Annotated in this window: 52 protein-coding genes (1 of these 52 only partly in view); 33 read left to right on the forward strand and 19 right to left on the reverse strand. The window is 42.8% G+C overall.

The features are described from left to right. The first annotated feature begins 26 nt into the window (after nt 1-26). On the forward strand, nt 27-266 hold the full coding sequence (locus tag JMY00_RS03825; protein WP_057761462.1) for a DUF2789 domain-containing protein: 240 nt from the start codon (nt 27-29) through the stop codon (nt 264-266). Nucleotides 267-343: 77 nt separating this feature from the next. On the opposite strand, the gene ribF is transcribed toward JMY00_RS03825, so the two are convergent. Continuing rightward, nucleotides 344-1,411, reverse strand: coding sequence for a riboflavin biosynthesis protein RibF (gene ribF, locus JMY00_RS03830; protein WP_201579186.1), 1,068 nt, complete (start codon nt 1,409-1,411; stop codon nt 344-346). A gap of 215 nt (nt 1,412-1,626) precedes the next feature. On the opposite strand from ribF, the gene JMY00_RS03835 reads away from it, so the two are divergent. Continuing rightward, nucleotides 1,627-2,247 carry a GNAT family N-acetyltransferase gene (locus tag JMY00_RS03835; protein ID WP_165597276.1) on the forward strand — a complete coding sequence of 207 codons (621 nt, stop codon included), beginning with the start codon at nt 1,627-1,629 and terminating at the stop codon, nt 2,245-2,247. 11 nt (nt 2,248-2,258) lie between these two features. On the opposite strand, the gene JMY00_RS03840 is transcribed toward JMY00_RS03835, so the two are convergent. From JMY00_RS03840 to ampD, 3 genes are all read right to left on the reverse strand, one after another. Continuing rightward, nucleotides 2,259-2,882 (reverse strand): hypothetical protein, encoded by a 624-nt coding sequence (locus JMY00_RS03840; RefSeq protein WP_165597277.1) that lies wholly within the window; start codon nt 2,880-2,882, stop codon nt 2,259-2,261. Nucleotides 2,883-3,011: 129 nt separating this feature from the next. Continuing rightward, nucleotides 3,012-4,562, reverse strand: coding sequence for a murein biosynthesis integral membrane protein MurJ (murJ, locus tag JMY00_RS03845; RefSeq protein ID WP_201579187.1), 1,551 nt, complete (start codon nt 4,560-4,562; stop codon nt 3,012-3,014). Between the two features lie 112 nt (nt 4,563-4,674). After that, nucleotides 4,675-5,304 carry a 1,6-anhydro-N-acetylmuramyl-L-alanine amidase AmpD gene (gene ampD, locus JMY00_RS03850; RefSeq protein WP_201579188.1) on the reverse strand — a complete coding sequence of 210 codons (630 nt, stop codon included), beginning with the start codon at nt 5,302-5,304 and terminating at the stop codon, nt 4,675-4,677. A gap of 255 nt (nt 5,305-5,559) precedes the next feature. On the opposite strand from ampD, the gene JMY00_RS03855 reads away from it, so the two are divergent. The 12 genes from JMY00_RS03855 (at nt 5,560) to lpxC (ending at nt 20,895) form a co-directional block, all read left to right on the forward strand. After that, on the forward strand, nt 5,560-7,707 hold the full coding sequence (locus JMY00_RS03855; RefSeq protein WP_201579189.1) for a DUF4105 domain-containing protein: 2,148 nt from the start codon (nt 5,560-5,562) through the stop codon (nt 7,705-7,707). 173 nt (nt 7,708-7,880) lie between these two features. Continuing rightward, a complete protein-coding gene (locus JMY00_RS03860; protein ID WP_201579190.1) occupies nt 7,881-8,720 on the forward strand; it encodes an SDR family oxidoreductase in 840 nt (279 codons plus the stop codon). Between the two features lie 80 nt (nt 8,721-8,800). After that, the gene (locus JMY00_RS03865) at nt 8,801-9,838 is read left to right on the forward strand and encodes a hypothetical protein (protein WP_201579191.1); all 1,038 of its coding nucleotides are present in this window, start codon (nt 8,801-8,803) and stop codon (nt 9,836-9,838) included. Nucleotides 9,839-9,900: 62 nt separating this feature from the next. Continuing rightward, nucleotides 9,901-10,617 (forward strand): orotate phosphoribosyltransferase, encoded by a 717-nt coding sequence (gene pyrE, locus JMY00_RS03870; protein ID WP_201579192.1) that lies wholly within the window; start codon nt 9,901-9,903, stop codon nt 10,615-10,617. 65 nt (nt 10,618-10,682) lie between these two features. After that, nucleotides 10,683-11,654: a glutathione synthase gene (gene gshB, locus JMY00_RS03875; RefSeq protein WP_201579193.1), complete on the forward strand. Its 972-nt coding sequence runs from the start codon at nt 10,683-10,685 to the stop codon at nt 11,652-11,654. Nucleotides 11,655-11,950: 296 nt separating this feature from the next. After that, nucleotides 11,951-13,036 (forward strand): undecaprenyldiphospho-muramoylpentapeptide beta-N-acetylglucosaminyltransferase, encoded by a 1,086-nt coding sequence (murG, locus tag JMY00_RS03880; protein ID WP_201579194.1) that lies wholly within the window; start codon nt 11,951-11,953, stop codon nt 13,034-13,036. A gap of 66 nt (nt 13,037-13,102) precedes the next feature. Then, nucleotides 13,103-14,542, forward strand: coding sequence for a UDP-N-acetylmuramate--L-alanine ligase (gene murC / locus JMY00_RS03885; protein WP_101205772.1), 1,440 nt, complete (start codon nt 13,103-13,105; stop codon nt 14,540-14,542). 23 nt (nt 14,543-14,565) lie between these two features. Next, a complete protein-coding gene (locus JMY00_RS03890) occupies nt 14,566-15,558 on the forward strand; it encodes a D-alanine--D-alanine ligase (protein ID WP_201579195.1) in 993 nt (330 codons plus the stop codon). 377 nt (nt 15,559-15,935) lie between these two features. Beyond that, nucleotides 15,936-16,724 carry a cell division protein FtsQ/DivIB gene (locus JMY00_RS03895; protein ID WP_201579196.1) on the forward strand — a complete coding sequence of 263 codons (789 nt, stop codon included), beginning with the start codon at nt 15,936-15,938 and terminating at the stop codon, nt 16,722-16,724. Between the two features lie 164 nt (nt 16,725-16,888). Continuing rightward, the gene (gene ftsA, locus JMY00_RS03900) at nt 16,889-18,181 is read left to right on the forward strand and encodes a cell division protein FtsA (RefSeq protein ID WP_201579197.1); all 1,293 of its coding nucleotides are present in this window, start codon (nt 16,889-16,891) and stop codon (nt 18,179-18,181) included. A 266-nt stretch (nt 18,182-18,447) separates the two neighbouring features. Beyond that, a complete protein-coding gene (ftsZ, locus tag JMY00_RS03905) occupies nt 18,448-19,653 on the forward strand; it encodes a cell division protein FtsZ (RefSeq protein ID WP_057761433.1) in 1,206 nt (401 codons plus the stop codon). A gap of 324 nt (nt 19,654-19,977) precedes the next feature. Further along, complete coding sequence (lpxC, locus tag JMY00_RS03910) at nt 19,978-20,895, forward strand: UDP-3-O-acyl-N-acetylglucosamine deacetylase (protein WP_201579198.1); 918 nt, start codon at nt 19,978-19,980, stop codon at nt 20,893-20,895. A gap of 298 nt (nt 20,896-21,193) precedes the next feature. Here lpxC and JMY00_RS03915 read toward each other — a convergent pair whose 3' ends face one another. Beyond that, nucleotides 21,194-21,709 carry a hypothetical protein gene (locus JMY00_RS03915; protein ID WP_165597662.1) on the reverse strand — a complete coding sequence of 172 codons (516 nt, stop codon included), beginning with the start codon at nt 21,707-21,709 and terminating at the stop codon, nt 21,194-21,196. A gap of 249 nt (nt 21,710-21,958) precedes the next feature. On the opposite strand from JMY00_RS03915, the gene JMY00_RS03920 reads away from it, so the two are divergent. Then, nucleotides 21,959-22,687: a CHAP domain-containing protein gene (locus JMY00_RS03920; protein WP_201579199.1), complete on the forward strand. Its 729-nt coding sequence runs from the start codon at nt 21,959-21,961 to the stop codon at nt 22,685-22,687. A 155-nt stretch (nt 22,688-22,842) separates the two neighbouring features. Here the strand turns inward: JMY00_RS03920 and JMY00_RS03925 are convergent, their stop codons facing one another. After that, nucleotides 22,843-23,616, reverse strand: coding sequence for a hypothetical protein (locus tag JMY00_RS03925; RefSeq protein WP_201579200.1), 774 nt, complete (start codon nt 23,614-23,616; stop codon nt 22,843-22,845). A 219-nt stretch (nt 23,617-23,835) separates the two neighbouring features. Continuing rightward, on the reverse strand, nt 23,836-24,147 hold the full coding sequence (locus JMY00_RS03930; protein WP_058024582.1) for a YhbY family RNA-binding protein: 312 nt from the start codon (nt 24,145-24,147) through the stop codon (nt 23,836-23,838). Between the two features lie 334 nt (nt 24,148-24,481). Between JMY00_RS03930 and JMY00_RS03935 the strand changes: the two genes are divergently transcribed. From JMY00_RS03935 to JMY00_RS03960, 6 genes are all read left to right on the forward strand, one after another. Beyond that, a complete protein-coding gene (locus tag JMY00_RS03935) occupies nt 24,482-25,114 on the forward strand; it encodes an SAM-dependent methyltransferase (RefSeq protein ID WP_057761424.1) in 633 nt (210 codons plus the stop codon). A 401-nt stretch (nt 25,115-25,515) separates the two neighbouring features. After that, complete coding sequence (gene ftsH, locus JMY00_RS03940; RefSeq protein ID WP_057761422.1) at nt 25,516-27,411, forward strand: ATP-dependent zinc metalloprotease FtsH; 1,896 nt, start codon at nt 25,516-25,518, stop codon at nt 27,409-27,411. A 164-nt stretch (nt 27,412-27,575) separates the two neighbouring features. Continuing rightward, entirely contained in the window at nt 27,576-28,469 is an 894-nt protein-coding gene (gene folP / locus JMY00_RS03945; protein WP_201579201.1) for a dihydropteroate synthase, read from the forward strand. A 126-nt stretch (nt 28,470-28,595) separates the two neighbouring features. Then, complete coding sequence (locus tag JMY00_RS03950; protein ID WP_057761419.1) at nt 28,596-28,877, forward strand: succinate dehydrogenase assembly factor 2; 282 nt, start codon at nt 28,596-28,598, stop codon at nt 28,875-28,877. A 52-nt stretch (nt 28,878-28,929) separates the two neighbouring features. Beyond that, the gene (locus tag JMY00_RS03955; RefSeq protein WP_201579202.1) at nt 28,930-29,388 is read left to right on the forward strand and encodes a hypothetical protein; all 459 of its coding nucleotides are present in this window, start codon (nt 28,930-28,932) and stop codon (nt 29,386-29,388) included. Nucleotides 29,389-29,629: 241 nt separating this feature from the next. Beyond that, nucleotides 29,630-30,343, forward strand: coding sequence for a YidB family protein (locus JMY00_RS03960; protein WP_102092773.1), 714 nt, complete (start codon nt 29,630-29,632; stop codon nt 30,341-30,343). Nucleotides 30,344-30,522: 179 nt separating this feature from the next. Here the strand turns inward: JMY00_RS03960 and JMY00_RS03965 are convergent, their stop codons facing one another. The 3 genes from JMY00_RS03965 to trmB form a co-directional block, all read right to left on the reverse strand. Continuing rightward, nucleotides 30,523-31,614 (reverse strand): regulatory protein RecX, encoded by a 1,092-nt coding sequence (locus JMY00_RS03965; RefSeq protein ID WP_201579203.1) that lies wholly within the window; start codon nt 31,612-31,614, stop codon nt 30,523-30,525. Between the two features lie 40 nt (nt 31,615-31,654). After that, on the reverse strand, nt 31,655-32,707 hold the full coding sequence (gene recA / locus JMY00_RS03970; protein ID WP_101205782.1) for a recombinase RecA: 1,053 nt from the start codon (nt 32,705-32,707) through the stop codon (nt 31,655-31,657). 1,058 nt (nt 32,708-33,765) lie between these two features. Further along, nucleotides 33,766-34,605: a tRNA (guanosine(46)-N7)-methyltransferase TrmB gene (trmB, locus tag JMY00_RS03975; RefSeq protein WP_201579204.1), complete on the reverse strand. Its 840-nt coding sequence runs from the start codon at nt 34,603-34,605 to the stop codon at nt 33,766-33,768. A 201-nt stretch (nt 34,606-34,806) separates the two neighbouring features. Here trmB and JMY00_RS03980 point away from each other — a divergent pair, with 201 nt between their 5' ends. Continuing rightward, nucleotides 34,807-35,736 carry a DUF2628 domain-containing protein gene (locus JMY00_RS03980; protein WP_201579205.1) on the forward strand — a complete coding sequence of 310 codons (930 nt, stop codon included), beginning with the start codon at nt 34,807-34,809 and terminating at the stop codon, nt 35,734-35,736. A gap of 58 nt (nt 35,737-35,794) precedes the next feature. Here the strand turns inward: JMY00_RS03980 and JMY00_RS03985 are convergent, their stop codons facing one another. The 8 genes from JMY00_RS03985 to gmk all read right to left on the reverse strand — a co-directional run bounded on the left by JMY00_RS03985 (nt 35,795) and on the right by gmk (nt 46,744). Further along, nucleotides 35,795-37,681 (reverse strand): monovalent cation:proton antiporter-2 (CPA2) family protein, encoded by a 1,887-nt coding sequence (locus tag JMY00_RS03985; RefSeq protein ID WP_114700593.1) that lies wholly within the window; start codon nt 37,679-37,681, stop codon nt 35,795-35,797. A 91-nt stretch (nt 37,682-37,772) separates the two neighbouring features. Next, complete coding sequence (locus JMY00_RS03990) at nt 37,773-38,477, reverse strand: hypothetical protein (protein WP_201579206.1); 705 nt, start codon at nt 38,475-38,477, stop codon at nt 37,773-37,775. Nucleotides 38,478-38,784: 307 nt separating this feature from the next. Further along, a complete protein-coding gene (locus JMY00_RS03995) occupies nt 38,785-39,966 on the reverse strand; it encodes a cation diffusion facilitator family transporter (protein ID WP_201579207.1) in 1,182 nt (393 codons plus the stop codon). 231 nt (nt 39,967-40,197) lie between these two features. After that, nucleotides 40,198-42,486 carry a primosomal protein N' gene (locus JMY00_RS04000; RefSeq protein WP_201579208.1) on the reverse strand — a complete coding sequence of 763 codons (2,289 nt, stop codon included), beginning with the start codon at nt 42,484-42,486 and terminating at the stop codon, nt 40,198-40,200. Nucleotides 42,487-42,660: 174 nt separating this feature from the next. Further along, nucleotides 42,661-43,041: a RidA family protein gene (locus tag JMY00_RS04005; protein WP_057761400.1), complete on the reverse strand. Its 381-nt coding sequence runs from the start codon at nt 43,039-43,041 to the stop codon at nt 42,661-42,663. 113 nt (nt 43,042-43,154) lie between these two features. Beyond that, nucleotides 43,155-45,353, reverse strand: coding sequence for an HD domain-containing protein (locus tag JMY00_RS04010; protein ID WP_201579209.1), 2,199 nt, complete (start codon nt 45,351-45,353; stop codon nt 43,155-43,157). A 339-nt stretch (nt 45,354-45,692) separates the two neighbouring features. Then, nucleotides 45,693-45,953 carry a DNA-directed RNA polymerase subunit omega gene (rpoZ, locus tag JMY00_RS04015; protein ID WP_057761396.1) on the reverse strand — a complete coding sequence of 87 codons (261 nt, stop codon included), beginning with the start codon at nt 45,951-45,953 and terminating at the stop codon, nt 45,693-45,695. A gap of 164 nt (nt 45,954-46,117) precedes the next feature. Further along, entirely contained in the window at nt 46,118-46,744 is a 627-nt protein-coding gene (gmk, locus tag JMY00_RS04020; RefSeq protein WP_102091897.1) for a guanylate kinase, read from the reverse strand. Nucleotides 46,745-47,117: 373 nt separating this feature from the next. Here gmk and ispH point away from each other — a divergent pair, with 373 nt between their 5' ends. The 11 genes from ispH (at nt 47,118) to JMY00_RS04075 (ending at nt 57,420) form a co-directional block, all read left to right on the forward strand. Beyond that, a complete protein-coding gene (ispH, locus tag JMY00_RS04025; RefSeq protein ID WP_057761392.1) occupies nt 47,118-48,074 on the forward strand; it encodes a 4-hydroxy-3-methylbut-2-enyl diphosphate reductase in 957 nt (318 codons plus the stop codon). 53 nt (nt 48,075-48,127) lie between these two features. Continuing rightward, entirely contained in the window at nt 48,128-48,376 is a 249-nt protein-coding gene (locus JMY00_RS04030; RefSeq protein WP_057761390.1) for a hypothetical protein, read from the forward strand. A gap of 54 nt (nt 48,377-48,430) precedes the next feature. Continuing rightward, on the forward strand, nt 48,431-49,246 hold the full coding sequence (locus JMY00_RS04035) for a thioesterase family protein (protein WP_201579210.1): 816 nt from the start codon (nt 48,431-48,433) through the stop codon (nt 49,244-49,246). A gap of 486 nt (nt 49,247-49,732) precedes the next feature. Continuing rightward, nucleotides 49,733-51,694 carry a molecular chaperone HtpG gene (gene htpG, locus JMY00_RS04040; protein ID WP_201579211.1) on the forward strand — a complete coding sequence of 654 codons (1,962 nt, stop codon included), beginning with the start codon at nt 49,733-49,735 and terminating at the stop codon, nt 51,692-51,694. A 320-nt stretch (nt 51,695-52,014) separates the two neighbouring features. Beyond that, nucleotides 52,015-53,496 carry a C13 family peptidase gene (locus tag JMY00_RS04045; RefSeq protein WP_201579212.1) on the forward strand — a complete coding sequence of 494 codons (1,482 nt, stop codon included), beginning with the start codon at nt 52,015-52,017 and terminating at the stop codon, nt 53,494-53,496. A 120-nt stretch (nt 53,497-53,616) separates the two neighbouring features. After that, nucleotides 53,617-54,507, forward strand: a complete 891-nt coding sequence (fghA, locus tag JMY00_RS04050; RefSeq protein ID WP_201579213.1) for an S-formylglutathione hydrolase — start codon at nt 53,617-53,619, stop codon at nt 54,505-54,507. A gap of 226 nt (nt 54,508-54,733) precedes the next feature. Beyond that, complete coding sequence (locus tag JMY00_RS13730) at nt 54,734-55,018, forward strand: TIGR03643 family protein (protein ID WP_257019949.1); 285 nt, start codon at nt 54,734-54,736, stop codon at nt 55,016-55,018. A 114-nt stretch (nt 55,019-55,132) separates the two neighbouring features. Then, the gene (gene rpe / locus JMY00_RS04060; RefSeq protein WP_201579214.1) at nt 55,133-55,822 is read left to right on the forward strand and encodes a ribulose-phosphate 3-epimerase; all 690 of its coding nucleotides are present in this window, start codon (nt 55,133-55,135) and stop codon (nt 55,820-55,822) included. A gap of 211 nt (nt 55,823-56,033) precedes the next feature. Continuing rightward, nucleotides 56,034-56,432, forward strand: coding sequence for a hypothetical protein (locus tag JMY00_RS04065; RefSeq protein WP_240990642.1), 399 nt, complete (start codon nt 56,034-56,036; stop codon nt 56,430-56,432). 143 nt (nt 56,433-56,575) lie between these two features. Next, nucleotides 56,576-56,887, forward strand: coding sequence for a hypothetical protein (locus JMY00_RS04070; RefSeq protein WP_057761376.1), 312 nt, complete (start codon nt 56,576-56,578; stop codon nt 56,885-56,887). Nucleotides 56,888-57,108: 221 nt separating this feature from the next. After that, nucleotides 57,109-57,420 carry a hypothetical protein gene (locus tag JMY00_RS04075; RefSeq protein WP_201548793.1) on the forward strand — a complete coding sequence of 104 codons (312 nt, stop codon included), beginning with the start codon at nt 57,109-57,111 and terminating at the stop codon, nt 57,418-57,420. A 169-nt stretch (nt 57,421-57,589) separates the two neighbouring features. Here the strand turns inward: JMY00_RS04075 and rpmG are convergent, their stop codons facing one another. After that, nucleotides 57,590-57,671: the 3' portion of a 50S ribosomal protein L33 gene (rpmG, locus tag JMY00_RS04080; protein WP_010201403.1), read on the reverse strand. Its footprint extends 74 nt past the window's final position; the window shows 82 of its 156 coding nt (coding positions 75-156); the start codon falls outside the window, past its right edge; it ends in the stop codon at nt 57,590-57,592.

Genomic DNA, 57,671 nt, shown 5'->3' on the forward strand with positions numbered 1-57,671 from the left:
TATTCGTACCATTTAAGGAGAAATTTATGTTGGGTGAACCAGAATATAGTATGAATGAGTTATTTGCTCAGTTAGGCCTAGACAGCTCTGATGAGGCAATTGATAATTTTATCGCAGCAAACCAACTAGCTAGCGAAGAAAAACTGACAGAGGCTAGCATTTGGACGGATAATCAGCGTATGTTCCTGCAAGAAGAATGGCAAAAAGATGCCGCATGGGTAGAAACCATCGATGAGCTAAATGTCCGTTTACATCCTGATGCATAAAAGTTTATCAAGAGATAAAAAACCCCGCAATAGTCTTAATATCGCGGGGTTTTTTATGTCTGGAGTAACACTAAAAATCAAATTTGCTTTTCGCGCCACTCAAGTAGATCTGCAACGTCTTGATGAATACCCGCTTTTAATGCTTCTATTCCATCATAGCGACGCTCACCGTGCAAAAAGTGTAGGAAACGTACGTGTAAATTCAGTCCGTACAAATCAGCTTGCAACTGCGGAAAGTGGACTTCTAGTCGCCAGTCATCACCTTTATCAACAGAAGGTCTTTTACCAATATTAGCCGTGCCAAACAAACTATGCGGACGCAAGCCAGCAACACCTGTATGACCATCGGTGGCAAGCGCAGTCAAACCATCAGCTATCACATCACCATTGTCATCTAAGCTCACCACGTCAACTGCAAAAATACCATGCAGGGCAGGCTTTATACGCTGTAAATCGATATTTGCGGTAGGGAAGTCTATCGTACGACCTATCTGGTCGCCGCGCACAACCCCTCCTGTGATTGCATAGTCACGACCAAGCAACCTGTTGGCCGCCTGAAGTTCACCTGCTAATAGTAAGTCACGAACCCGAGTAGAGCTAATACGGGCAGCGTCGTTATCCATAGTATCAATACTGTCGCTATCAGTATTACTATCAGTGACCGTATGCAGGTTGGTCACATCCAAACCGTAACCACGCAAACACTGACTGTCACCAGTACGATCATGGCCGAAGCGGAAGTCGTCACCCAGCACCAATGCTTTGACGTTCAAACGCTTGGCTAATATATCGGCAAACGCTTGTGCTGATAGCGAGCGAAACTCTGTATCAAAACCTGCTACGATCAATGTTTCAACACCATACTCTGCTAGCAGTGCTTGCTTCTCTGCCAGATTCGTCAAACGTGCAGGTGCTTTAGCAGGTGCAAAAAACTCGCGTGGCTGCGGCTCAAAAATCATGACCGCCGCACCCAAATTTTGGGTATGTGCAATCTCACGAACTTGGGCTAGCATGGCTTGGTGACCAAGGTGCACACCGTCAAAATTGCCGATAGTGAGCACGCAAGATGCCAACTCTACTGGGACAGTGTCCGTAGATGAAGTGTGTGGCGACGAAATCAGTTGCTCAAGAAAATAGGTTTTCATAAGTTTTCAGCTATGATGAGACCAAATAAAAAACGAAAAAACACATCTATGCTTAAAATTGATGTGTCTAAAACCAGCCATTATAAAGTAAAATAGCTACACTAACATCCTATAGTCTACGTGTAATGCAAGTATGGCGCATAGGGTGGCTATTCTTTATTGCCAATGATGCTAATAGTAATCCTAACAACAATCCCGACAACGATGGAGCTCTTATGTCTGCTGCTGCCTTAAATACTATACCAACCGACCTATCGACATATCAGCTTACCGATCAGTTCGTTGTGCAGCGTGCAAATAAAGAAGATTTAGCAGAAGTCTTAGCCATTTATAATCAAAGCATACCGGGCAAACAAGCAACAGCCAATCTTGCATTGGTTACGCTAGAGGAGCGTGCTACTTGGTTTGAGGAACATTTGGATAGCACAACCAGACCGATATATGTGGTTAAAGCACTATCATCAAATAATATAGATCAAAAAAAAGCACCGATAGTCGCATGGGGCAGCTTTAGTGATTTGTACGCACGTACGGCCTATCACATCAGTACCGAGATTAGCATCTATCTAAATCAAGATTATCAGGGCAAAGGCTTAGGCAGTGTGCTGACCCGTTGGATGTTGACGCAAGCACCAAGCCTAGGTATTCGAAATATCATTGCCCTTGTCTTTGCTCATAACCATCCAAGCTTAGGATTATTCCGTAAGCTTGGCTTTGAACAATGGGGCTATATGCCCGAAGTCTGCGATATGGAAGGGTTTATCGCTGATGTTGTGATGCTTGGCAAAGCAGTCACGTCAGACGATATTTTAGATAAAGCGTCTGAAACAATTTAACTTAAAACGCTCTAACCCAAAATCTTCCATTGACCTTTTATCTTCTGTAGCTGGTAGGTCAGTGGTGCAGGTTCGCTCTGTCCTTTTAACATCAGCTCGCCAGTGATGGTGGCACGAGTTTTGTCATCATTGTATTTGGTATCAGTAATCGTAACGCCATCCACCGTTTGCTGAAATGCAGACTGAGTATTGGCAAGCTCTTTTTCAAAGTTTGCCATATCGACTTGGTAATATGACGCCGCATCCTTCACATCACCGTAATATAAGCTGTTTAGGGCTTGCTTGACAGTATCCTCTGGCGTACCGGCTTGAGTCGGATTGGTCACTAGACTTTTCTGTTCGGCCGCTTCAGTGACTGGATTAATATTATCACTAACAATCGCTGTCTTGTCTTCAGCGCTATCTATAATTTCGCCTGTTTCGCTAGCACTGTCATCGGTTATTGCTTGGTCAGTCGTATCATTGTCTAATGTGACGTCTTCTGAGGTATCAACAGTCGCTGCCACATCTTCATTATCGGTAGCAGTTTCAGCCGGCTCATTGTTACTACAACCGCTAATAAGCAATCCAGTGCTTAGTACACCAGTTGCTAGCAAAATTGGTAAGCGCTGGAAGATTGGCTGTTTCGTTGTCATATCAAACCTCAAATGTCATGTATTCATTAGTGATCTATTATGACAATTATTAGCAGCGCGCATTGTCATTTCTCATAACAGGCTTGTTTTGGTTTCGTAAGCCCGTCATGAGTTTGCTTATACTTTATCCTAGCCGTGCTTTAGCTGACGCGGACGGAAACCAGTCGCTAGCAATACCACACCGTAAACCAGCGCTCCGACAGCACACATAACAATCAGCGCGACGATACGTTGCCACTGAGCCTGATCGGTAGGGAAGTAAGGCAGCATAAAATAAAGCACGCCAATCATAGAGCCAGTCGAGATAGCAAACTGCGTAAATAGCTTTTTCCAATGCGGACCGAAACGGAAAATATCACGCTTGTGCAAGAAGTAATATAGTAGGCCTGCGTTTACAAAAGCAGCGCCAGTCGTAGCCAATGCCAGACCACCATGTAGTGGTATCTCTAAGAAATAGAATATCCCGATAAAAATAACACTAAAGATCATATTGGCGATGACAGAGATGATGCCGATTTTTACAGGGGTTCTGGTATCTTGACGCGCAAAAAACGCAGGAGCAAATATCTTAATAAGCATAAATCCTAAGATACCACCTGCCATACTACGTAGGGCCAGTGAGCTCATCTGGGCATCACGTAAGGTAAACTCACCGCGTAAGAATAGTGCTTGCATCAATACATCTGCCAGTACAAATAGGGCAGCTGAGGCGGGCACACCGACTAAGATGATAAGGCGTGCTGCCCAGTCGATGGTCTTTTTAAAACTGACGTCGTCTTTTTGAGCTTCGCTTTTTGACAGACTTGGTAATATGACGGTACCAATCGCCACACCAATCAGACCCAATGGTAGCTCGCTCATACGTTCAGCTGCATAGAGCCAAGAGACGGAACCGCCAATCATTAATGAGGCAAAGATAGTGTTCAATAGTAAATTAATCTGAGTAACAGACACACCAAAGATAGCAGGTAACATCAGTTTCAAAATCCGACGAACACCTTCGTGCTGGAAGTCAATCTTTGGTGCGACAAGCAGCTTTTGTTGCCAAAGCTGCGGCAGTTGAATCAAGAATTGTAGCAAACCTGCGATAGCAACAGCATAGCCAAGCGCCATAATGGGCGTATCAAACATCGGCGCAAAAATCAGCGCACCACCAATCATGCACAGGTTCAATAGAACTGGTGCAAAAGCAGGTGCGGCGAAACGACCGTAGCTTTGCAGAATACCACTGGCAAAGGCTGTCATAGAGATGAATAGCAAATACGGAAAGGTAAGACGCAATAACTCAGCGGTAATAGCAAACTTATTGGGTTGATCAGCAAACCCAGGGGCAAACAACGTCACCACCCAAGGTGCGATTAAGATGACCACTACCGTAAGCATCGATAGAACTAGCAACAATGCGCCCGAGGTACGACTGACCAAAATCTGCACTTGTTGCAAGCTGTACTTTTCTTTGTATTCGGAGAGTACCGGCACGAAAGCTTGGCTAAACGCGCCTTCTGCAAACAGTCGTCGTAAGAAGTTTGGGATTTTGAAGGCGACCAAAAAGGCATCCATCAAACCACCTGCACCAAAAACCCCTAGCAATACAACATCACGTACCAAACCTAAAATACGCGATAACATGGTCATACTGCTAACCACCATGGTTGAACGAAATAACCGACTTTTTGCCATGAGAACCTATCTTGCTAAGTTGTATATTGAGTTATGTGCTGATGTGATATAGATGAAAAACTGACGAATTATATCACTTTCACCATTGAGATAAATGGATTGAGTGTGGAAATCACTTATGTGATGGTGCATCGTTTTTCGTTGCATTAGCCACTAACTGGCGCAACCTTGCCCATTCAAAAAAATTACCAGGGTCAGTCTTACGCCCAGGCGCGATATCGCTATGGCCCGTCAAGTGGCGACGTGTTTTGGGATAGGCCTTATAGATGGCGGCAATTACTTCGGCTAGCTGCTCATATTGAGCAGAGGTGAAGGACACAAAATCCGACCCTTCGAGCTCGATGCCAATGCTATAATCATTACATTCAGGTCGACCCAAGTAGCTAGACCGCCCAGCATGCCACGCCCGTTCGTTGAAATTAACAAACTGAGTGATAGCGCCATCACGTTCGATAAATAAATGCGCTGATACTTCTGCACCTTTAATTGTTTGAAAGTAAGGATGAGCATCCCAGTCTAATTGATTGGTAAATAATGCTTTCACGTAATGCGTACCATTAGTGTCGCAGGCACCAAATTCATTCGGTGGTAGACTAATATTGTGTACGACAATAGCGTCAATACTTAAACCTTTTGGCCTTACATTGTAATTGGGTGAGGCCAGCCAAGTGGCTGCCGATAGTAGACCATCTTTGATAGTCATTGACGACGTAGATGATGAGTTTGGCAATGATGCAGGCATAATGCTCTCTTTTTATACTATAGTCAGTTCAATATAATTCCGATACAAGGAAACCGAGTGCAAGTTATACATTAATATGCTTAGCGAGGATGACAATGTAGCGGATTTATATAGACTTGACTATAGTATTGATAATGGTGTGATAAAAATCTATCTAAATAGTTAAATGATAGTGGGCGACGTGTATGATTTTCTGACCCAGCAACTTTAATAACGCTGATAGCGTATGAATAATAACGTGCGAGATTTTACCTCATGTCTATAAAACTGACGTCCATACCTATCGATTGTACGCTAATGCCCATTGGCCTGCGAGCACGTCTACCATTGGCTGTAGCAGGGTTGCTGCTCTCGGCTCAAACACAGGCATTTCTACCAACGCCCCTGTCCGTCCTTGAATCAGATGCATTGTCACCTGACGCATCTAGCATAGCACCTACTTATTCTAATTCAGATGCATTATCCGAGCCGGATAATATTAATAGTGCTGAACCTAGTATTCAAAATAGTACTTTATCTGAATCAAGCTTAAAGACAGAGCAGCTACTATCAACATGGCGGCAGCAAGTAAAAGCAGACAAGTTGGCACAGCATACAACATGGCGACGCTTGTTGTATTTTTACGATGATAAAAACAGTGTATTGGGTAAAAAGAAAACAGAGAGTTTGGTTGATGATTCGAGCTTTTTCTTAAGTAAAAATGGTCAACGAGATTCAGGTGCAGAATTGGATGCGATGCTTGTAGCACTTGCACAAGAGTTGGTGTCATCATCAGCAACTGATAACGACCAAGCAAAAACTGATACCAATAATAATTCTGTCTTATGTCGTTTTCCAGCACGAGTGGCATGGTTGACAGAGGCGCTAGCGATCGATGCTGCAAGTCTATCTGCTGACTGTCCAGAATTGGATGAATGGATGTCGACATTAGCGCCTGAGCAGCTATCTATTATGTTTGCGCAGGAGTACTTGGACAATCCGCTCTCTGCGTTTGCTCATACGCTGTTACGCATTGACTCAAAAGCGAGCATCGCCGATCCAAATCAAATCGATAAGGCTTATGCGCTGAACTATACGGTAGACGGTGATCCAAACGACAGTTTCCCGATCTATGCTACTAAGTCAATGATTGGTAGCTACAATAGCGCTATCGAAATTGACCTTTATCCAGAGATGCTAGCGAAATACCTGCAAGATGATGAACGTGATACGTGGACGTATCAGTTGAGTCTGACGCCAGCGGAAGTTCAGCAGATTATGCGCCACGTTTGGGAAACTAAAGCGTTAAAGATGCCGTATTACTTTACCACGGATAATTGTGCTTCTGAGATTCTACGTCTTATTGATGTGGTCCGTCCGCAGCAAAACCTACTGAGTCAATTGTCTTACGCAATCGTGCCTTCTGATGTGATTCAACTATTAAATAATGAGCAGTTGCTGGCAAGTACCACTTATACGCCTGCTGATAATACCTTACGTCAAGCACAGCTCAATGAGAAAAAACAACAGCGCGCGCAGTTGGGCTATCATAATAGCGCCAAACAAACCGTGAGTGAGATTCAGTCTGCGCAGCTCAACCCTGTATCGAGCATGTCAGCTGATGGGCAAACACTACTCAAGCGTCAAATCGATGTATCGGATAATAATCCAATAGACAGGCATCCGCTACAATTGGGCACGATAGGTATAGGGCAGCGTGGTGACAATGACTATATGGATATTGGGTTTCGAGCAGGGTTTCATGATACGCTTGACCACGCTTCAGGGTATCCACAGTTTTTTAATTTAGAAGGGCTGGCTGCGACATTACGATTGTATGACACAGATGACAGTAAGCCCAATCAGCCAGACAGTGTGGTATTGCAAAATGTCACTTTGATTCGTGGCCGCTCTTTTAACCCTGTTAATGCTGCCAAAAAAGGCAATACTTGGGGCGCCAGTATCGAGGCGACGCGAGTAAACGATGGATCGCAAGAGGCAGGTACGGATCATTTGGTCGGTAGCGTGGGTTACGAAAAAGGCTGGTCATGGGCATTTGGTACGCCAGATGCAGGTGCTGGTGAGATGCCGCCGCAACTGTGTTATACCTTTTTGGCAGGTACAGGGCAAGTAGGACGCGGTATCAATAAAGGCTTTCGTCTAGGCGCAGGTATCAATGCTGGCTGCCGTTATCAGATTAACAATCAATTACGCGCGCAAGCTGAATTGCAATTGCCATATTGGTATCATGGCAGCAGCGATGAATCCAACGTCCGTGGCCATTATTGGCAACCAATCTCAAGCTTAGGGCTGCAATACGATATTGATAAAAAACAAGCATTACGTATCAATGCAAATTACGAATGGCAAGAACGTATCGATGCCAACGATGATATACAGCTATCGTACAGACGTTATTTTTAATCACTGATTTAGACATTGGTTTAGACATTGGTTTAGACATTGGTTTAGACATTGGTTTAGACATTGGTTTAGACACTGATTTAGCCGTTGATTTAGGCATTAATTTAAACAAAACGGCTTCTAAGTGCTGTAATCGTTGTATAAAGGAAGTTGTATAAAGGGAAACATGCTTTATGAGTACGCAAAATTTACTAATTATCGGGCAAGGTGATATTGGCCTACCAGTGACCAATAAACTCGCCCAAGATGGCTATTGTGTGACTGGGCTAGCTCGTAGTGAGCGCGAATACTATGATTTGGTAGATAGTGCAGATTTTTTGCAGGCTAATGCGTTGACTTTGACGGCTGAGCAGCTACAAGCATTTACTCATATTGCGATTATCGTCACCCCTGATGAGTATTCGACCAGCGGTTATCACGACAGTTATCTAGCGATTAGTCAGCATTTAGCAACGCTTGCTCCACAGCTTATTAAACTTGAACGTGTGGTATTCATTTCTTCTACTGGTGTCTATGGTCAGGATAATGGCGAATGGATTGATGAGCATACTGCACCTGTCACGCCAGCGCGTGAAGCCTCAAAAGTTATATTGCAAGCAGAACAAGCGCTGCAACAAGGCTTCGGTGATAAAGCCATTATTATTCGTCCTAGTGGCATCTACGGTCGCGAGCGCTTAATGCGACTACGCAAGGCTCGTGAGCCAAATAAAGATCCAGTGCCAGCTGAGCATTGGAGCAACCGCATCATGGATCGCGACTTGGTCAATATCATCGCCAAAGTGTTGACGATAGAAACACCAAAGTCTGTCTATCTAGCGACGGACTATCGACCTGTTACTACGTTTGAGCTAGGGGTTTGGCTTAGTGAACAGGTTGGCGAGACACCTCCTACTACTGATAATACAAAAACCTCAGTGACAGGAAAACGCTTGCACAGCAACATTCCGTTAGCTTGGCTTGATTATGCTGATTGGCAGACAGGCTACCGAGATATTTTAAACCATCAAGAGTAAGCCTTTAGAGTTAAGCCCTAAAGAATAAAATAGCCTTTGATGTAATCGTTTTTATTTGTTTTATAGTTTATGGAGATTTCATGTCCCAGCCTTCTACTTCTGATGACCGTTTGTCTCATGCTAATCTGGCAACAGAGGGCGGGCAGCTGGCAGAAGGTCACGTCCAAAAAAAGGCTGAGCAATCGTCTATGCTAGCTGATTCACAGCAGCCTGCGATTGTACATCCTAACTTTGATCCCAAACAGTCTCCTCTTGATCCTGCCAGACCATTAAGTGATATACCTGAGCCTGCTCGTCGCCTAAATGGTCAATTGCGCAGGCTTTATGGTAACTCTACGCGGTTCTATCAGCCCAATGCAGATAGCTTATCGAAATGGTCACTGATTGCTTCAGAAGCGCTGGCTGAGCATTTATCATTGCTGAATGCGGCACAGCTTATCGAATTGCCGGATAGCTTTTATCAGAATCATAGTGAGCAGCCGTTAATATCGACATTATCAGATATGACATTATTAGATATGTCGGATATTCAACAGGCGATTCGCGCTTATCCAAAACTGAACCGTTATGGGTTTTTGCCTATTGATAACTCTACAGTGACTGAATCAGATAACGATTCAAACAACGATTCAAACAATGATAGCAAGGCTCAAAATTCTGCATTATTATCTATGCGCGCATTGACCAAACGCTATAATCCTGATGAGCTACTCAACAGTCTGTATGCCGATGATTGGCAAGTGATACTACAGCCGCAGCAGTTTGAAACAGGCGAGGGTAGTTTGGCCACGGATATTATGGCATGTAGCGTGGCTGTCCATGCGCTAAAGCAATGTAGTACCCGTAAGAGTATCAATCATAGTTATAGCGCCGCAGAAATCTGCCAGCATGTGCGTAGCTATTTGCTCAGTCAGATCGTTTGTGAGCCGTCACAGCGCCATGCATATCGTCAGATTCGACTGTTTGCTGGCCATATTATTGTTGCCGCTTATCATTTGGGCTGGGAGATACAAGTCCGAGCAGATGGACAGAGCTATTTTAATATCTCGTCGCGTAGTGGTTTGCTGACTCGCTATGCCAATATGCAGGATTATGAGATCAATGGTTGGTCAAGCTGATCAATAATGCGTACAATAATGCAAATTTTTTGCCCCCTCTTTTTGCTGATAGGAATGTCATAATGTCTCATGTAACACGCCCTCAAGACCCTACATTTTCATCTCATCAATTTATTCAACTGGCTCTCGACAACCAAGTGCTCAAGTTTGGTGAGTTTGTCCTAAAGTCTGGTCGTATCAGTCCGTACTTTTTTAATGCAGGCTTGCTTGCGACTGGTGAGATGTTGTCACTGCTAGCACGCGGCTATGCAGATGCCTTGGCTGAACAAATAAGTGCGGCAAATAATGGCGGTAATGAGCAAGAGCTGGTCATCTTTGGTGCGGCTTATAAAGGCATTCCTTTTGTCGCAGCGACGGCGCAAGCGTTATGGCTACATCATGGCATTAATGCCAAATGGGGCTATAACCGTAAAGAAGCCAAAACTCACGGCGAAGGCGGCAATTTGGTCGGTGCTGACGTAAGTGGCAAGGCCGTTTGGGTGCTTGACGATGTCATCACAGCGGGTACAGCCATGCGCGAAGTGGTCGAGATTTTGGAGCAGGCAGGCGCAAGCGTTGCTGGTATTATCGTCGCACTTGATCGTAAAGAGAAAGGTCAAGCCGAGCACTCTGCTATTCAAGAGCTTGCCGCGACACTAGAAGTACCTGTACGTGCATTGGTCGATATCGATGATTTGATCAGTTATTTGGCCGATGACCATGGTGCACAAAACGGCCAACATAAAGACGCGACCCAATTAGCCAAAATGCAACACTACCGTGAGCAGTACGGCGTATAGTTGGGCACCGATGTTGTTTAATAGGTGTGTTTCATATTAATAATATAACGTAAGTGAGTCTTATCATGAGCCAACAAGAACAAGAAAAGTCGCTAAAAATACTCGTTATTATGGATCCGATCGAGCGGGTTAATTATAAAAAAGACACCAGTCTCGCTATGATGTGGGCCGCTCAAGACCGTGGCCATCAGCTCGGTTATTGTCAGATTCATGACCTGTGGTTGGACCGTGGTCAGTTGATGGTTGATACGCAGCCACTGACAGTAAAGCGTGATCCTGCAGATTTCTATACATTGGGTGATAAAAGCACAGGGCCAGTCGGCGACTATGACGTGATTTTGATGCGCAAAGATCCACCGTTTGATATGCGCTTTATTTATGCCACTTATATGCTTGACCATGCAAAGGCGGCAGGCGTACTCGTGGTCAATGATCCACAAGCGATTCGCGACTGCAATGAAAAGTTATTTGCGACATGGTTTAGCGATTATATGAGCCCAACGATTGTGACTAGCAAACAAGCACACATTCGTAAATTCATCGCTGAACAGCAGGACGTCATCGTCAAGCCACTAGATGGTATGGGCGGCACTGGTATCTTCCGTTTGACTGCTGATAGCCCAAACATTGGAGTGACGTTAGAGATACTGACTGAGCTTGAGACTTTGCCCATCATGGCGCAGCGCTATTTGCCAGAAATCAAAGAGGGCGACAAGCGCGTATTAATCGTCGATGGAGTCGTGGTAGATTATAGTTTGGCTCGTATTCCAACCAAAGGCGAGACCCGTGGTAATCTAGCAGCTGGTGGTAGCGGTGTTGCTATGCCATTGACTGATATCGAACGCCAAGTAGCAGAAGTTGTGGCACCAATCGTCAAAGAAAAAGGCCTAATGTTCGTTGGTCTAGACTTGATCGGTGGACGTATCACTGAGATTAACGTTACTAGCCCAACATGCGTACGTGAGATTGATGACCAATGCGGTACAGATATCGCGACTGATTTTATTATTGCTATTGAGAATAAATTTACGGCGTAGCTTTCGCTATGTTCAGGAACGTTTTGAGTTCAGGAATATTTTGACTACGTAAAACCCATATTTTAAGGTATTGTTAGTCATTGGATTTTCTTACCGTTTATTAGTATCACACGACGCCAAGCTATGACCGATCATGGCTTGGATTTTTGTTATTTTTGCTGCATAAAGTACTGTATATAAGACAATGATTTCCTCTATACTATGCGGGCTTTGGCTAGGTCATTATTTTTCATAATTGTTACCGCCGCAGTGAGATAAACCCTTCATATAAATAAAGTAAAGATAGGCAGGCGTTCATGAAAACACCGCATATATTGATGATGGCAGCTGGTACGGGCGGGCATGTTTTTCCAGCGCTTGCAGTGAGCGACGAGCTGACCCAGCGCGGTGCAGTGATTCATTGGTTAGGAACGCCAAACGGTATGGAAAATGGGTTGGTTGAGCCGACAGGTTATCCTTTTCATGCTATTAATATGCAAGGACTTCGTGGCAAAGGCGTTGGTCGATTATTGAAGCTACCAATGACTCTGCTATCCGCGACGATGGCAGCCGTAAAAGTGATACGTAGTAATCAGATTGATGTGGTCGTTGGGTTCGGTGGTTATGTCACTGCACCCGGCGGTATCGCTGCACGTATGACTAATACGCCTTTGATTATCCATGAGCAAAATGCCATCGCTGGCATGAGCAATCGCTATTTATCTAAGCTGTCGACCAAGACATTACAAGCGTTCGAGAATACTTTTGCTAATAGTCAGCAAGATGCCAAGCTTGAGACAGTGGGCAATCCTGTGCGTAACGCCATTACTGGTGTCGCAGAGCCAACGGTACGCTACGATGTAAATGACAGTTCACCGCTTAAACTGTTGGTAGTCGGCGGTTCACTTGGCGCTCAGGTATTAAATGATACGGTACCAAAGGCATTAGCATTACTAGATCAGCCATTTGAAGTGCTGCACCAGTGTGGACGCAACAATGAAGCAGCCACGCAAGCGGCTTATAGCGAGCAAAATCTAAACAACCATCAGTTTACTGTACAGCCGTTTATTAATGATATGGCTGCAGCTTATAACTGGGCAGACATCATCGTTTGCCGCGCAGGTGCACTGACCGTGACCGAGATTCAGAACGTCGGAATTGCCGCTATTTTTGTACCGCTACCGCATGCAGTGGATGATCATCAGACGGCTAATGCGCGCACGCTGACCTCGCATGATGCTGCGATTTTATTGCCGCAGTCAGAGCTAACTGCCAAAAGTCTCAGTGACGAGCTTGGCGTACTCAATCGAGAGAAATGCTTAGCGATGGCGAAAAAAGGCCATGCATTGGCCAACCGTAGTGCGAGTAAGCAAGTTGCTGATATCATTTGGCAAGCGCTATAGTCTGTCGCTCATACCCCTTATTTGAATTTACTAAGTTTTATTGACCTTTAATAAAGAGAGATCCTTATGCCTACCTCTGCGAAAGCTCTACCTAAGCGTTTGATTGAAATACCAGAAATGCGCCGCATTCAGCATTTGCATTTCATCGGTATTGGTGGCTCAGGCATGTGCGGTATCGCTGAGGTGATGAACAATCAAGGCTATCAAGTCAGTGGTTCTGACATCGCAGAAAGCTTGGTGACTAAGCGTTTACAGCAGATTGGCATTGAAATATCTATTGGCCATGACTCCAAAAATATTGCCAATGCTGACGTTATCGTTGTCTCATCAGCGATTGATCGTAGCAACCCTGAGGTAAAAGCAGCACTTGAAGCTCGTCTGCCAGTAGTACGCCGCGCCGATATGCTTGGTGAACTAATGCGCTATCGTCATGGTATTGCGGTTGCGGGCGCGCATGGCAAAACGACAACGACCAGTTTGCTCACGACGATGATGGCAGAAGGACAGTTAGATCCTACCTACGTCATCGGCGGTAAGTTAAATGCGTCAGGCAAAAATGCGGCATTGGGTAGCAGCCGTTTCTTGGTAGCAGAAGCTGATGAGTCTGATGCATCGTTCTTGTCATTGCATCCGATGGCCGCGATTGTGACCAACATCGACCAAGACCATATGGAAACCTACGAAAACAGCTTTGATAAATTAAAAGCCGCTTATATCCAGTTTCTACAAAATATGCCGTTTTACGGTTTGGCAGTGGTTTGCGGTGACGATCCTGAGCTGTATGCAATGATCGATGATATCGGTCGTCCAGTATTGACCTTTGGTCTTGAGCCGTTCAATGATGTACAAGCTGTAGACTTGGTAACGGAAGGAACTAAAACTCATTTTACCGTACTGCGCCGTGACCGTGAGCCATTACGCCTAACGTTAAACATTCCTGGTACACATAATGTCTATAACGCTCTTGCTGCTATTACGATGGCGACCGATGAAGGCGTTGATGATGCAGCGATTGAGCGTGCCTTGCAGAAATTTGAAGGCGTGGGTCGTCGTTTTGAGCAGCACGCTTCTGTCGATATCGATGATGGTAATGTCTTATTAATTGATGATTATGGTCATCATCCAAAAGAAGTCGATGCGACCATCAAAGCCGCTCGTCAAAGCTTCCCTGATCGTCGTTTAGTGATGCTATTTCAGCCACATCGTTACAGCCGTACCCGTGATTGCTACGACGATTTTGTAGAAGTGCTATCGAGCGTTGATGAGCTATTATTATTAGATGTTTATTCAGCAGGTGAGAGTCCGATTACGGGCGCTGATACCAAGTCACTAGCACGCAGTATCCGTTTGCGCGGTGAAGTTGAACCGACTATTATTGATAAAGACAATCTAGCCCCTGTTATGCAGCGTTTGCTAAAAGCCAATGATATGCTGATTACCCAAGGCGCTGGTAATGTCGGGCAAATTGCTATCGATTTGGCTGCCAATAACCTTTATATTAAGTAAGCTAAAATTTAGGGACGATACTCATGACAACTGATAATAAAGACAATAATAGCAATCAAAATACAGCTACCAATGATACATCTGTAGACACGACGACTGATGCAAAAGATGCCAGTCAGTTTGGCAAAGTAGCCGTTATTTATGGTGGCAGTAGCAATGAGCGTAGCGTGTCTTTGGACAGTGGTGCGGCAGTGTTGCAAGCGCTGCAAAACCAAGGCGTTGATGCCACTCATTTTGATCCAAAGCACCAAGACATCACTGAGCTACGCAAATATGACCGCGTGTTTAATGTATTGCATGGTCGCGGCGGCGAAGATGGCCTACTGCAAGGCGTATTACAGTGGTTTGATATACCGCAAACTGGTTCAGGGATTCTAGCTTCGGCATTAGGCATGGACAAAGTACGTACCAAGCAATTGTGGCAAGGTTGTGGCCTTTCAACTGCACCATTTTCATTATTGACGGCTGATACTGACTGGCAGCAAGTGGTTAATATGTTAGGTTTGCCACTTATCATTAAACCAGTTCATGAAGGTTCAAGTATTGGCATGACCAAGGTCAACCATCTTGACGAACTGCCTGCTGCTTATGCAACTGCAGTGGAATGTGGTGATGCGGTGATGGCTGAGCGCTGGATTACAGGTCGCGAATTTACGATTGTGATTATCGATGACGAAGCATATCCAGTTATTCGCCTTGAGCCTGCTGATATCACTAACTTCTATGATTTTGAAGCTAAGTACAATCGTAACGATACTAGTTATTACATCCCTTGTGGATTAAACGCTGCTGATGAAAAGCACTTGCAAGATTTAAGCCTTGCGGCATTTCGTGCAGTAGATGCAAAAGGCTGGGGGCGTATCGATGCGATGCAAGACGAAGCAGGCAATTTTTGGTTGCTTGAAATCAATACTGTACCAGGTATGACCAGTCACAGTTTGGTGCCGATGGCAGCTAAAGCTCGCGGACTAGATTTTGACGCGCTATGTTGGCATATTTTGGCACAAACGCTATAACTGTCAAATCAACTAAATTGAGCAGCTAGTGATGACTCTTTGTGTCACTAGAGCTGCTATACCACAGCTTCGTGTAAACTTGTGTAAATTCGCTGCTGCTAGTTAGTGTTTGGCTATTGTTTAACCATAAAATACGTTAATATTGTAAGAATAGGTCTATTTCGGTGATATTTATGTTGTTTTGTGAATACAACTGATAACTTATTCATAATTTAAGAAAAATGTTACGTTTAAATCGACGTAATCGCTGTATATGAGCTATATTTTTAATAAAATTTGATAACATATCGACTTAATAAGCTTCTGCCAAAAATACGCAGATTTATATCAATAAATAGCATGATCAGTTTTATGCAAATATAGGGACAAAGGTCGTTATGGCTCAAACTGTCAACGAGGTAACTGACTTGATGAGTGATAAAGCCGGTCGCCCAAAATCTAAGATCCAAATACCGGCAACGGTAAAGTATCTATTTATGGTACTTGTCTTAGGTTTGCTAGTGCTAATATTAATGATGGGCGGCAAAGCGCTGCGTGATGCGCCGCCCGCAAATATTTATGTCAGTAATCAAGGTTTGTCTGCTGCTCAATATCGCTCATTACAAGACGTGATGGAACAACAACAAGTAAATAGCTTTTTTACTTCTGATTTGCAAGCATTGCGAGACATCACGATGGGTTTAGCTTGGGTAGACCAAGTGAGTATCTCTCGTGATTGGCAACGTGGCATCGTCGTCAACGCATTGCCCAAACAGGCAGTTGCTAATTTTGGTACAGAACGTTTGGTCGATGCAAAAGGGGCTGTATTTGTTCCTGCTGATAGTAGAGATTTAACACAAGAGCGTTTTGCTACCCTACAAGGCGAGATGTCTCAAGCGCCAGTTATTATGCAACAGATGCAGCAGGTCAATGATTGGTATGCACCGCTTGGTATGCAGGTCGAAGACATCATTCTGTCACCGAGAATGACTTGGCTAATCCGCTTTGACAATGGGCTACGTGTGATTGTAGACAATGAAAATACGGCGCAAAAACTACTGAATTTAAGCCAGTTGCTTGGCAATCAGTTAAGTACGCGTCGAGATGAAATGCAGTCTGTAGATTTACGATACAAAAATGGCTTTACCATTGCTTGGAACGTGACACAGAGTGCTGAATCAGAATAGCCTAAGTAAGCACTACATCTATGCATAACCGATGTGAGCTAATACGGTTTATTTAGTTTGAAGAAAATATGTACAACATCATAGCGTATTAGTAACGCTTTTTTTAATGATTTAATAGAAGAGCATCACTTGCTCCTCTATTTAGCGATAATTTGTCTGGTACCATGAAAAATAATGAAAATCTGGTTGTTGTCCATCTAAGTGCCACGGCAGTATATGTCGTCATAGGCAATGTTGTCTCTGCAAAAGACATTCGTATTTTGGGTGTAGGACAAGTTAAAAACAGCGATTTTTATCAAGGTCAAATAAAGCACCGTGAACGTCTGCAAGGTGCTATCAAACAAGCTATCCAAGAAGCAGAAGACACCGCTAATTGTCGTGTGCATAGTGTTTGGTTAACGCTTGCGACACCTGAGCTATCTAGCAAAAACAGTGCTGGAGAGGTCAAAGTAGAAGATGAAGTGGTACGTGCCAAAGACATGGTGCAAGCATTGGCCAATGCAAAGTCGCGTGATTTATCATCTGACTATTATTTGATGCATTGCTGTCAGCAAGGTATTTATGTCGATGAGCAAGACTTTATGGTGGATGATGTCATCGAAATGATGGCACACAATATCACCGTGATGTACCACATGATGATGATGCCTGTTGCCAGCCGTCAGAATATCCAAAAGCTATTACAAAGTTGTGACGTCGGCATTGATCATATTGTTTTTGATGCAGTGACCAGTGCTGAGTATAGTTTGATGACTGAGGAACGCCAGCAAGGCGTTTGCTTAGTAGATATCGGTGCTAGTACGACCAGCATTTGTGTGTATAAAGAGAATAAGTTGATTTTTACACACTGTATAGCAACAGGCAGTCATGAAGTGACAATGGATATTTCAGCTGATTTCGGTATTTCCATGATTGAAGCTGAAAAACTGAAGAAGTCTCATGGTACAGCTGATGTTAATAGTGTCGATCCAAGCGCCTTCTTTTTATTCAAGCCTCAAGGCTCGGGCGACGAAATTAATATTGGTATCTATAACTTGGCACGTATTATTGAAGCTCGTTACGTTCAGATATTCACTGAAATAGCGCGTCAATTACACGAAGCAGGTTTGATAGGCTATATCGATAAAGGGATTGTGTTGACTGGCGGCGGTAGTACGATTAAAGGTATGATACCCTTTGCCAAAAAGCTACTAAAAATGCCTGTCGTACTAACAAACACCCATCCTGCTATCAGTGCTTATAATCATTTTGATAATGATGAGTCGTTTAAGCTATTAAATAGTCAAGTGAATGACCGTGCTTATCAGACGGCTTTTGGCACATTGTTATATAGTCAGAGCGAGCAATTCCGCCGTAGCGAAAAAAGTGAACCTGAAGCGATTCAAAACAATCGAGTATCAGGCGTATTTCGGAATGCGGGTCAACGGTTTGCGAATGTTTTAAAAAAAATACTATAGACCTGTTTAACCTCATATCTAGAGCATCCATACATTATGGAATGTCTCTAAGTTAGTTAAGCAAGAAAATAAAGTAATATTGCGAATAAATTAGTTTTAAAAATAAAGTATTAAGTAATAATGACATATTATTGTCTATACTGATCGATTTTAGCCATACCCTGTTTTATTTAAATACATTTATATATAGTATGTCGATAGCGCGCCACATGAGTGCGTTACTATGTATCGACTTACACGCTATCTGCAACTGGAGAATCTTTTTTATGTCAAAATACACCATGCCAGATGATAATCAGCTTCAAAACAATGGCCAAGCAAGCTTCACTGTATTCGGTGTTGGTGGCGGCGGCGGTAATGCAGTTGAACATATGGTACAGCAAGGCATCAGAGGTGTAACGTTCGTTTGTGCCAATACAGATAAACAAGCGCTAGATCGTCTTACTGCACCGCACAAACTGCAATTAGGTGCAAAAACGAACCGTGGTCTAGGGGCAGGCGCAAATCCAGAAGTGGGTCGTGAAGCAGCAGAGAGCGAAGAAGAAGCGATTCGCGCATTGCTTGAGCACTCGGATATGGTATTTATCACTGCTGGTATGGGTGGCGGTACTGGTACAGGCGCAGCGCCAGTTGTTGCTCGTATTGCTAAAGAAATGGAAGTGCTGACCGTTGCGGTTGTGACCACGCCATTCAAATTCGAAGGTGGTAAGCGTATCAAAGCTGCTAAAGCAGGTATTGAGCAGCTGACTAACTTTGTCGACTCAATTATCACGATTCCAAATGATAAATTAATGAGTGTATACGGCAACATCTCTATGCAAGATGCTTTCAAAAAAGCGGATGATGTATTGCTGCATGCTGTTCAAGGTATTGCGGAAACCATTGCTAGCGAAGGTATGATCAACATCGACTTTAACGATATCCGTACGGCAATGACTGCGAAAGGTCATGCGATGATGGGTATTGGCCGTGCCAGCGGTGATGATCGTGCGCGTCAAGCGACTGAAAAAGCCATCAGATCACCACTACTTGATGATTTGCGTTTAGAAAATGCAAAAGGCCTATTGGTTAACGTTATTTCTTCAGAATCATTGTCACTAGATGAGATGAGCAAAATCAGTGCAATAGTCGAAGAAATTACTGACATCGACGACGCTCACATTTTCTACGGTTCTGTGATTGATGAAAAAATGGGTGACGACTTACATGTAACCGTTATCGCAACTGGCTTAACGTTAGATGAGAATGCTGGACAAGAGCCAGAAGTAGTAGAGCAGCCAGTACCTTCTGTTAATAGCACGCAACCTGTTGATCCTAATGTGCATACCAGCGCTTTAAATAGTCAGAAGCAGTCTCAAGCTCAGCAGTATCAAGATAGCGTTGCACGTCCTAGTGCAAGTGCACCTCAAGAGCAGCCTAAGACGAAAACAAATAGTATTCAAGACTATTTAAAGCGTCAACAGAATAAATAGTACTTCTAATTTACTGTGAGTAAGAAAAAGCCAGCGTTTTAACGCTGGTTTTTTTGTGGTTAAGGAAAAATGAAACGTCTTGTATAAGAAAAATTATGACAATTTTCTATGTAATCTATATGTATATGATTGTCGAAACGTATATGAGCCTCGTTGTTTTATAGCATTAGGTAGGCCATATAAAGTAAAAATCAGCAATAGGAAGTTGACGATAAGTGTTATCAATCAAGGAGATAAGAAAATTAGCGCTTTTTATATATAGCGAATAAGGGGTCGGTAATGGTACACTATGTCAATTGTAACAAAATATGTGAGAAGACAACCATGAACCAAAGAACCATAAAAACAGCAATAGCCGTTACGGGTACTGGTCTACATAGTGGTCAGCCTGTTGACTTGGAGTTTCATCCGCAGCCGATTGACACTGGTATTGTTTTCGAGCGCTCTGACATAGAAGGTAGTCAACCAATCCCAGCGAGTGCGTTTTTAGTACAAGACACGATGATGTCATCGAACTTAGTGTTTGGTGGTACGCGAGTAGGGACGGTTGAGCATCTGCTTAGTGCCATCGCTGGTCTAGGATTAGACAATCTGTTAGTTCGGGTCTCTGCTTCAGAGATACCAATTATGGATGGTAGCGCTGCGCCTTTTGTTGCGCTCTTACTAGATGCAGGATTTTGTGAGCAAGAAGCGGCCAAGAAATTTATTAAAATTATACGTCCAGTACGAGTAAAGCTGGAAGATAAGTGGGCAGAGCTACGTCCTTATGAAGGGTATGAATTAAACTTTGAGATTGATTTTGATCATCCTGCGTTTGATAAGAACTTTCAGCATGCACAGTTGCAGTTCTCTACACAGAACTTCATCGAACAATTAAGCACTGCGCGTACTTTTGGATTTTTACGTGATATAGAAGCGCTACGTCAAAATAACCTAGCATTAGGTGGCAGTATGGAAAACGCCATCGTTATCGATGATGCCAACATACTTAATGCAGAAGGCTTACGTTTTAACGATGAGTTTGTCCGTCATAAAATTTTAGATGCTTTGGGAGATTTGCATCTGATTGGCTACCCAATTTTAGGTCGTTTTAATGCCTATAAGTCTGGTCATGCTCTGAATAATTTATTGGTACGTGAAATACTGTCTGACGAAGATAATTTTGAAATTGTAACTTTTGATGACAATGTAACCTGTCCTATCGAGTATTTACCGCTTAACGATTTGGTTATTGAAGGATAAATACAGGAATATACAGGAAGTATCGAAACATTTACGCAATATTACATAGAAAGCTCATAATTACATTTATATAATATTCTATATTATGAATATATCGTCTATATGAATATATGAATTTTCCGTTAAGGCATATAATATAAAAGCTGTAGATGATTTTTAAGTCCTTCATCGGTTATATCCATAATCTGGATGTAACCGATGAAGGATTTTTTTTATCTGATACATTACAAAAATCCATCTTTATCAGTGCTATCACCCGCTCTTATTTACATAACTTTACATTTAACGGTCGGTATTTTTAATGATTAATCAAACGCAAAAGGGCTTTTTTGAGATTTTCATCAGTGGTGACATGCTCTGCGGCCTGTGATATAGTCCGTTTTGTGTTCTGGCTAAGCGCCTGATTTTCATTGGCTTTACGAGAATTTGGCAAGTGCAGTGAGGATGTTGATGATTGTTTAGATGAATAATTATCGGCAGAGCTTTTAGCCACAACGACGCGAATTTGCTTGAGTTGTTTAAATGTAATTGACTGCTCTGTTAGTATTTGCAAATACGAGCTATGTAAATAGCGAATATGATTTGCTGCTGTCATTGAGCTAACACTTAATATCAACTGCTCAGGTGATAAGCCTACAACCCAACAGGTATTGAGTATTTCTTCAGGTAGACAGTCTACCAATAGCTCTTTTATCTCGTTGGTTGCTTCTATATATAGTCGCATGTTGTTAGCAAGGGTTTGAGGTAGCGCGCTACCAGCAAATGCTTGATGATCTATAAGCTGGGCAAGCCGATTAGGTTGTTTTTTTGACATCGTAAGTACTCATCTAATAGGTGACAAACTCGATACTCATAACAGACATGCTAAAAGCAATATATAGCAGATGGCTTATAAGATAGTTGACTAGGTGGGAGGTACTACTGGCACTAGTCACTATTTGAAAAGAATGAACCGTTGTAATAGGGATTTTATCACGTCTATTTGATGATTATATCCTCTAAATTAATTGATGCTTCGTTACGGATGACGAGCAGACTTGTATTAACAATAGGTAGTAAATTTATGAAACAAGCTTTATTAATTTTGTCAGTATTGGGAATGGGTATCGCACAGACGAGTGGTGCTGCCGAAACAACCTTTCAACCAAATAATACCTTGAGTCATACCATCACAAATATTTCTACTTCTGCGAACTACGGTTCTAGTCGCAACATCTATAGCACTAGCAGTGGTGCCCATGTATATAGCAACGATGAGATCAGTCAAGCAATTGACAACCTAAGCGCTCATGCTAAGCAAAAAGAATACCAACTAGCTTCACTGACCAGTCGTTTGTCTTACGAACAGCGTCAGCAGCAAGCAAGCCGTGTACCTGACCGCAACTCTGCTCCTGCTATTGCAGCAGCAAATGCCTCTCGCGTTGCACTATCTAGAAGCTCTGGCTACTGTGCTCGCTATGTACGTAAAGCATTACAATCAGCAGGTTACGAATTTACGCCTAACCCTTCAGCCTATCAGTACGCCTCTCGTGGCACGCTAGCGCAAGCAGGCTTTACCAAGATCAGTAACGACATGGCACCACAAGTTGGTGATGTTGTTGTCTATAACCGTACGTCAAGCCGTCCACACGGTCATATCCAGATCTTTGATGGCAATGACTGGGTATCTGATTTCCGTCAAAACAGCATCAGCCCATATAGCGGTAATTATAGCTATACGACATGGCGTGATTCGCAGTATGTTGACGATGCATCAGATCGTGGTATCTACCTTGCGATGGCTGACAAATAAACATCGGTTAAGTGAAGTAAGCATCAGTTAAATAAGACTAAAGTTTTCTCCAAACTCAGTAATGCTCTTTATGACATTACTGGGTTTTTTTTGTGCTTTGAATAATTACATCTAAGAATAGCTATGTTTAAATGAGTGCAGTTCCTATAAACAAATCAAAGCTCAAAATTTGGCCAATAGTCGCGTTTGTGAAAATCAGGCGGGGAGGCATGGGCCGAGGCAAAGTATAAGTCAGTTTTGCCAAACCATAAGATGACACAAGGATGTATTTGTTCAACCTTCATGTTTGCAATAGCGTATTGTTGATTCGGTAGTTGAGTTATAGGCAGGCTAAAGCTACGCTCATAACGGAAAGGTGTCTGCACTACCGTTGGAGTGCTAGATAACGGGTTCTCCCCTGATATATCTGCTAGCTCTTTACAGTTACGCCAATTAATAGATGCGCGCGTGGTTCCGTCGGTTTCATACAACGGTACTGGCGGTAGTGCCGCAGGGTTACGATAGTTTTCAAATTGATAAAGTGCATAACGACCATCAGGGCTAGTATTGATCTCTATATAAGCGGTTGCTTGCTGAAGTGGTATCTTGTGAGGTTCTATCTGGTGAGTTGCTACGATATCTTCGTCATCATTCTTACAGCCCGCAATCTTGCTGCCAGCAATAAAGCATTCAAGGCACGTTTCTTCCCATAGGTAATCAGTGAAATTTACTTGAGTTTGTTGCCATGTTGACCAATTGAGTTGGTTTGCCAAAGTTTGGCTAGGCAAAGTCACTTGATAGGTCAGCACTAGTTGCAAAGCTGGTTGCTGGATGATCTCTGCACTTACTCCGATAGAGATATTCTCAAGCGCTTCTATAGACACGCCTAATTGCTGAGCGTCTTTCGCTATCGTCTCTGTGGCTATAGAGAGGTTAAAAGATTGGTTCATTATGAGTACATCTCGACGGTAATAATAAAGAGGTGATAGTGACAAGAGAAATCATACTGATTAAGGACACTAATACTATATGGTAAGTATAACCGAGACTATCGGAAAACATAAAAGCCGCGAGCAAGGTGCGTCGCGGCCTTTGTATTTCATTATCATTTGGCTATGATATAAGTGAACATAAAACCCAGTCACTTAATTCCAGTCGGTTATGACATGTTACTGTGCGTGACGTGCTAGGTTAGACAGTTTTGGGTTGGCATTTGGGTTTTGACGTAGCAATAATGCCATACGACCAATAGAATGAACCAAAGACGCATTAGCCGCTTTAGCAAGTTCAGCGCCAACGATATCACGTTCTTCTTTCGTGCCAGCAGGCAATTTCACTTTGATAAGTTCATGATCTGTTAGCGCGCGATCGATTTCTTCAGTGATGGTTGGAGTAATACCCTTGTTGCCGATCATAACGATAGGCTTTAGCTCGTGACCGATGCCTTTTAGACGTTTAATGGTAGCGTTATCGAGTTGCATAGAATTCCTAGGTGTTGGTAAAAATAAAAATGGTACTGTCAAAAACAGTTATTGATCATTATAGATAATCTGTGACCATCTTGCATGAGATCAGCAGGATTTTGCACGATTTTACGTGACGAAAATGTTAAACTGAATGTTTGGTACATTATAAACGCTACTGCCTTATAAAACAGTTATTTAACCAATAGAATTTGGTCAGTTTGCAACCAACCATGAATAAAAAATCTGATTAACACCGTATTTAGAATAATCCGCAACGGATTAATATCAGTTTGTAAGTGATAGCGCAATTAAAGCAGCTAGATTTAGTAAAGCAATAGGAGCAGGTATTTTGGCCACGCGTATCGAAAACAAAAAACTATCAAAGAGCAGCAGTGCTTGGATGAAAGAGCATATTGATGATCATTATGTGCAAAAAGCTCAAAAAGATGGCTACCGTGCCCGTGCCGCTTATAAATTATTAGAAATTAATGAAAAAACCAACCTGATCAAAAAAGGCATGACGGTCGTAGATTTGGGCAGTGCGCCTGGTAGCTGGTCACAAGTGGCTGGTCGATTGGTAGGTGATGATGGTATCTTGATTGCCTCTGATATTTTGGCGATGGATACTTTGCCTGATGTGACCTTTATTCAGGGTGATTTTCGTGAAGCCGAAGTGTTTGACGCTATTATGGCAGAAGTGGGTGATAGACAAGTCGATGTCGTATTGTCTGACATGGCACCCAACACGGCTGGGAATAGTGCTATCGATCAGCCACGTATGATGTACTTATGTGAGCTGGCAGTAGACTTCGCGCTTGCAACCTTACCAGAAGGTGGCGCACTTATTATGAAAGTGTTTCAAGGCGAGGGTACACAAGAATTACGCAAGCAGATGCAGCAGGATTTTAGTAAGATTCGTAGTATAAAGCCAGGTGCGTCACGACCACGCTCAAAAGAGATGTTTTGGATAGCGATTAAATAGTTTTAACATCAATAGGTTGCTGCTCTTGTAAGCGTGAGGGTAAAACACCATAAAGTGTTATTATTGCGATATAAAATCTGCGTCAATTGTTAAATGAATAATCGTGAAACCTGCTTGAATTATGCGGGTTAGCACCACATATCATGGTATATTACCTTTGTTTTTAGCATACGTTTTAGGCAAAGTCGTCTGATAATAAGCGTTTTACAAGCTCAATGATCGTATATCTATGTTTATCTCATACTGATTATTTATAAAAACAATTTTTAGGCTACCTATAAATCATATAAGTTTAATTTAGCAGCTTTTTATTATCAGGATATTCGTTAAAAATGAGCAATACGTTTATAGACGTCACGTGTTTAATAAACACACCAATAAGTAAGGGATGGGAATAACTAGTGAGCGACATGGTAAAAAATACCTTATTGTGGCTGGTGGTAATCGGCGTTTTGGTGCTGGTGTTTAGCGGCTTTGATCAATCCTCTGAGCCGGATAACCTTAACTACTCTGAGTTTGTGACCGCAGTGTCAGAGAACCAAGTAGCCAGTGTCGAGATCGACGGCGAACAGATCACCGGCGAAAAGAAAAATGGCTCATCTTTTGAGACCATTAGACCAGCTGTGTCAGATGACCAGCTCATGCCAATGCTACGTGAGAACCAAGTCGAAGTTCAAGGAACTGCACCGAAGCGCCAAAGCGTATTAATGCAATTACTGATAGCCAGCTTCCCAATTCTATTGATTATTGGTCTGTTCTTATTCTTTATGCGTAACATGCAGGGCGGCGCTGGCGGTAAAGGCGGCGGCCCAATGAGCTTTGGTAAATCGAAAGCAAAAATGCTAACTGAAGATCAAATCAACGTTAACTTCGAAGATGTGGCTGGTTGTGAAGAAGCCAAAGAAGAAGTCGTTGAAGTGGTTGAGTTCTTACGTGATCCAGACAAATTTACCAAACTGGGTGCAACGATTCCTCGTGGTATCTTGATGGTAGGTCCTCCAGGTACGGGTAAAACCTTGCTAGCGAGAGCTATTGCTGGTGAAGCTAAAGTGCCGTTCTTCTCAATTTCAGGTTCTGATTTTGTTGAGATGTTTGTCGGTGTTGGTGCATCACGTGTCCGTGATATGTTCGAACAAGCAAAGAAAAGTGCGCCTTGTATCATCTTTATTGATGAGATTGATGCAGTTGGTCGTCATCGTGGTTCCGGTATGGGCGGCGGTAACGATGAACGCGAGCAGACATTGAACCAATTATTGGTTGAGATGGATGGTTTTGAAGGTAATGAAGGCGTTATCGTCATTGCCGCTACCAACCGTGCTGACGTGCTTGATAAAGCATTATTGCGTCCAGGTCGTTTTGACCGTCAGGTACAAGTAGGCTTGCCGGATATCAAAGGCCGTGAACAAATCCTAAAAGTTCATTTGAAGAAACTGCCGAATACAATCAGTGTAGATGCCAGTTCTCTTGCTCGTGGTACGCCTGGATTTAGTGGTGCACAGCTTGCTAACCTTGTAAACGAAGCTGCATTGTTCGCCGCGCGTCGTAACAAGACTAGCGTCGATATGAATGACTTTGAAGATGCTAAAGACAAGTTGTATATGGGACCTGAGCGCAAGTCCATGGTAATCCGCGAAGAAGAACGCCGTGCCACTGCTTATCACGAAGCAGGTCATGCGTTAGTAGCTGAGCTATTGCCAGGTACAGATCCGGTGCATAAGGTTACTATTATGCCGCGTGGCTTTGCCCTTGGTGTCACTTGGCAGTTGCCCGAGCATGATCAGACCAGTATGTATAAGTCGAAAATGCTGAGCGACATTGCTATTTTGTTCGGTGGTCGTATCGCTGAAGAAGTGTTTATTAATCAGATGTCAACGGGTGCTTCGAACGACTTTGAACGAGCTACTAAAATGGCACGTGCAATGGTCACTAAGTACGGTATGTCTGATGCACTTGGTATCATGGTGTACGAAGATGACGACAACTCGCAAGGATATTTCGGCGGTGGTGGTCGTACCATCTCTGAAGCTACGCAGCAGAAGGTTGATGAAGAAGTGCGTCGTATGCTAGAAGAGCAGTATGATATCGCTCGTGAATTGATTGAAGCCAACCAAGACAAAATGCATGCAATGGTTGATGCGCTTATGAACTGGGAAACTATTGATCGTGACCAGCTGCAAGATATTTTAGCAGGTGAAGAACCACGTCCACCTAGAGTTTACCAGCATAACGAAGTAAACTTGTCGAAAAATGATGTTAAAACAACGGGTGCTACACCGCCACCACTACCAGCGATGTAAGTGCTAGCGTATTCATGTTTGATAAAAAGCCCTTTACGATAAAGGGCTTTTTTATTGTCATCATTTTATCAAGGGTTTAGAACCCTATAAGATTTACTGGTATCATAAGCATAGATAACAATAACTAAAGCTACATTATAAATTTTACTTGTGATGGATTATTCATGTCATTATTCCAATCTTTACCCAACTATCAAGTATCTAGCCGTGATAAAACCTTAGATTTGTCGCAGCCGCATATCATGGGTATCCTGAACGTAACGCCAGATTCATTTTCGGACGGTGGGCAATTTAACGCAGTAGATAAGGCCGTCGCTCATTGTCAGCAGATGATAAATGAAGGCGCTACTATTATTGATATCGGTGGTGAATCTACTCGTCCAAATGCGCAAACTGTGGCAACTAAAGATGAGATACAACGAGTTGTGCCAGTGGTTCGAGCCATTCGTCAGCATTGTGGTGATGCCATTTGGTTATCGATTGATACTAGCAGCCCTGAAGTCATGCAGGCAGCATTTAATGAAGGTGCTGACATTTGGAACGATGTACGAGCACTGAAACGTACTGGTGCGGCAGAGCTGGCGGCTAAGCTTGATATACCTGTTATGCTAATGCATATGCGCGGTGAGCCAACGACAATGAATAATCTAGCACAGTATGATGATGTGATCGATGAAGTGCGTACAGAGCTGCTCGACCGTATTAACGAAGTAGTTAGCATCGGCGTCAAACGAAGCAATATCATTATCGACCCAGGTTTTGGTTTTGCTAAGAACTATGAGCATCATTGCGCGTTATTAAGTCAGCTGAGTAGCTTGCAGACATTAGGGCTGCCAATGATGTTTGGCATTTCTCGTAAGCGGTTTTTAGCAGAAGTATTGACCAAAAGTGAGGTTCAAGCTGTGAGTACGACGCAAGCGGTAGAGCGTGATTCGGCAGGAACGGCAGCTGGGTTGTTTGCGCTACAACAAGGCGCAAGTATTATCCGTACGCATAATGTGGCGATGATGCAGCAAGCAGTGGCTTTATGGAATCAACTGTCAGCATATCGTTGTTAATTTTATTCTATATTTCCGAATGCATAGTGAGATTTTAAGACTATAAATATTCTATACGCTATGCCTGATATTTTTTTCTAAACTATCTAAACCCACAAAACTATCTAAATTAATAAGAGTAAATCTATGACAAGTACAACTCAGCCAGAACCAACCAATGAACAGCGCCGTATCATTTATCAAGCTCGCCGCGGATTAAAAGAATTGGATTTTTATATTGATCCTTATGTCAAAGAGCTGTATCTGACAGCAGATGCTACTGAACAAGCAACCTTTGCAGAAATGCTTACTCATGAAGACCCTGATCTATTAGACTATTTTACCAATCAAAATCGTCCAGAAGAGGACGACATCTGGGCACTGGTCAATAAGATAAAAACATGGCGCCATACCAAAGACTTGGTTTAGGTCTTAAAGAATGGATCGGCACAATATCTAACGTTTCCTATGGTACGCTTATATGACGCTAGTAACCTCGCTACGTATTGATACAGCTATCACGCCTGCCAGTTATTTACGCGCGCTGCTATATGTAGCTTTGACTGGCGTTATGATGATATTGGCATGGTTTGCATCTTTGGCCTTATGGCAGTATTTACTGATCTTAATAGTCTCGGCAGCAGTTGCAAGTTATCTGATTATATCGAGACCGATACTATTACATATTAGTCAGCCATCGCTCAGTCAGCGTGTCGATAAAGAATGGCAATTACTGATACGAACGGGACGCGGCGATGAGTTATGGCAAGCAGAGTTAATCGATATAAATCGCTACCAGTGGGCGATAAGTATCGAGTTCAATATCGTTGAACCTTATCAAAGAACGTTTTCGACTACTATATTTCGCGACCAAGTAAATTACGAGCAATGGCGACAGTTAAATATTTTAGCGAATATCAGTAAGGGTAATGCTAGATAACTGAGTATTTATGGAGCTTAAGTTTTTCCTTTTACGATGAGAAAACTCTACACGTCATAACAAAATAGCTATCTCAAAGGACAAAGAGGTTTGTTATATTAAAATCTGTTATATTAAAAATAGAAAATAAAACTCATAAGTCTGCTGTCCTGTTATTAAAAAACATATAGTCAGATATGAGGTTTCATAAGTTTTAGCAGTATTTTTGTAGTAAACAATACGATAAAAAGAGGAATAGATAATGAGCTTATTAGGGAATTTAGTGAGCCAAGTTGCGCGCAGTGCAATGAATCCAGACGACGCTCAGCGTAATCCAGTTAACCAACGTACTGAAACACGGCAGACTGGCGGATTAGGTGATATTTTAGGTAGTGTACTAGGTGGTGGCAGTCAGGCAGGTGGTTATAGCCCTCAACAAAATAGCCGTCAAGCAGATAATGGTTTTGGCTTAGATGACATCATTGGTGGTCTCACGGGCGGTAGTCAGCGCGGTGGTATGAGTTCAGGTGCTGGTGGACTAGGTGATATTTTAGGTAGTGTATTAGGTGGTCAGCGTACTAATAGTGGGTTTGGTGGTAAAGGTATGCTCGTTGCTGCATTGATGCCTATGGTACTTAGCTGGATCAAACGTAATGGTGGTTTGAGCGGTGCATTGTCGAAAATCACTGGTATGGGCTATGAAGGTCAAGCACGCTCTTGGATGAGTAATAACGAAGCAAACGATAATTTAGATCCAAACGAAATCAACCGCTTATTTGATGAAAACGAAATTCAGCAAGTGGCTGCTCATACTGGTGCTAATGAAACTGAGGTAAGACAAGGACTCGCTGAGCTGTTGCCTGAGGTAATGAATCAGTTAACCCCTAATGGCAATCTGGATAATGAGTCTGAAGCCAATGAAGAGATAGATCAAATTATTAGCCAACTATCTAGCCGTCTTGGTAATTTTAAATAATTTGACAGCTTTGAGTTTGAAAATTTCTAACTGAATTCTTAAAAGTCATGTAGATTAAAATAATGGATAGTATTGATCAAAGGGCACGTTATATAACGTGCTCTTTTTTACGTCTATCACAAGAGCATGACTGTCGGTAAATACCGTTTGGCAGGGACAGTGATAGCGATAGTAAGCCCTTAAAATCGCTCGTCTAGCGTCTCTGTAGTATGATTAAGTGCTGCAAAGCAGATATCGGTGTTAAACCCTCTATACTGTAAAAAACGTAGCTGCTTAGCTTTTTCTTTTTGCTCAACTGGTATCTCATTACCGTATTTTTTGGTACGAGCTATCACCGCCAGTTTTAGCCAATCTACACCGTCTACTAAGTTGTCTGCATCATTATCTACAAACTCACTAAATTCATCAGACTCAGTATTTGCCATATCGATTAGCTCATCGATGTTACCTGGCATAGCAATCTTCTTACGATAGAATTCTTGTTTGATCCGACCACGTCCGCGGCCTTTACGGATATTCTCACGTATCAGCATTAGGGTAGTGCGGTAATCACTTTGATACCCTTTTTCTTCAAACTCATCGAGCAGTGCGTCAATTTTCTCTGGGTCTTGTTCTTTGTCGATCAGCTTTTGCTTTAGCTCAGCCTTACCGTATTCGCGGCGTGATAAATAATAAAATGCGAGCCAACGCAATCGACTTTCTGCTTTGATCGCATCGATTTCTACTTGTTTTTGTTCAGGGGTTCGTAAGTAGGCTTTGAGCGCGGCTGGTATGTTATCGTTTTGGCTGTCTGTTTCACTATCATTGATAGCAAAAATCTCAGATTCATGTTCTGATTTTTTTGGAGACGGCTCAATGCTATCACTAGTACCAGTTGTCAAACCATCACTAATTTCGTCATTATGAATGTCGAGTTTGACTTCTGCCAGCATCTCTTTGATGGTTTGTGCTTCAGGGGGTTGATATGTAGGGGTGTCACTAGGCTCAGCGGTAAAATTAGCCGCTGGATGAAAACGCTTTTTACGTTTTTTAGATTTAGAAGTATTCTCTGACTTAGGAGAGGAGTCTTCGAAAAACGCTGTATCAATAGTAGCGACATTCGTGACTGAATCATCTTTACTTGAACGGATAGTCCGTTTACTAGATTTCTCTCGTTTTTTAGGCTCTTTAGTATGAGAGTTTTTGGACAGTTTTTTTGGTTTGCTATCAACAGAACTAGCTGAGTCGGCACCCGACTCAGCTAAAATTTCAGCTAAGGTTTTAATTTTCATAATGAATCATAGTTACTGACAACGGTTAATCGCTAAACCGTTATTGTACAGGTTCAGAAGCCTGTTCTGCTTCTTCAGTTTCGTCGGCTTTGCTATTTTTCTTTGTACCAAGCTTTTCGTCACGAATTTTGTCTTCGATTTCTTGAGCAATGGCAGGATTCTCTTTTAAGAAAAGCACAGAGTTGGCTTTACCTTGACCGATTTTTTCGTCGCCATAGCTATACCAAGAGCCTGCTTTGCCAACGGCTCCAATCTCCACACCCAAATCGATAACTTCGGCTAAGTGATTCGTACCTTCACCGTAAGTAATTTCGAACTCAGCTTGGCGGAAAGGTGGTGCCATTTTGTTTTTAATGACTTTGACACGGGTCTGGTTACCGATGATTTCATCACCGTTTTTGACCGCCCCAATACGGCGAATATCCATACGTACAGAGGCGTAGAATTTCAGTGCGTTACCACCAGTTGTGGTCTCAGGGCTACCGAACATAACGCCGATTTTCATACGGATTTGGTTAATAAACACCACCATACAGTTAGAGCGTTTGGCGTTACCAGTGATTTTACGTAGGGCTTGGCTCATAAGACGCGCTTGTAAACCCATGTGTGAGTCGCCCATTTCGCCTTCAATCTCGGCACGTGGCGTCAAGGCAGCTACTGAGTCAATTACGATCATGTCGATCGCGCCTGAGCGTACCAACATATCGGTGATTTCAAGTGCTTGCTCGCCATTGTCAGGCTGCGAGAGCAATAAGTCATCAGTATTTACCCCAAGTTTGCGTGCATAAACAGGGTCAAGTGCATGCTCAGCGTCGATAAAGGCACAAGTACCACCTTGCTTTTGACATTCTGCAATAGCTTGCAGAGTCATCGTCGTCTTACCTGAGCTTTCTGGGCCGTAAATTTCAACGATACGGCCTTTTGGTAGACCACCAATGCCAAGCGCAATGTCTAATCCTAGAGAGCCTGTAGAGACCACGTCGACATCCATAATGGCCGAGTCATCGCCTAGATGCATGATGGTGTTTTTACCAAATTGCTTTTCGATTTGACCTAATGCCGCTTTGAGGGCTTTAGCTTTATTGTCGTCCATATTGGATTCCTTGTTTTCGGTAGTTAAGTTAATGCTATAAATAAAATATTGGTACTGTTAAAACCTTTGGCAAACGCATACTGACTGTTATGAAGTCGGTAATGATTGTTTGGCTGTTTTATCGAAAAATAGGTTGTCACGTGACTGGTATAGGTAGTAGTATCGAATGTATCATTCTACTATACAGTAAAATTAAATAGCGAGAGAAGTAAAAATAAGTCCGTAATACACTGTCGTTATCGTTGTTTTTAAGTCAGACTTGGCGTGCTAATTACTCGACTCAACTTCTTAACGCTGTTGATTTGATAAGGTAATTATAACAAAAGCAAAGCACTATAATGAGCGTTGAGGGATGCTAGACGACACTATCTGTCGTATGGTATGACGCTGAAAATCTATAGAAATGATGCGATAGGTCGCTGTTGTTTTGAACCTGATAATGACTATGCTTGTCAATAGATTTAGGAGTTGTCCACAACAAATAAAAGGCTTATTTTTGCTAATTGTGAAACATTATGAAGAATTAAATTATTTTAAAAATTATTTAAAATAATTTTTTATGTGTTTGAATTTAATATAAGTATTTGATTTTAAAGGTTTTATAAATTGTACAAAAAATGAACGATTTTACCTTATCCTTTAAGTTGCTTAGCTATAAAGTTGTCAAGTAGTGACTTATGCACAGGGTTATCCACAGCTTATGGGGAGAACTCTGTAAAGCCTTATAATACATAAGTTTACGTAGATTATTAGTATTAGGAACGGATTCAATATTTCGTATTTAATCATTTTATAGGCACAATTTTGTCTATAAGTAGCGCTATGGGCGCTATGTTTCACAAATTATAAATTTATCTTTTTTTATGCATAATCATACTATAGGTATTAAAAGTCAGGAGTATGACTCAAGATATACAGCTAAGATATCAGCAGACATAGTTATGTATAGGATGTCTAGTATTTTTAGAGATATTTTCTACAGCCTATAGAAGGCCACAAAAAAGCGGCTACGTCAGATAGCCGCTTTGTCAAAACATTTAAAAGTAAAGCTGTATTAATCAGTCTTTGATATAGATCAAATCCCAAACACCATGCCCACGGTCGAGGCCACGACGTTCAAACTTAGTCATTGGACGAAAGTCAGGACGCTCAGTGAAATTACCTGTACCTGCTTTGTTGGTCAATCCAGCGAAACCATCCAATACTTCAACCATCCAAAATGCATAATGCTCCCAGTCAGTTGCTGTATGGAACCAGCCGCCTTGTTTTAAGCTGCGCGTAACGATGGTCATACGTTCAGGACTGACAAAACGACGCTTATAGTGACGCTTCTTTTGCCATGGATCAGGGAAGTATAGCTGAATACGGTCGATATGGTTTTCTGGTAGCTGCTTGAGCAATTGAATGGCATCACCGTTGATGATTTTTACGTTGCTCAAATCTTGGGTGCCAGCCATATACGCACATTTACCAATACCAGGCTCATGCACTTCTACACCGACAAAATTACGAGTAGGGTCAGCGGCCGCCATCTCAATAAACGAATCACCCAAGCCAAAACCAATCTCAACTGTAAGCGGCGCATCTGCACCGTTAGGGCTATCAGCAAATAACGTACGTAGGTTATCAATACCGGTAAGATCGCCATCACCAAAACTGTTGTTGACCAAATACTCAGAAAACTCTGGAGCAGTTAATGCAAGCTCAGCGTTTTTGTTCATGTGCGTACGGCGCTTCATAAACGTATTGACGATGCGGATATGCTTGTCAGAGGTCGGTTCTATCTCTTGGCTAGTGCTGTTATCGATATCGATAGGCTCGCTTGTGCTATTAAGGGTTTGCTCATCAGTAGTATTGGTACTATTGACGTTGTCATTGATATCAGAATGTTGACTCATAGGATTCGTAAGGCTTAATTAGGTGGGTGATGTTTGCTTATTATAAGTTAAATCCATACAACTGTGAACGGACAATCCTATTTTCGCGTATTTGCTGGTCGGTGCTGTAGTTTCTCTATGTTACACACGGGTTTTAGCGTTATCATATAATGGTATTTTTCAAATGCTTTTTCTAAGAGTCAGTAAGTAGAGCGTGTTGCCATGTTATTTATCGAGACAGATTCACCGCCACCATTTTATCAAGAGTCGTTAACACCTACTAAACGTAAGCAGTTAGACAAGTGGTTCATCGGTAATCGTACCCAGCGTTATTATCTCAAACGTTTTGAGCAGTTTGATCAGCAAGATTATCTGTCACCAAAATGGCATTGGGCTGCGTTTTTTATCACTTTTCCTTGGCTGCTATATCGCAAGCGCTATATGGATGCGATTGTCTATAGTGTCGCAGGGTGGTCTTTTATCCAGCTAAATGTCGCGCTGGTGCTAGTCGCTTTTGAGTTTGTAGCGATGTCCTATATACCAAATGCTTATCAAATGGCAACACGTATCGGCATTGCTGCCGTTATTTGGCTGTTTTGGTCTGCTATGGTGGCACGCTGGACGGATGCGTATTATTACCGAATGGCAAGGCGTGAGATCGCTGATGCGATAAATGATCATCCGCGAGATGAGGCCGCACAGAAGGCGCATCTGCAAAGAGAAGGTGGCGTGAGCTTATTTGGACTGGCATTAGGGTTTGGTTTTTTTGCGTTTTCGCTATTAGTGATTAAGGTGCAGTTTTTACCGATTATTGCCAAGCCAAAAGCAAACGAAGTGTTGTTCGACGCTTATGATATTGCAAAGAATGCCCAAAACCGAGTGGCATTGATTTATCAGCAGACAGGGCAGTGTCCAGTAAATCTGCCCCTGAGTACCGAGCAGCAGCAACTACGCATGCATGTCGATACTCAGGTCGCTGGTGTGCCAGAAACCGACTGTGCGGTAGTGGCAACGATTCAGAACGTGACGTTTCCGATACGCTATTTAAACGAGCAGACGCTGGTCTTTTATCATATACCAGATAGTGATAACTGGGATTGCATAAGCTCATTGAATAAAAAACAAGCCCCTAAAAACTGCATAGCTGATTAGAGGCTGTATTTGACGAGTACTTGTAGGTGTTGCTAGTGCTGAGAGCTGATTCTTAGAGCTAATGCTTAGAGTCCGTCGCAGTATCATCCTTTTCCTCAACTGGTGTTGCTTGGCTCTTTAACGCCTCATAAAAATCGGTCAAATCCATTTTACGTGCTTTACCAATGTCTTCGTCAAACAAGCTTTCAAGCTCAGCCATTGCTGATTGTGCGGATTCAATCATGCTAGCTTCATCATCGTAGATAGCTTGTTGGCGTTCGATCAAGTCATCATCATAATCACGGAACGTTTTCACTGTTTCTCGCGCTTTTTCTGGTGAGATACCTAATAATTGTAATGATTCGCGTGACATGTCCAAAGACGACAAATAAGTCTCACGCCAAATATGACGCACGCCAACCTCACGCAAACGGTAATAGTGCTGACGATCGCGCGCTCTTGCTAATACAATCAGTTCAGGATAATTCTTACGAAGATACTGAGCAGTAGTGATAGAACGTTCTAAATCGTCGATGGCAAGAATAAACACTCGCGCTTTTTGAATACCTGCTGCTCGTAAAATCTCAGGGTTTTTCGGATCGCCATAATAGACTTGGTTACCAAATTTGCGTACAAAATCTACTCGGTTTGCCGAGCGTTCAATGGCGGTAAATTCGATATTATGCATGCGCAGTACACGGCCAATAATCTGACCGACACGGCCAAAGCCTGCAATAATGACCTGATGTTCATGATCGGGAATGGTATCGTATTCGCGGCTCGGCTTGCTCTTGGCAAATAGCGGCTCACCCACTTTTTCTAACAACAAGAATGCCAGAGGTGTCAGCGCCATCGAGATGGTAACCACAAGATTAAGAGTATTGGCAAGCTCGGGACGCAAGACGTTTTGAGCAGTGGCGACACTGAATAGGACAAAGGCAAACTCACCACCTTGGGCTAGGGTTACGCCCAATCTGATACTGGTCGGCCAGCGATTGCCCGATACCTTTGCAATACCTGCAATCACTGCAAACTTGATAAACATCAACGCGAGCGCACAGCCAATAATAAAGATGGGCTCTGCCAAAATGAGTTTGACATCGGTGAGCATACCGACCGACATAAAGAATAGACCTAGTAGCAATCCTTTAAAAGGTTCGATACTGGCTTCTAATTCGTGACGATATTCGGAGTCTGCTAACAATACACCTGTCAAAAATGCACCTAACGCCATGGATAGACCGATTTGACCCATCAAGATAGATACGCCCATCACTATAAATAGGGCGACCGCTGTCAGTAGTTCTGACGCACCACTGGAAGCCACAAATTTGAAGAAGGGTCGAACCACGTAACGGCTGGCAAAAATCAGACCGGCAAAGACAGCAAATACTTTACCAAAATAAATCAAATCGTAGCTTTGTTCACGCACCCCTGATAAAAACGGAATGACTGCTAACAATGGAATGACCGCAATATCTTGGAATAATAAAATAGTGAAGGCTTCTCGACCGTGCGTGCTCGAAAGCTGCTGTTTTTCAGTCAGTATCTGTAGTACAAACGCAGTAGAAGATAGCGCTAAACCAAAACCAACAATAAAGGCAGTATCTAGTTGTAAGGAGAAAAACTGGTGTAGGAGCCACATCAGTAGCGTACCAGTCAAACCGACCTGCAAACCGCCCAATACAAATATAGAGCGGCGCAATGCCCAGAGCCGCGAAGGCTGTAACTCAAGCCCGATAATAAAAAGCAGCATGACCACGCCAAACTCTGAAAAGTGCAATAGACTTTCAGCATCGCCTGCCACATCCAAGCCACTTGGGCCCAATATGAGTCCAGTGATAAGGTAGCCTAAAACCGTTGCAATGCCGAAGCGTTTACCGAGAGGGACAAAGAGCAATGCTGCTCCCAAAAAGATAGTGGCTTGCAACATAAGATTTGGTGAGCCGGCGGCGGCAGCAAACATCTGGGCTCCTTAAAAATTTGAATAAAATATACAATATAAAATGAACGTGACTAAAATCAGTATGGCTAAAACGATATCGCGCTAGTATCTATTATTTTTTGCGATAAATTTTCCACACACCATTGTCTGCAAGCGGATTATTATAAGCATCGTTGCGGCGTTTACGCGGTGTCTGGCGACTATCAACAATCTTAAAGTCAGGCAGGGCATGTACAATAAGACCCGTACGATAAAAGCGTACCCGCTCAGGCTCTAGCATCTCGCCCTTACTATCACGACAAAAAACATAAGCACGCAGATCGATAAATTCACGATGCGCTACCAGTCGCGCTTCCTCGTCGTTATCTAGCACCGCTGTCATACGCTCGATTTCATCATCCGTATATTGACCACATTTATCGGTCAGAGCACCTACTGACCCAAAGCTTTTAGATTCTTTGGCGCGTGTCTTAGTTAAATGTAGACGCTGAACGTGATAAATGAATTGTGGTATCTCAAGGCTGGCTGGGAGCGGTAGATAGTCAGGTGGCATATTGGCCGCTGGATAAAAATCCTTGGCACGCTCAAGCAGATTTTGCCAACGTTGCTGATAGGTTTGGACCTCGGCTAAGTTGCCTTCGTAGATAGGCATATCACGGATTTGTCGTAAAATATCAGGTGGAAACTGTTCATTACGAAAGTTTGCAATGTCTTCTTGCAGCGTTGATAACAAAACTTTGGCGTGTTTTTTACCATCTTTTGATGCAGGATCATCGATATAGTCTGGGGCGACAAAGGGTGCTGAGCGTCTAGACATAGTGTTGTATCATCAATAGATAGAGTAAAAATACCAAAAAGTATGATTATAAAAATTAACTGGGGTGCTAAACAAAACTTTATAATAGTTATTATAACCACATAAGCCGATTTGAACTTAAGTTTTTTAAGTTGAATAAAGCAAAAGTTTGTCGTAAACCACGACTGCTTTGATGTAATCTAGATTCTAGTTCTAATTCCACGTAATTTTTAGTAGGAACCAGTATCAGATGCCTATACTTGTATTTTCTAGGTCGTATTTCAAGTTACTGACTTCTTTATTCAGTCATTTAGCTGAAAATGTATCGTCAATGGTTATGGCCAATATGACTATTATCATCAGGTAGCTGTCCCGAAATATCACAGACCAAGGCATCGCTATGTGAGATATTCTGAGGATGAGACGAGCTTTCGACCTGAATAGTAGCATGGTGAATACCAAGCTCTAGCAGTCTTTGTTCTAGACTGGTAATTAGAATATTTGATTCATGGATACTCATTTCACCATCGACCACCACGTGACAAGATAGTGCATTAAGACCGCTAGTAATACTCCAAACATGTAAGTCATGTACTTTTTGTACTTGAGAGTCTTCGAGTAATTTTTGCTCTACATCGACTAGCGATATATTGGCAGGCGTTCCTTCCATTAATATATGCACAGAATCACGTACGACGCGGTAGCCACTGATTAAAATAAGTACGGCAACGATTACTGATGCCACTGCGTCTGCCCATACCCAACCAAAACCCATCATAAGTAGCGCAGCGATAATCGCAGCTACTGACCCTAATAAATCGCTCAATACGTGCAAATAGGCGCTTTGCATATTGAGGTTAACGGGTTCTTCATTATTAGGTTTCTGCTCTGCGACCTTGGCATCATCCGTACCATGATTATGGCCATGTGACTCGTTACCTTGATTACCTCGGTGCATTAGCCAAGCGACCAGAATATTGATCAGCATACCGATAGTCGCCACGATAAGCATGCCTTGGGTTGCAATTTCTGGTGGTGAGTTAAAGCGTTTAATCGCTTCATAAAAAATCATCAAAGCAATTATGACAAGTGTCGCGCCATTTACCGTGGCAACTAATATCTCAAAGCGCTTGTAGCCGAAAGTTTTCTGATGGGTAGCTGCTTTTTCGCCAATTTTAAATGCGACTAAAGTGGCACCAAGCGCTATCGCGTCGCTTAACATATGCCCTGCATCAGATAGCAAGGCTAAACTACCGGTAAGCCAACCACCAATGGCTTCGATAAACATATAACCAGTAATGATAATAAAGCTGAACAGCAAGGTGCGCTGATAGCCCTTGGTGTCTCGTGCTGTGGTTGTCTGTTCTAGATGCTCATCATGATCGTGATGGCCTTGGTTTTCCTGGGTGTAGTTATTTTCTTCATCTTCGCGAACGTACTTAGGCACATCCGTCCTATCATGCTGTTGGCTATGATTGTGCTCGTCAGAGTTTGGATTATTTGAATTCATAATAATACTCAAATTCGCTGATAATTGCGTTCGATAGATGATATTTACTGATATGACGTTTACTAATAAGTGATGTTTGCTATAGGTAGAGTAGGCGTAGAGCCTTTACCGCATATCATTTATGGTTATAAATTTAACATAGCCAAGCATGAGAAGCTGTAACAACGAAGTAAACATGATGAGGAGATGAGTAGAAAGATATACACCCATTTGTTGAGAACTAAGTGAGAACTACCAACCGACAGGATCAATGTCCAAAGTAAGCTTAAGGTATTTAGCGCTTGGTAGGGCAAGCACTGGCTGCCACCACTGTCCCAACACGTGGTGCAATTGACGACGATCTTTAGCCAATAGCAAAAGCTGTGCATGGTAGCGGCTGTTCTTTTTACTCATGGGCGCATCAATAGGACCGAGAACAGCGAGGTTATGAGCATTCGGCAAATGCGCAATAGCATCCTTGAGCGCTTGAGTAGTAGCTACCAATGTTTTGCCTTCGCAGCGTATCAATGCCGCATGTCGATGAGGAGGCAAGCCCATCATTTGACGTTCTTGCAGTAGCTCGCGCGCGAATGACAAGTAGCCATCTTTGACCAGTTTCAATAGTAACTCGTTATCAGGTTGCAACGTTTGAATCAATACGCGGCCAGCTTTGTCACCTCGACCAGCACGGCCTGCCACCTGAATCATGAGCTGTGCGGTATGCTCTGGTGAGCGAAAATCTGCTGACAGAAATCCACGATCGGCATTGGGTAAGCAAACCAACGTGACATTGGGGAAGTGATGACCTTTGGCGACCATCTGTGTTCCGACTAATATGGCTGGGTTGCCTTTATTGATTTGCTCATAAATGTTTTCCCAGCTGTCTTTGCGTCTTGTGGTATCACGGTCTATTTGAATAATCGGATAGAGCTCTTTGCTGGTTTGAGGATTGGCAAAGATTGCGTGTAGATTCTCGCTGAGCCTTGTCGTTCCCATACCTTTAGCGTCTAGGTTTTGACTGCCACAATCAGGGCATACGGTAGGTATATAGGCTTGCCAATCGCAATGATGGCATTTCAAATAAGAGTTGCTTGAATAACTGTTTCGCTGGGATTGGCCGTTATAGTGAACGGTCAGGTGCGCGTCACAGCGCGGACAATCTGCTTGCCAGCCACAAGCCTCGCATAAGAGAACAGGCGCATAGCCACGACGATTCAAAAATATTAATACCTGATCACCGGCTTCTAGCGTTTGCCGTATCGCCCCGATCATGGCATCCGTCAGCCCTGTATCATAGCGCGCACCGTCATCTTGAGCCTGTTGATGGGTACTTTGCAAGCGAGCATCGATCAGTTGCATGGTTGCAGGTTTGGCATTACCCGGACGAGTAAGCAGTTGGCATTCTGCTAGTTTGCCATCATCGACCAGTTTTAAATGCTCAAGAGAAGGTGTGGCAGTACCAAGTATCACTGGGATTTTGTACTGCAAACCTCGATAGAGAGCGACATCAGCGGCATGATAACGTAACGTGTCTTGTTGCTTATACGAGCCATCATGCGCCTCATCAACGACAATCAGGCCTAAGTCTGCGAAAGGATATAGTACAGCCGAACGTGTACCGATCACGATTTGTGCATGCCCCGTGCGGCAGTCTTGCCAACCTTGTAAGCGATGAGTGTTAGTCATGCCAGAGTGCAATAGCACAATATGGGCTGCGAACCGACTGGCAAATCTTGCCCGCGTTTGCGGTGTGAGACCAATCTCTGGTACCAAAATAAGAACCTGTTTACCAGCTTCTAGTACAGCTTGCATCGCTTGTAGATAGACCTCGGTTTTACCACTACCAGTAATACCGTTGAGCAAAAAACCAGTATAAGTACCGGACTCATGGGCAGCAATAATAGCGTCAACCGCAAGTTTCTGCTCATCATTGAGATCAAGTGGCATTTTTGCCAGTTTGACTGGAGTAGGTGCTTGTTTTGGCTGAATATAGCGCTCAACTAGCCCTTTATCTTCTAGCGTCTTTAAAAAGGCTCGTTGCATCCCTTCTAGTAGCAATACATCTTCACTGGCGCCGTGCTGACCATGTAGCTTTAGCATATCGAACTGCTGCTTTTGTTTCTTAGCATTGGCTCGAAAATCATCATCAGTGATATGAGGCAAAATTCGCCAATGGGTAATCAGTAAATCTAATGGTTTGCCTTGACGAACAAGGCTTGGCAAGATAACTGCTAACACGTCGCCAAGTGGATAATGGTAATAGCGCGCCAACCAATAGGCAAGCTTGAGCATGCCAGCGTCCAAAATAGGCTCAGCATCTAGACATTTATTAATGGGTTTGATCTTATTAGCAGGTACGCTGCTATCGTCTTGTGAAATATGAGCAATCACAATGCCAATCAGAGTCTGACGACCAAACGAAACCTCAACACGGCTGCCAATTTGCGGTATCGCACTGTCTGGTAAAGCAAGCATATCAGCTGGTAGGCTATAGTCAAACACCCGATAAAGGGGAACGGGCAGAGCAACTTGTACCAACATAAACGGCTTCGCAGTCTTATTAGGTGAATATGAGATCAGAATAATAGAACAGAGACCAATAAGCTTAGCATGATGCTAAGCTTATTATGATATAACTTATAGGCTGTTGCTAAAATGAGCACTTAGTAATGAGGCTTAACAATTAGTACCTAATATTAAGCATCAAATATCATCTTATTCGATATAAAGAATAGACTCAATTTCTACCACGCCACCTTTAGGTAGAGCAGCTACTTGGACGGCAGCGCGGGCAGGATATGGCTCGCTTAGATTGGCGACAAACACTTCGTTCAAGACAGCAAAATCACTCAAGTCAGTCAAAGATACATTGAATTTAACCACGTCATTTAGACTGCCACCAGCTGCTTCACAGATAGCTTTGATGTTTTCAAATACTTGCTCAGCCTGTGCTTTAAAACCTTCTCTTAGCTCCATCGTGTCAGGATCAAAACCAAGCTGACCTGAGATATAAACAGTATTGCCGACTTTTACAGCTTGTGAATAAGTGCCAACTGCTGCAGGTGCTTTATCAGTTTGGATGGTTTGACGAGTCATAGGGTATCCCTTTTATATTTTATGTGAGTGATTCATTGCTACTAGAATAGCAGTTCTATTTTAGCTATTTGCATCATGACTATACCAGTGATACAAATCAGCAAATGCGCTTATTATAATTGATATAACCTTATAATGTTAGGGAAACCTAGCAACGAGCGTAGTTCACGGATACCCTGTGCTAAGTGGTTGCGACTACGTACCACGATATGAATAATGGTATCAGTATTGCGAACATCAACGGTTTCAACACCCATATTGAGCTGGCGCAAGTGATAGATAACTTCACTGATTTGCTCGTCACTAAGCGCAATAGAGAGCTTTAAATAAGCAGGAAAACGAATCTTGCCGCTGTTTTTTAAGTCATGCTCGCCGATGTCACCTTGTTTGACAGCATTGTCATTGCGCCAACGTAATTGGATCACCTGATAAGGATTGTCTTTGCGGATATCGTCCAGTGAGAAACACTTATGTCGATGAACGACCAAACCATGACGCGATAAATGCCCTACGATAGGATCGCCATATATCGGATGACAGCAATTGGCAAAATCAAGCTCGACGCCAGCAGCATTAGCGATCAGCTGTTGCGGTTGGGTCATGTCGTCGCTATGTACTTTTGCCTGTAGATCGCTCAGCTCATCGCTAAATAAACGTGTCACGACTAGCTGAGGAAGTAGCGTACCTGAGCTTATTTGTTCAAATAACGCATCTTTTTCTGTCAGACCGCGCCATTCAGTCAGGTCTTTCCAATCAGCATCTGTCAAATCATCAAAACTTTTCTGATGCGTTCTGAGCGCACGATCTAATGCTTGCCTGCCATGGTGTTGTTTGTCAGCGACAGACAGATCTTTAAACCAACGTAAAATCTCTTCACGGGCTTTGTTAGTCACTACAAATCCCAACCACTCAGCTTTTGGTTCTGAGTGGCTGTTCACTTCTATCTCAACGGACTGTCCATTTTTTACCACGGTACCGAGCTTTGCAGCTTTACCATCGATATTTGCACCAACGGCAACGTTACCAATCATAGGCCCGACCGCGTAGGCAAAATCTAGCGCCGTTGCACCCTGTGGAAGCTCGTAAGCACGCCCTTGAGGGCTATAACAAATGATTTTACTAGAGTGCAGATAATCCATCAGCTCATTAATGGTAGAGACTGCCGCTGAGAAATCAGGACTGTTTTCATTCAGATTGTCTTCGTCGACCAAATCTTTCATGTTACGCAAAGATGCTTGGATGACCGATTGACTCACATCAGATGCGTGCTCTGCCCCGATGACACCAAGTCTCGCAGCGCTTTGCATTTGCTTAGTCAATATAGTGACTTTTACCACATCATTGTCACGCTCATAGATGAGGGTGAGGGACTGGTTACCGCCTGGTAGCGGACGACGAATATTATCCGCAATATGGGTATCATCAATCTGATATTTTTTGATTAGATAATAGGCCAGTTTGTCACAGGCTTCGATATTATCAAGGACGATTTCAAACGCGTAGTGACGCAGTAGCGCATTAATCTCACCGCGATTGCGGAAAAACTGACGATATATGACCACACGATTGTCTAAGACTTTGACCAGACCATTGAGATCCAAGTTGTTTAGCACGATACTCAAATAACGATGAATCGACTCTCTTTGAAAGTTTCGTCCAAGCCCATGTTGTAACAGTTTATCAGACAGCTTGTTGTACATATCAGAGTCTAAATTGCGATAACACAATACTTCGATATAGTCAGCAATATCATTCAGACCCATTAATCGTGCAAATGGCACATAAAAATCCAAGGTTTCTTGAGCTGTGGTGCGTTGCTTCTCAGGACGTACCGCGTCTAGCGTAGACATATTATGTAGACGGTCAGCAAGCTTGATAATGAGTACACGCGGATCAGCGAGAGTGGCGGTTAAAATTTTATGAAAGGTGGCCGCTTTATTCTGCTGCTTGTTATGTGAAGAGGACTTTAGCTTGGTCACACCATCGACCAATCTTGATACAGTTTCACCATAACGCTGCTTGATTTGCTCATCACTAACTTCGGTGTCTTCGACCGTATCATGCAGGATTGCTGCAATGATGGTATCTCGATCTAAGCGAAAGCCCGCTAGTATCTCAGCGACAGCGATTGGATGCGTGATATAAGGTTCCCCTGATTTGCGCTTGTCTTTAATGTGCGCAATATCTCCGAACTCACAAGCATCAACAATATCACGGCGCTCAGCAGCAGTGAGATAACCTACCGAACGTAGTAAATTATATTGAGCATCATCGACGAGGTGATGACTGAGTTTGGTTAGGGTTTGACTCATAAAATAATGATCCTATTTTCCATGACCTACTTGTTGGGCCACTTACCGAAGCAAATGGAGGCTAAATAATGACCTACCATACAAAACTTAAGGATGAGTACGCCATTCTCTAATTAATCGCAAATCGCTTTCAATGTCAACTGATAAGCGTGTGGGCGATGAAAAAATTTCACTCAGTGGTCTATTTTGGGGATAAATGGTGACCAAAACAGCCAATGCATTATTATTACAACCAAAAAACCACAGCCTATGCTGTGGTCTCTATAGTTGATCAAGATGTGTATTTATTTTATAAAAAAACTATTGGCTTTATAAAATACATCTTATCAAAACAGCTTATTAGAAGCTGTGGTCGCCTGACAATGCTAAATCTAATGAGCTAGTAGCAAAATTATGCTCTGGCTGATTCAGGATGTCGCGTGTGATTTTGCCAGCGGCAATTTCACGTAATGCCAATACTGTAGGCTTGTCGTTATCAACGTCAACCAACGGCTCGGCAATACCTTTGGCCAATTGACGGGCGCGTTTGCTTGCGACCAAAATTAGCTCAAAGCGATTATCAACATTATCCAAACAATCTTCAATCGTCACTCGTGCCATAAATAGCTACCTCGGTTGTTTTTATTAGTAACGGACCTTGCCCGCCACTCAATAAAAATAATATCAAAAATATAAAGGGGGATAGCTAAATATTATAGCATTTTTTGCCAAGTCGCGTAGTTGCTTTTTATATCTACTTACGAGATTAGCTGCTTGTGCGTAGTTTATTCTTCTACCTGAGTGTTTAGCAAGTTGCTAATCGTGCGATGATAGCGCTGCTGCTGACGACCAAGCGTCTGTCTGTCGGCCACGATAATGGCTTTTAGCTCAGCTAAGGCTACATCAAAATTATCATTGATCACTACATAGTCAGCATTCACATATTGTGCCATTTCGGTGACCGCCCCAGCTAGACGGCGCTCTATAACTTCTACAGAATCCTGCGCGCGGGTTGAGAGACGTTGACGTAATGTCGCAATGCTAGGTGGTAGAATAAAAACCATAATGGCATCGGGAAAGATATTTCTGATTTGCGTCGCGCCTTGCCAGTCAATCTCCAAAATAACGTCGATACCCGCCGCTAGCTGAGTACGTACACTTTCCTCTGACGTGCCATAATAGTTACCAAATACTTCAGCATGCTCTAGAAATAGACCCGCATTGATACCATTGGTAAAACTATCGGTATCTGTGAAATGATAGTGCTGACCATCAATCTCGCCTGGACGCGGTGCGCGAGTGGTATGAGAGACACTGACAGTCAAGTCATTGGTGGTAGCAAGCAATTGCTTAACCAGTGAGGTCTTGCCAGTACCTGAAGCGGCAGTAACGATGAATAATGAACCTGTCATACAATTTATCCTAATAGAGGGTATCTTAGTAACTCGTAAAATGTATTGTAATAAATGCGTGTTGATAAAAAGTTAAGCAGTGCCTCAGCCAAAAACAAAGACTGGAAAAAATAAAAAACGCCATCATGTATGGCGATAGAAATTATAATAGATGCATTATTATAAACTGCTTTTATACAAGTTAAAGCTGGTTTTTCAATATGTCGTAAGCATGCTGAGATTTGCCCACCAAATATTGCTATGAGTAGACAGCTATTTTAGAGAGCGATAAAAGCAAATTATGCTAAAGTAGAGCATTGATTTCGCCTTAACTTTTGAATAAAAAATTCAAAAATACGTTTTAACTATAAATTATCCAATGATAGGCCTTTTTATGCAAATTTATCTTGCCAACCCCCGTGGATTTTGTGCTGGTGTGGACCGTGCAATTGCGATTGTTAATGAAGCATTGACACGTTTCGAGCCGCCCATTTATGTCCGTCATGAAGTTGTGCATAATAAGTTTGTGGTGTCAGACTTGGCCAATCGTGGTGCAGTATTCGTTGAAGAGCTTCACGAAGTACCAGATGGATCCATCGTTATTTTCTCCGCTCATGGGGTCTCAAAAGCAGTTGAAGATGAGGCTGAACGTCGTGATTTGACGGTGTTTGATGCAACATGCCCGCTGGTAACTAAAGTACACATCGAAGTAGCAAAGTTTGCGCAAGATGGGATGGATGCAGTGTTAATAGGACATGCAGGACACCCAGAAGTCGAAGGCACTATGGGGCGTTTCAATCGTCGCCATGGTGGGCAGATTCATCTGGTCGAAGATGAAGGTGATGTGGCCGCATTGACTGTCCAAGATGCCGAACGCTTGGCATTTGTGACTCAGACAACCTTGTCGATGGATGATACTGCGCGCGTCATCGATGCGCTGCGTGAAAAATTTCCTAGTATCCAAGGCCCTCGCAAAGATGACATTTGCTATGCTACTCAAAACCGCCAAGATGCGGTAAAAGATTTGGCCAGTCGCTGTGAAGTAGTCTTGGTAGTCGGTTCACCAAACTCATCAAACTCCAATCGCTTGCGAGAGCTGGCTGAGCGTATGAATTGCCGAGCGTATTTAATTGATAATGCCAGTGAGATGGACAAGCGTTGGTTAGATGGTGTGCAGAGTATAGGCGTGACCGCTGGTGCATCCGCGCCCGAAGTGTTGATCCAAGAAGTATTGCAACAGTTGCAAGACTGGGGTGGCGATCTACCTAGTGAGCTATCTGGTATTGAAGAAAATGTGACGTTTAGTTTGCCGAAAGCGTTGCGGATACCTGTTACTCAGGTTGGTAAGTAACTAATATTCGTGTTTGTATTTGTATGAACCATCATTGATATGGATAAGGTCGCATGAAAGAACCAAAAGCCAGATTTGTATTGGCAGAGGCCACGCTCGCTGAAGTCAACAAGCAACTAAAACTCAATATGCTAGTGATGGCAGCAGTAGTTTTTGTATTGTTTATGAATATCATGAAGTTTATGGCAGAAAAAAGCTTTTTCTACGCCATGCTCGCAGTAGTCATGATCTGTTTGTTATTCTTCATACAAAAGGCTCGTCGTATTCTCACGCTAAGAAAACAAGAACTTATCCATAAATAAAAAGTACAAGCATAAATAAAAAATACAAATGAAAGTGCCAAATATAGGATAGCTATGACTGCTTATTACAAATTTATTAAACGAGAATTACAAGAAGACGGTGTCAGTGTGGCGCATTATCAGCCAACCAAGCATGCACAAGGTGCTTGGAATGAGCATGAGCAGCACATGGCGCCAGCAACAGGCCTATTAACAGCCGAGATCAACAGCTTTGCGCCACAACCCAATACCCGTATCGCACGTGTGAGCCTCGATATCTTGGGGCTAATACCGCTTGACGATTTTACTATCACTACTCGCTGTATCCGACCAGGCAAGACTATTGAGCTGGTCGAAGCGGTCATGAGTAGCCGTGGCCGCGATGCTATTATTGCAAGAGCGTGGCGACTAATTACTCAAGATACCAGCGAGATTGCCGGACTTGAAGATCAACCAGCAGAATACAAACCTGAAGAACTACCAGTTTGGGAAGGTATGAAAGGCTGGCCGGGCGGCTTTATTGAGAGCGTACGTCTAGTAGCAACAGAAGACCGTCGTGCTGGTCGCGGTATGGTATGGATTACCAATGATCTCGACATGGTAGAAGGCGAGCCGACTGATGACTTGGTGCATCTGTTAGGTATGGTCGATACTGCCAATGGTGTTGTACCAAGATTGGGTCTTGGTTTGTCTCAGTTAGAGTGGATGTTTCCCAATACTGATTTGCAAATCCATATGCATCGCTCGCCAAAAGGTCGCTGGCTCGGTATCGAGGCTGTACAACAATATGGCGATGATGGTATCGGATTGACCAGTGCGGTATTGCACGATGTATACGGCCCTTTTGGTCGTAGTGAGCAAATCCTTACTATTCGTCCGATGCCACGCTAAAAGGCTAAGAGTCAGCCAGCTTATAGTTTTGTAAAATAAAATAATACGTTGTAATCAATTAATTATACAAATAATAGAGAAATGGTTTTAATAGTAGCTAACAAGATAATATTACTAACAGGCCGATGTTAATCGACATAGAGGTTACTATGAAAGCCCATACTCAATTTTCAAAAAAGCTGACGACTCTCTGGAATATATTGATAGAAGCATATTCAGAATAGTTGCTGTTGTTTGCGCTTTGATTGCTATATCAGAAAATGACTGAGCAAATAAATAACTGACACCAGAACACCGCCTTGGTAAACAAGCGCGGTGTTTTTTATGGAATAAATCTTTTGAGCTTGAATTTTTTCTCAATGCCCCTATTAGTATAGACAGTTTAACGGTATTGCATACGGCAAGTTCTCTAACATTATGAGAGCGGCTTTAGTGAGTATATCGTTATCTGATAATAGGTCTTTCATAGAATTTAAAGGAGTTTTTATGAGTGAAGCAACTCAAGCTGAAGGTCTGAATCCAGAATTAAAAAAACATACGTTTGAAGCGGAAGTGGCGCAGTTACTGCATTTGGTAACGCATTCACTATATTCTAACGCTGATATTTTTGTCCGCGAGTTGGTATCTAATGCGTCGGATGCTTGTGATAAGTTGCGCTTTGAAGGCACAAATGATGATAGCCTTTATGAAGATGATGGCGAATTAAAAATCCGCATCGCTGTTGACGAAGCCGCCAAAACCATTACCTTTACCGACAATGGTATTGGTATGAACGAAGCCGATGCAATCGAAAACTTAGGTACGATTGCTAAATCAGGCACCAAGGCGTTTTTAGACAAATTGTCTGAATCACAAAAGCAAGACGGACAATTGATTGGTCAGTTCGGTGTTGGTTTTTACTCAGGTTTTATCGTGGCTGATACCATCAGTGTTGAATCACGTAAAGCGGGCGAGACTGCGGATAAAGGCGTGCGCTGGGTATCAGATGGTACTGGCAGCTTTACTGTTGAACGTATTACCAAAGAAACGCGCGGTACGGCGATTACTTTGCACTTAAAAGAAGAATATAGCGAGGGTGAAGATAGCTACTTGGACCGCAGTAAAATCAAGCGCTTGGTCAATAAATACTCTGACCATATCAGCTTGCCGATTCAGATGCGTAAAGAGATCTGGCAAGAAGACGTAAAAGAAGACGAGAATGACGACACGCCTGCTGGTGGCGAGATGGTACTCACTGATGAGTGGGAAACAATCAATAAAGCCAGTGCACTATGGACGCGCTCTAGCTCTGAAATTGAAGATGATGAGTATGTCGATTTTTATAAGAATATTTCTTATGACATGGATGCGCCGCTTACTTGGACGCATAACCGTGTAGAGGGTCGCGTACAGTATACGCAGCTATTATATATTCCTAAAAAAGCACCAGTTGATCTATACACTCGTGAGCAGCAGCATGGTCTAAAGCTTTATGTGAAGCGCGTCTTTATCATGGACGAAGCTGAGCAATTGCTACCGATGTATTTGCGTTTTGTGAAAGGGGTAATCGATTCAGCAGACTTGCCATTAAACGTAAGTCGTGAGCTACTACAAGAGTCACGTGATGTAAAATCTATCCGTGATGGTAACGCTCGCCGTATCTTAACCTTACTCGCAAGCCTTGCTAATAGCGAAGACAATGAGAAGCAAGAGAAGTTTGCCCAATTCTATGCAGAGTTTGGTGATGTCATCAAAGAAGGTCTAGGCGAAGACGCCGGCAATCAAGAACGTATTGCTAAGCTATTGCGTTATGCCACCAGCACCCAAGACGGTTTGGTAACAAGCTTTGAAGATTATAAAGGCCGTATGAAAGATGGTCAAAAAGCCATCTACTACCTCACCGCTGATAATCTAGCCGCTGCGAAAAACAGCCCGCAACTTGAGCTATTCAAGAAAAAAGGCATCGAAGTTATCTTGATGACCAGCCGTGTTGATGAATGGGCAATGAACTTCTTGACCTCATTCGATGAGACACCGCTGCAAAACATCGCCAAAGGCGCAGTAGATTTAGGCGACTTGCAAGATGATGAAGAAAAAGCGGAAGCGGAGAAAGCCCAAGAAACGCTAAAGCCAGTAGTTGATAAACTAAAGGCTGCATTGGGCGAGCGTGCTAAAGACGTCAAAGTATCTACTCGTCTAGTCGATAGTCCAGCTTGCTTGGTCGTTGGTGAAGGTGAGCTATCACCACAAATGATTCAGATGCTACAACAAATGGGTCAGGATGTACCAGCAAGTAAGCCAACGCTAGAAGTAAACCCTGATCATCCACTCATCAAAAAGCTTGAAAGTAGTGATCAGTTTGATGATTTGGCACAGGTGATCTTTGATCAAGCATTATTGGCAGATGGCGGTCAGCTAGACGATCCAGCCGCTTACCTAAAACGCGTCAATGAGCTATTGATGAGATAATGTTTAGTAATTAGTAAAAAAAGGAGGCTTTATATAAGAGGCCTCCTTTTTTATTTGAATTTTTGGCAAAATTTGAGTGAATTTTACAAATCAGCCTTATCCTCTTAACCGACAATCCGTTACAATCGCGATAGATTAGCGAGCTAAAATATTAGGCAATGCTAGTCATCTTCTATAATCACTCCATCGTGAATTCAATATAAATCGATGTCTGCATGCTGTACAAAAAATCGTCAATTGATTGCACCGCGCGGCTGTTACATTAAGATAATTATCATTGAGTCATTTTATTTTTCTCGACTGGCTAGAGGTCTAAGTCTTTGTCACTTACGTCGTTAAAAACCGTCTCGCTTCAGCGTTTTTCGCTCAATTTCGCTGCCAATATTATTGCAACCTTATGGATGCTGGTGGGCTCAACACGGGCTTTTTCTTGGGTTAAACCTACTTTTGTACAGTTTGCCGTATTTGCACTATTGGCGCTTGGTAGTAATGTCTTATTTTCATGGTTAGCTGCTGAAAGTGGCAGCATATTCAATGAGCAAGGATTGGTCAGCTATTTGATCTGGCCGATGATTATTTTGCTTGGTGGTATCATTTTGGCTCGGCGAGCCAGCAACCAAGCATTGGTATTTGTACCAGTAGTACTGTGGTTGGTCGCTGATACATTGTCAGCCCTATTACAGAGCTTGGTGCAGTTTTTTGGTAGCTATGGTTGGTTGCCAAATTGGAGTTATTCGTTCTTACCAGTACTGTTTTTAGTATTGTTCTTATGGCAGACGCTAGCGTTGCTTTGGATTTTTTCCCGACGTCTGCGCATACCATGGTGGGAGCGAATCATTGTATTGGTTGGCGCGGTAGCGTTGCTGACTATCTGGCAGCGTAATGTCGCAGACCAGCCAATCTTTAAGCAAATACCTGTAGAGCCTGTACTAGAAGAGGCGGCACTATATCAGCAGCCGCGCCTATTACAGCAAGCATTGGATAGTATAGACCCGAGTATCGATGGCAAAACCGACTGGTACTTTATGGGAGTTGCAGGATTCTCAGATCAAAACGTCTTTCGTTCCGAGATTAATAAGGTACGCGAGTTGTTTGATGTGCGCTTTGGTACTAGCGGGCATTCACTATCGCTGATCAATAATACTTATAGCTGGCTCGATGAACCAATTGCTACTAAGACTAGCATTTTGCGCGGCCTAAAGAAAATCGGTCAGCAGATGAACCCTGATGAAGATGTGTTGTTCCTGACGTTGTCTTCACATGGTAACCAAGATATCGTTCAGTTGGCAAATCCGCCGCTTGCGATGGATAATTTAGATGCTACATGGTTGCGTGACGCGCTAGACGCATCGGGTATTCGCTGGCGTGTGATCGTGGTGTCTGCCTGCTACTCAGGTTCGTTTATTGACGAATTGGCATCGCCAACCACGGTAGTGATTACTGCATCAGCCGCTGACAAAGCATCATTTGGCTGCACCAACACAGCTGAGATGACCTATTTTGGTCAAGCGTTTTTTGCTGAAAGCCTACGAGGGAATACCAGTTTTGAGTCGGCTTTTAAGGATGCCAGTATACGGGTCAATGAGCGTGAGAGCGCAATGGGCTTTGAGCCATCAGAGCCGCAGATGGTAATCGGTAGTTTAATGGAGACGGCATTGCCTGCGTTTGAGCAAGTATTGTTTGATAAGGCGCGCCCATCCGTTGCTAGTATTACAAATAATGCTACTTCTACAACGGTTAATACTCTACCTGACAGCGCTACTAATCTGTCGGTAGACGAAGTAGAGATAGCTGCTGAATAGCTAAATAAATATAAAGTATGATTTGGCATTTAATAAATGCCAATATCAGATTTACTATTAGATGATGAGCATTTATTAAACATTGTCATTGGTTCTATTTTGAATAAAAGGATATCACTCATGCAAAATTCCTATAGTCATAGTTTATCTACTAATAAACAGCTTACTCAAAAAAGTGTGAATCGCTGTTTTAATGGTGAGCAGCATTATTATAGTCACGAGTCGACGTCTACCAAAACCTCTATGACGTTTAGTATTTATCTACCTGATGAAGCCTTGGCTGGACGACGTTGTCCTGCGATATTGTACCTATCAGGTTTGACATGTAATGCCGATAATGTCACCCATAAAGCGCATTTTCAGCAAAAATGCAGCGAGCTTGGTATGATACTTATCGCACCTGATACCTCACCTAGAAGTAGTGACGACAGCGATGTACCAAACGACGATCGCTATTTTGTCGGTCAAGGTGCAGGTTATTATGTTGACGCGACTCAAGCGCCGTGGTCAGACAATTTTAATATGCAAAGCTATATTGTCGATGAGTTATATGACTTACTACGTTCAGAGTTTCCCATTCACAGCATCGGTGTCACAGGACACTCAATGGGTGGTCATGGCGCATTATTACTAGGGTTTAAGTTCCCAAGTAAGTTTGTCAGCGTATCGGCTTTATCGCCAGTATGCGCAGCCAGTGAGTCTGCATGGGGGCAAGCTGCTTACACAGAGTACTTCGGTGATGATAAGTTTCTATGGGCACAAGCGGACGCCTCACAGATGATTGAAAAGGTCGGTCAGCAGTATTCGAGCATTTTAGTCGACCAAGGCGCAGCTGATAACTTCTTAGCAGAAGGTCAGCTACAGACCTCTAAACTACAAGACGCTTGTGCAAAAGCTGAACAGCCCTTAACATTACGCTATCAAGCGGGGCATGACCACAGCTATTATTTTATCCAAACAGTGATTAATGATCATATCGAACATCATTGGCATATGGCTCAAATGAGCTAAGATGTCATTCAGATGACCGTGATACATTTTTCGCTATTCCATTCATGCTCAACAGGTAATTTTTATGGCAAGTTATCAAGATTTGACAGCTTCTAATCCAAAGAATAAGTCAGCAGATACGAGCTCTACAAAAGCGACTATGCAGGCTGATATGGATGCTGCTCTACAAAATAAACAACGTAACATTGATTATAATGATGAAGTGTCTCAAGTTAAGTCAGACGAGCTGATTGCAAAAACCGTCAACGACGCTGGCGATAGAGTACTTGATGATGTGCAAATATCTCGCGTGATAGAGATGGCATGGGAAGATAGAACGCCATTTGGTGCTATAGAGCATAGCTATGGTCTCGATGAGACTGGGGTTATCAAACTCATGCGCCAAGAGCTCAAGCCGTCGTCTTTTCGCTTATGGCGTCAGAGAGTGAGCAATCGCGCCACCAAACATGAGGCAAAGCGCTCTTTCGAAGTTGGCCGTGCTTATTGTAAAACTCAATATAAGCAGCGCTAAACCATTAAGTATTTAACATCATTATATAAAAGGCTCTCAGCATATGTGAGCCGCTTGAAATTTTCTTTTTAATTTATCAATATCTTATATAAACATGAATTAGGTAGCTCAATTATGAACAGTCCTGCTAAACCTTATCTTATTGCACCGTCGATACTCTCAGCTGATTTCGCGCGGTTGGGCGAAGAAGTGGAGAAGGTAATAGAATCGGGTGCCGATGTGATTCATTTTGATGTAATGGACAATCATTACGTACCCAATTTGACGTTTGGTAGCATGATTTGTAAGGCATTGCGGGACTATGGTGTTGAAGCGCCAATTGATGTGCATCTGATGGTTTCACCTGTCGATAGCATGATTGAGCAGTTCTTGGAAGCGGGTGCTAGTATCATTACCTTTCATCCAGAAGCCAGCGCTCATATCGATCGCTCACTTCAACTGATCAAAGATGGCGGTGCAGAGTGCGGTTTGGTATTAAACCCAGCGACACCATTACATTATCTTGATTATGTTATGGACAAAGTAGATCAGATTTTATTGATGAGTGTAAACCCAGGCTATGGTGGGCAGTCGTTTATCGATAGTACTTTAGATAAAGTCCGTCAAGTCCGTCAGCGTATTATTACTAGTGGCCGAGATATTCGATTGGAAGTTGATGGCGGTATCAAAGCCAGTAATATACGTGCGATTGCTGAAGCAGGCGCTGATATGTTCGTTGCGGGTTCTGCGATTTTTAATCAAGAAGATTATAAAGCGGCTATTGATGAGATGCGCGCAGAGTTGCTATTAGCCAACAACAGCTAGCGAGCGTTATATGGTTAATAAACGCTATTAGCCATACAATAATAATATTAAGATGTGCTGTATAACTTATGACTATATAGTTAATCCGATATAAAAGAGCTACAGCGTTAACCTCGCTTGAAGTATCGCGTATACATCTGCACTCAGTTGCATTGTATCTCTTTTAAATTGAATCAACTCTATATAACGGTCAGTCACGTAAAGGTGAAATATGGACACAAACAGTTCTAGCAATTCAACAGAGCCTTCTGGGCAAATAAACTCTCATGAAACGTTGAATCAGCAGGCAAGGCAGTCACTTGAAAGTGAAACACCGCAGCGCAGTTTGGTGCCTAGAGGTATCACTATTGGCTTAGCTATGTTTGCACTGGTACTTAGTTTGGCAGGTTATGGCTTTCGTCTGATGGTAGGTGATGACGTCGAAACCGTACTGCGTCATGCTGCGGTCATTGTGCCTGCATTTATGCTAGGCATTCCGCTGTTTTTTTGGGTAGGCTCTCGCATACTCAATAAAGTTAAAGGCCTGCATATCGAAAGTTGGAATGCGATTAGTTTGGGCTATTTGACTTCTTGTATATCGATGCTATGGCTGATGGGTACTTACAGTTAAGTAGTTTCGCTGTAAATATAAGTCTTTTTCGCGCCTGTATCGTTTATTCGCATCTATATTGTTTATTCACGCCTATACAGTATCGTAATATTTTACATTTTTAATCATTAAGCCATGTTCTACAAGCATGACTGGAATTTTATATGAGAATCGTACCAGCCAGTATTGCTAAAATTATCTATCCTAAAGACTTACCAAATGGCTTATTTACCAGCTTAATTATCGCTTGTTTGTTAATGGGGTTGGCGTCATTACGTCACGGAACCGACTTACAAGGTTGGCTAAATGTCATTGAGAACTGGCTACTCATGCTGCTGATATTGCCCACTGCGACGGCCACCGTTGCACTGCCATTTAAGTATCGTGATCCTAGCCTTGAGCTAAAGCTGGTTTATTACCTTGGAATGTTCGTGGCATTCTTATTTACATTAGGAAAGTTACGTTATTGGCACTAATATATACAAACGACATGGCATTCAAGTTTGCTTTTATAGCGAAGACTTATGTGACAGCCCTTGAATTCCAGTGTTAAAGCGTCCATTGTATGAGTAAGACAGATTTACCCGCGTTACTGTAAGACGATAGATTTGCCGAATGAGTTTGTTTTCAATAAATAACTGCTTTGCAATGACCAGTTTCTCTACCAGTACTAAACGGGATAATAAGGAACACATTAATGCCATACGATATCGATAATGATATAGAAGTAGATAACGAGAATAGCGATCAATTTGCAGGATTTGCCAAAGAAACCACGTTAGAGTTGGTGGAAGCAGATGATGGTAGATTGTTGTTGCGTGATGCTGAACAAGACGAAGCGCCATTGATGACTATCGATTTTTCTGACAAGCTAAAAGAGCTACTTGGTAGTGATACTCAAGCCATTGGTCAACATATGATTCATGCTGCGATTCAGGTCATTATGCAAAAGCAAATGAGTAAATGGCATGCGCATGTATATGATAAAGAACCAACACACTACAGCTAATTTTTAGTTGTTTCTGAGCACTAATTAAAGCGAATAATTGAAGACGTAGCTTAGCAACATGAAACTACAGCCATAAAAAAAGGGTTTATCAATTGATAAGCCCTTTTTTTGTTCAAATAACGTCTTTATAGAAAGTATTTATAAAAATGCCTTCTACAAATGATGGCAGTTATTTGATTTTAGCTTCTTTAAAGATCACATGCTGGCGTACTTTTGGATCAAACTTTTTGATTTCCATTTTGCCAGGCATA

Origin of the sequence: Psychrobacter sp. Pi2-52 (genome assembly GCF_904846705.1) — a bacterium.
Lineage (GTDB): Bacteria > Pseudomonadota > Gammaproteobacteria > Pseudomonadales > Moraxellaceae > Psychrobacter.

Excerpts from the sequence above, each read along its gene's own strand:
- folP (WP_201579201.1), top strand. The coding sequence starts at position 27,576 with ATGTCATTATTCCAATCTTTACCCAACTATCAAGTATCTAGCCGTGAT.
- JMY00_RS03980 (WP_201579205.1), top strand. The coding sequence starts at position 34,807 with ATGTTATTTATCGAGACAGATTCACCGCCACCATTTTATCAAGAGTCG.
- JMY00_RS03835 (WP_165597276.1), top strand. The coding sequence starts at position 1,627 with ATGTCTGCTGCTGCCTTAAATACTATACCAACCGACCTATCGACATAT.
- JMY00_RS03840 (WP_165597277.1), bottom strand. The coding sequence starts at position 2,882 with ATGACAACGAAACAGCCAATCTTCCAGCGCTTACCAATTTTGCTAGCA.
- ftsZ (WP_057761433.1), top strand. The coding sequence starts at position 18,448 with ATGTCAAAATACACCATGCCAGATGATAATCAGCTTCAAAACAATGGC.
- pyrE (WP_201579192.1), top strand. The coding sequence starts at position 9,901 with ATGTCTCATGTAACACGCCCTCAAGACCCTACATTTTCATCTCATCAA.
- fghA (WP_201579213.1), top strand. The coding sequence starts at position 53,617 with ATGCAAAATTCCTATAGTCATAGTTTATCTACTAATAAACAGCTTACT.
- JMY00_RS04065 (WP_240990642.1), top strand. The coding sequence starts at position 56,034 with ATGGACACAAACAGTTCTAGCAATTCAACAGAGCCTTCTGGGCAAATA.
- JMY00_RS03985 (WP_114700593.1), bottom strand. The coding sequence starts at position 37,681 with ATGTTTGCTGCCGCCGCCGGCTCACCAAATCTTATGTTGCAAGCCACT.
- JMY00_RS03995 (WP_201579207.1), bottom strand. The coding sequence starts at position 39,966 with ATGAATTCAAATAATCCAAACTCTGACGAGCACAATCATAGCCAACAG.
- recA (WP_101205782.1), bottom strand. The coding sequence starts at position 32,707 with ATGGACGACAATAAAGCTAAAGCCCTCAAAGCGGCATTAGGTCAAATC.
- JMY00_RS03825 (WP_057761462.1), top strand. The coding sequence starts at position 27 with ATGTTGGGTGAACCAGAATATAGTATGAATGAGTTATTTGCTCAGTTA.
- gshB (WP_201579193.1), top strand. The coding sequence starts at position 10,683 with ATGAGCCAACAAGAACAAGAAAAGTCGCTAAAAATACTCGTTATTATG.
- htpG (WP_201579211.1), top strand. The coding sequence starts at position 49,733 with ATGAGTGAAGCAACTCAAGCTGAAGGTCTGAATCCAGAATTAAAAAAA.
- JMY00_RS04010 (WP_201579209.1), bottom strand. The coding sequence starts at position 45,353 with ATGAGTCAAACCCTAACCAAACTCAGTCATCACCTCGTCGATGATGCT.
- rpoZ (WP_057761396.1), bottom strand. The coding sequence starts at position 45,953 with ATGGCACGAGTGACGATTGAAGATTGTTTGGATAATGTTGATAATCGC.
- ispH (WP_057761392.1), top strand. The coding sequence starts at position 47,118 with ATGCAAATTTATCTTGCCAACCCCCGTGGATTTTGTGCTGGTGTGGAC.
- JMY00_RS03915 (WP_165597662.1), bottom strand. The coding sequence starts at position 21,709 with ATGTCAAAAAAACAACCTAATCGGCTTGCCCAGCTTATAGATCATCAA.
- JMY00_RS04075 (WP_201548793.1), top strand. The coding sequence starts at position 57,109 with ATGCCATACGATATCGATAATGATATAGAAGTAGATAACGAGAATAGC.
- JMY00_RS04000 (WP_201579208.1), bottom strand. The coding sequence starts at position 42,486 with ATGTTGGTACAAGTTGCTCTGCCCGTTCCCCTTTATCGGGTGTTTGAC.
- JMY00_RS03895 (WP_201579196.1), top strand. The coding sequence starts at position 15,936 with ATGGCTCAAACTGTCAACGAGGTAACTGACTTGATGAGTGATAAAGCC.
- ftsA (WP_201579197.1), top strand. The coding sequence starts at position 16,889 with ATGAAAAATAATGAAAATCTGGTTGTTGTCCATCTAAGTGCCACGGCA.
- JMY00_RS03865 (WP_201579191.1), top strand. The coding sequence starts at position 8,801 with ATGTCCCAGCCTTCTACTTCTGATGACCGTTTGTCTCATGCTAATCTG.
- JMY00_RS03860 (WP_201579190.1), top strand. The coding sequence starts at position 7,881 with ATGAGTACGCAAAATTTACTAATTATCGGGCAAGGTGATATTGGCCTA.
- JMY00_RS03925 (WP_201579200.1), bottom strand. The coding sequence starts at position 23,616 with ATGAACCAATCTTTTAACCTCTCTATAGCCACAGAGACGATAGCGAAA.
- JMY00_RS03950 (WP_057761419.1), top strand. The coding sequence starts at position 28,596 with ATGACAAGTACAACTCAGCCAGAACCAACCAATGAACAGCGCCGTATC.
- JMY00_RS04035 (WP_201579210.1), top strand. The coding sequence starts at position 48,431 with ATGACTGCTTATTACAAATTTATTAAACGAGAATTACAAGAAGACGGT.
- JMY00_RS03990 (WP_201579206.1), bottom strand. The coding sequence starts at position 38,477 with ATGTCTAGACGCTCAGCACCCTTTGTCGCCCCAGACTATATCGATGAT.
- murJ (WP_201579187.1), bottom strand. The coding sequence starts at position 4,562 with ATGGCAAAAAGTCGGTTATTTCGTTCAACCATGGTGGTTAGCAGTATG.
- JMY00_RS04030 (WP_057761390.1), top strand. The coding sequence starts at position 48,128 with ATGAAAGAACCAAAAGCCAGATTTGTATTGGCAGAGGCCACGCTCGCT.
- ribF (WP_201579186.1), bottom strand. The coding sequence starts at position 1,411 with ATGAAAACCTATTTTCTTGAGCAACTGATTTCGTCGCCACACACTTCA.
- JMY00_RS03965 (WP_201579203.1), bottom strand. The coding sequence starts at position 31,614 with ATGAAAATTAAAACCTTAGCTGAAATTTTAGCTGAGTCGGGTGCCGAC.
- murC (WP_101205772.1), top strand. The coding sequence starts at position 13,103 with ATGCCTACCTCTGCGAAAGCTCTACCTAAGCGTTTGATTGAAATACCA.
- JMY00_RS04070 (WP_057761376.1), top strand. The coding sequence starts at position 56,576 with ATGAGAATCGTACCAGCCAGTATTGCTAAAATTATCTATCCTAAAGAC.
- JMY00_RS03930 (WP_058024582.1), bottom strand. The coding sequence starts at position 24,147 with ATGCAACTCGATAACGCTACCATTAAACGTCTAAAAGGCATCGGTCAC.
- JMY00_RS03955 (WP_201579202.1), top strand. The coding sequence starts at position 28,930 with ATGACGCTAGTAACCTCGCTACGTATTGATACAGCTATCACGCCTGCC.
- gmk (WP_102091897.1), bottom strand. The coding sequence starts at position 46,744 with ATGACAGGTTCATTATTCATCGTTACTGCCGCTTCAGGTACTGGCAAG.
- JMY00_RS04005 (WP_057761400.1), bottom strand. The coding sequence starts at position 43,041 with ATGACTCGTCAAACCATCCAAACTGATAAAGCACCTGCAGCAGTTGGC.
- JMY00_RS03890 (WP_201579195.1), top strand. The coding sequence starts at position 14,566 with ATGACAACTGATAATAAAGACAATAATAGCAATCAAAATACAGCTACC.
- JMY00_RS03920 (WP_201579199.1), top strand. The coding sequence starts at position 21,959 with ATGAAACAAGCTTTATTAATTTTGTCAGTATTGGGAATGGGTATCGCA.
- JMY00_RS03960 (WP_102092773.1), top strand. The coding sequence starts at position 29,630 with ATGAGCTTATTAGGGAATTTAGTGAGCCAAGTTGCGCGCAGTGCAATG.
- lpxC (WP_201579198.1), top strand. The coding sequence starts at position 19,978 with ATGAACCAAAGAACCATAAAAACAGCAATAGCCGTTACGGGTACTGGT.
- murG (WP_201579194.1), top strand. The coding sequence starts at position 11,951 with ATGAAAACACCGCATATATTGATGATGGCAGCTGGTACGGGCGGGCAT.
- trmB (WP_201579204.1), bottom strand. The coding sequence starts at position 34,605 with ATGAGTCAACATTCTGATATCAATGACAACGTCAATAGTACCAATACT.
- ampD (WP_201579188.1), bottom strand. The coding sequence starts at position 5,304 with ATGCCTGCATCATTGCCAAACTCATCATCTACGTCGTCAATGACTATC.
- JMY00_RS03855 (WP_201579189.1), top strand. The coding sequence starts at position 5,560 with ATGTCTATAAAACTGACGTCCATACCTATCGATTGTACGCTAATGCCC.
- rpe (WP_201579214.1), top strand. The coding sequence starts at position 55,133 with ATGAACAGTCCTGCTAAACCTTATCTTATTGCACCGTCGATACTCTCA.